Origin of the sequence: Protofrankia sp. Cj5 (assembly GCF_917627405.1) — a bacterium.
Classification (GTDB): Bacteria; Actinomycetota; Actinomycetes; order Frankiales; family Frankiaceae; genus Protofrankia.
The window spans coordinates 50,727-108,397 of record NZ_CAKJTO010000003.1 but is presented as its reverse complement, the minus strand read 5'-3'; the positions used below and the strand labels follow the sequence as shown (position 1 = coordinate 108,397).

53 protein-coding genes, 3 tRNA genes and 1 pseudogene (1 of these 57 only partly in view) are annotated in these 57,671 nt (G+C 67.1%); 27 read left to right on the top strand and 30 right to left on the bottom strand.

The features are described from left to right. Positions 1–236, bottom strand: the start of a protein-coding gene (locus tag MJ777_RS01935) for a PDR/VanB family oxidoreductase (protein ID WP_239372750.1). It extends 778 nt beyond the left edge of the window; only the first 236 of its 1,014 coding nucleotides appear in the window; it begins with the start codon at positions 234–236; its stop codon lies beyond the left edge, outside the window. A 494-nt stretch (positions 237–730) separates the two neighbouring features. On the opposite strand from MJ777_RS01935, the gene MJ777_RS01930 reads away from it, so the two are divergent. After that, the gene (locus MJ777_RS01930) at positions 731–937 is read left to right on the top strand and encodes a hypothetical protein (protein ID WP_239372748.1); all 207 of its coding nucleotides are present in this window, start codon (positions 731–733) and stop codon (positions 935–937) included. 595 nt (positions 938–1,532) lie between these two features. On the opposite strand, the gene MJ777_RS01925 is transcribed toward MJ777_RS01930, so the two are convergent. The 3 genes from MJ777_RS01925 to MJ777_RS01915 form a co-directional block, all read right to left on the bottom strand. After that, entirely contained in the window at positions 1,533–1,790 is a 258-nt protein-coding gene (locus tag MJ777_RS01925; RefSeq protein ID WP_239344583.1) for a hypothetical protein, read from the bottom strand. A 71-nt stretch (positions 1,791–1,861) separates the two neighbouring features. Then, positions 1,862–1,934: transfer RNA gene (locus tag MJ777_RS01920), tRNA-Arg, on the bottom strand. 162 nt (positions 1,935–2,096) lie between these two features. Then, complete coding sequence (locus MJ777_RS01915; protein ID WP_239309901.1) at positions 2,097–2,321, bottom strand: DUF3039 domain-containing protein; 225 nt, start codon at positions 2,319–2,321, stop codon at positions 2,097–2,099. Positions 2,322–2,444: 123 nt separating this feature from the next. Between MJ777_RS01915 and MJ777_RS01910 the strand changes: the two genes are divergently transcribed. After that, positions 2,445–3,182, top strand: coding sequence for a metal-dependent transcriptional regulator (locus MJ777_RS01910; RefSeq protein ID WP_239309900.1), 738 nt, complete (start codon positions 2,445–2,447; stop codon positions 3,180–3,182). A 22-nt stretch (positions 3,183–3,204) separates the two neighbouring features. Here MJ777_RS01910 and MJ777_RS01905 read toward each other — a convergent pair whose 3' ends face one another. Next, on the bottom strand, positions 3,205–4,350 hold the full coding sequence (locus MJ777_RS01905) for a C40 family peptidase (RefSeq protein WP_239372738.1): 1,146 nt from the start codon (positions 4,348–4,350) through the stop codon (positions 3,205–3,207). Positions 4,351–4,735: 385 nt separating this feature from the next. On the opposite strand from MJ777_RS01905, the gene MJ777_RS01900 reads away from it, so the two are divergent. The 4 genes from MJ777_RS01900 to MJ777_RS01885 all read left to right on the top strand — a co-directional run bounded on the left by MJ777_RS01900 (position 4,736) and on the right by MJ777_RS01885 (position 9,006). Beyond that, the gene (locus MJ777_RS01900; protein WP_255720518.1) at positions 4,736–6,112 is read left to right on the top strand and encodes an ammonium transporter; all 1,377 of its coding nucleotides are present in this window, start codon (positions 4,736–4,738) and stop codon (positions 6,110–6,112) included. Further along, the gene (locus MJ777_RS01895) at positions 6,109–6,447 is read left to right on the top strand and encodes a P-II family nitrogen regulator (RefSeq protein WP_239309897.1); all 339 of its coding nucleotides are present in this window, start codon (positions 6,109–6,111) and stop codon (positions 6,445–6,447) included. Before MJ777_RS01900 ends, MJ777_RS01895 begins: the two co-directional genes overlap by 4 nt. Positions 6,448–6,465: 18 nt before the next feature. Beyond that, a complete protein-coding gene (locus tag MJ777_RS01890; protein ID WP_239372736.1) occupies positions 6,466–8,808 on the top strand; it encodes a [protein-PII] uridylyltransferase in 2,343 nt (780 codons plus the stop codon). A gap of 108 nt (positions 8,809–8,916) precedes the next feature. After that, a tRNA-Ser gene (locus MJ777_RS01885) sits at positions 8,917–9,006 on the top strand. A gap of 570 nt (positions 9,007–9,576) precedes the next feature. Here the strand turns inward: MJ777_RS01885 and MJ777_RS01880 are convergent. The 3 genes from MJ777_RS01880 to MJ777_RS22680 all read right to left on the bottom strand — a co-directional run bounded on the left by MJ777_RS01880 (position 9,577) and on the right by MJ777_RS22680 (position 12,071). Next, positions 9,577–10,188 (bottom strand): putative toxin-antitoxin system toxin component, PIN family, encoded by a 612-nt coding sequence (locus tag MJ777_RS01880; RefSeq protein WP_239372734.1) that lies wholly within the window; start codon positions 10,186–10,188, stop codon positions 9,577–9,579. 6 nt (positions 10,189–10,194) lie between these two features. Continuing rightward, positions 10,195–10,650, bottom strand: a complete 456-nt coding sequence (locus MJ777_RS01875; RefSeq protein ID WP_239372732.1) for a helix-turn-helix domain-containing protein — start codon at positions 10,648–10,650, stop codon at positions 10,195–10,197. Between the two features lie 1,295 nt (positions 10,651–11,945). Then, the gene (locus MJ777_RS22680; protein ID WP_255723978.1) at positions 11,946–12,071 is read right to left on the bottom strand and encodes a hypothetical protein; all 126 of its coding nucleotides are present in this window, start codon (positions 12,069–12,071) and stop codon (positions 11,946–11,948) included. Between the two features lie 212 nt (positions 12,072–12,283). Between MJ777_RS22680 and MJ777_RS01870 the strand changes: the two genes are divergently transcribed. Beyond that, entirely contained in the window at positions 12,284–12,490 is a 207-nt protein-coding gene (locus tag MJ777_RS01870; protein WP_239313666.1) for a hypothetical protein, read from the top strand. Between the two features lie 7 nt (positions 12,491–12,497). Next, a complete protein-coding gene (locus tag MJ777_RS01865) occupies positions 12,498–12,899 on the top strand; it encodes a type II toxin-antitoxin system VapC family toxin (protein ID WP_239344573.1) in 402 nt (133 codons plus the stop codon). 417 nt (positions 12,900–13,316) lie between these two features. On the opposite strand, the gene MJ777_RS01860 is transcribed toward MJ777_RS01865, so the two are convergent. Both MJ777_RS01860 and MJ777_RS01855 read right to left on the bottom strand, forming a co-directional pair. Continuing rightward, a complete protein-coding gene (locus MJ777_RS01860) occupies positions 13,317–13,793 on the bottom strand; it encodes a PAS domain-containing protein (RefSeq protein ID WP_239372730.1) in 477 nt (158 codons plus the stop codon). Positions 13,794–13,991: 198 nt separating this feature from the next. Beyond that, a pseudogene (locus tag MJ777_RS01855) lies at positions 13,992–14,150 on the bottom strand (type II toxin-antitoxin system Phd/YefM family antitoxin); the annotation flags it as partial. Positions 14,151–14,443: 293 nt separating this feature from the next. Here MJ777_RS01855 and MJ777_RS01850 point away from each other — a divergent pair. From MJ777_RS01850 to MJ777_RS01840, 3 genes are read left to right on the top strand one after another with little or no spacing between them, the layout of a single operon-like run. Beyond that, positions 14,444–15,412 (top strand): sensor domain-containing diguanylate cyclase, encoded by a 969-nt coding sequence (locus MJ777_RS01850; RefSeq protein ID WP_239372793.1) that lies wholly within the window; start codon positions 14,444–14,446, stop codon positions 15,410–15,412. A 46-nt stretch (positions 15,413–15,458) separates the two neighbouring features. Beyond that, complete coding sequence (locus MJ777_RS01845; RefSeq protein WP_239372718.1) at positions 15,459–20,063, top strand: FtsK/SpoIIIE domain-containing protein; 4,605 nt, start codon at positions 15,459–15,461, stop codon at positions 20,061–20,063. A gap of 47 nt (positions 20,064–20,110) precedes the next feature. After that, complete coding sequence (locus MJ777_RS01840) at positions 20,111–21,361, top strand: APC family permease (RefSeq protein WP_239372716.1); 1,251 nt, start codon at positions 20,111–20,113, stop codon at positions 21,359–21,361. A 68-nt stretch (positions 21,362–21,429) separates the two neighbouring features. On the opposite strand, the gene MJ777_RS01835 is transcribed toward MJ777_RS01840, so the two are convergent. From MJ777_RS01835 to MJ777_RS01825, 3 genes are all read right to left on the bottom strand, one after another. Then, the gene (locus MJ777_RS01835) at positions 21,430–22,089 is read right to left on the bottom strand and encodes a hypothetical protein (protein ID WP_239311066.1); all 660 of its coding nucleotides are present in this window, start codon (positions 22,087–22,089) and stop codon (positions 21,430–21,432) included. Between the two features lie 11 nt (positions 22,090–22,100). Then, the gene (locus tag MJ777_RS01830; protein ID WP_239311067.1) at positions 22,101–22,436 is read right to left on the bottom strand and encodes a hypothetical protein; all 336 of its coding nucleotides are present in this window, start codon (positions 22,434–22,436) and stop codon (positions 22,101–22,103) included. A 122-nt stretch (positions 22,437–22,558) separates the two neighbouring features. Continuing rightward, a complete protein-coding gene (locus MJ777_RS01825; RefSeq protein WP_239311068.1) occupies positions 22,559–22,861 on the bottom strand; it encodes a WXG100 family type VII secretion target in 303 nt (100 codons plus the stop codon). Positions 22,862–23,374: 513 nt separating this feature from the next. Here MJ777_RS01825 and MJ777_RS01820 point away from each other — a divergent pair. Continuing rightward, positions 23,375–26,944, top strand: a complete 3,570-nt coding sequence (locus MJ777_RS01820; RefSeq protein ID WP_239372714.1) for a hypothetical protein — start codon at positions 23,375–23,377, stop codon at positions 26,942–26,944. A gap of 105 nt (positions 26,945–27,049) precedes the next feature. Here the strand turns inward: MJ777_RS01820 and MJ777_RS01815 are convergent, their stop codons facing one another. Next, positions 27,050–29,176 carry a serine/threonine-protein kinase gene (locus tag MJ777_RS01815; RefSeq protein ID WP_239372712.1) on the bottom strand — a complete coding sequence of 709 codons (2,127 nt, stop codon included), beginning with the start codon at positions 29,174–29,176 and terminating at the stop codon, positions 27,050–27,052. 563 nt (positions 29,177–29,739) lie between these two features. Between MJ777_RS01815 and MJ777_RS01810 the strand changes: the two genes are divergently transcribed. Next, positions 29,740–29,812: transfer RNA gene (locus MJ777_RS01810), tRNA-Arg, on the top strand. 102 nt (positions 29,813–29,914) lie between these two features. Here MJ777_RS01810 and MJ777_RS01805 read toward each other — a convergent pair. The 4 genes from MJ777_RS01805 to MJ777_RS01790 are packed head-to-tail and all read right to left on the bottom strand — an operon-like array spanning position 29,915 to position 31,792. Then, on the bottom strand, positions 29,915–30,502 hold the full coding sequence (locus tag MJ777_RS01805) for a tyrosine-type recombinase/integrase (protein WP_239372710.1): 588 nt from the start codon (positions 30,500–30,502) through the stop codon (positions 29,915–29,917). Beyond that, positions 30,499–30,867 (bottom strand): hypothetical protein, encoded by a 369-nt coding sequence (locus MJ777_RS01800; protein ID WP_239372708.1) that lies wholly within the window; start codon positions 30,865–30,867, stop codon positions 30,499–30,501. Before MJ777_RS01800 ends, MJ777_RS01805 begins: the two co-directional genes overlap by 4 nt. Positions 30,868–30,920: 53 nt before the next feature. Then, positions 30,921–31,298: a hypothetical protein gene (locus MJ777_RS01795; RefSeq protein WP_239372706.1), complete on the bottom strand. Its 378-nt coding sequence runs from the start codon at positions 31,296–31,298 to the stop codon at positions 30,921–30,923. Beyond that, on the bottom strand, positions 31,250–31,792 hold the full coding sequence (locus MJ777_RS01790; protein WP_239372704.1) for a cation:proton antiporter: 543 nt from the start codon (positions 31,790–31,792) through the stop codon (positions 31,250–31,252). Before MJ777_RS01790 ends, MJ777_RS01795 begins: the two co-directional genes overlap by 49 nt. Before the next feature lie 59 nt (positions 31,793–31,851). Between MJ777_RS01790 and MJ777_RS01785 the strand changes: the two genes are divergently transcribed. Then, positions 31,852–32,685, top strand: a complete 834-nt coding sequence (locus MJ777_RS01785; protein ID WP_239372695.1) for a universal stress protein — start codon at positions 31,852–31,854, stop codon at positions 32,683–32,685. Here the strand turns inward: MJ777_RS01785 and MJ777_RS22960 are convergent. From MJ777_RS22960 to MJ777_RS01770, 4 genes are read right to left on the bottom strand one after another with little or no spacing between them, the layout of a single operon-like run. Beyond that, positions 32,669–32,791 (bottom strand): universal stress protein, encoded by a 123-nt coding sequence (locus MJ777_RS22960; RefSeq protein ID WP_370652623.1) that lies wholly within the window; start codon positions 32,789–32,791, stop codon positions 32,669–32,671. The two genes, MJ777_RS01785 and MJ777_RS22960, sit on opposite strands and share 17 nt — an antisense overlap. Continuing rightward, positions 32,760–33,281 carry a hypothetical protein gene (locus MJ777_RS01780; RefSeq protein WP_239372693.1) on the bottom strand — a complete coding sequence of 174 codons (522 nt, stop codon included), beginning with the start codon at positions 33,279–33,281 and terminating at the stop codon, positions 32,760–32,762. The genes MJ777_RS22960 and MJ777_RS01780 overlap by 32 nt, the downstream gene beginning before the upstream one ends. Before the next feature lie 57 nt (positions 33,282–33,338). Then, positions 33,339–34,703: a cation:proton antiporter gene (locus tag MJ777_RS01775; RefSeq protein ID WP_239372691.1), complete on the bottom strand. Its 1,365-nt coding sequence runs from the start codon at positions 34,701–34,703 to the stop codon at positions 33,339–33,341. 18 nt (positions 34,704–34,721) lie between these two features. Further along, on the bottom strand, positions 34,722–35,204 hold the full coding sequence (locus tag MJ777_RS01770; protein ID WP_239372689.1) for a cation:proton antiporter regulatory subunit: 483 nt from the start codon (positions 35,202–35,204) through the stop codon (positions 34,722–34,724). A 203-nt stretch (positions 35,205–35,407) separates the two neighbouring features. Here MJ777_RS01770 and MJ777_RS01765 point away from each other — a divergent pair, with 203 nt between their 5' ends. Next, complete coding sequence (locus tag MJ777_RS01765; protein WP_239372687.1) at positions 35,408–36,028, top strand: hypothetical protein; 621 nt, start codon at positions 35,408–35,410, stop codon at positions 36,026–36,028. Positions 36,029–36,050: 22 nt separating this feature from the next. Here MJ777_RS01765 and MJ777_RS01760 read toward each other — a convergent pair whose 3' ends face one another. Then, complete coding sequence (locus MJ777_RS01760) at positions 36,051–36,410, bottom strand: protein kinase (protein WP_239372685.1); 360 nt, start codon at positions 36,408–36,410, stop codon at positions 36,051–36,053. Positions 36,411–37,031: 621 nt separating this feature from the next. After that, positions 37,032–37,196, bottom strand: coding sequence for a hypothetical protein (locus MJ777_RS01755; protein WP_239372666.1), 165 nt, complete (start codon positions 37,194–37,196; stop codon positions 37,032–37,034). Positions 37,197–37,528: 332 nt separating this feature from the next. Between MJ777_RS01755 and MJ777_RS01750 the strand changes: the two genes are divergently transcribed. The 3 genes from MJ777_RS01750 to MJ777_RS22950 are packed head-to-tail and all read left to right on the top strand — an operon-like array spanning position 37,529 to position 39,914. Beyond that, entirely contained in the window at positions 37,529–39,433 is a 1,905-nt protein-coding gene (locus MJ777_RS01750; protein ID WP_239372664.1) for an ABC transporter ATP-binding protein, read from the top strand. After that, positions 39,430–39,759, top strand: coding sequence for an ATP-binding cassette domain-containing protein (locus tag MJ777_RS22955; RefSeq protein WP_370652620.1), 330 nt, complete (start codon positions 39,430–39,432; stop codon positions 39,757–39,759). The genes MJ777_RS01750 and MJ777_RS22955 overlap by 4 nt, the downstream gene beginning before the upstream one ends. Continuing rightward, on the top strand, positions 39,753–39,914 hold the full coding sequence (locus MJ777_RS22950) for a hypothetical protein (RefSeq protein WP_370652619.1): 162 nt from the start codon (positions 39,753–39,755) through the stop codon (positions 39,912–39,914). Before MJ777_RS22955 ends, MJ777_RS22950 begins: the two co-directional genes overlap by 7 nt. Before the next feature lie 248 nt (positions 39,915–40,162). Here the strand turns inward: MJ777_RS22950 and MJ777_RS01740 are convergent, their stop codons facing one another. After that, entirely contained in the window at positions 40,163–41,431 is a 1,269-nt protein-coding gene (locus tag MJ777_RS01740) for an ATP-binding protein (protein ID WP_239372653.1), read from the bottom strand. A gap of 135 nt (positions 41,432–41,566) precedes the next feature. Beyond that, entirely contained in the window at positions 41,567–42,115 is a 549-nt protein-coding gene (locus tag MJ777_RS01735; RefSeq protein WP_239372651.1) for an ATP-binding protein, read from the bottom strand. A gap of 551 nt (positions 42,116–42,666) precedes the next feature. Here MJ777_RS01735 and MJ777_RS01730 point away from each other — a divergent pair. Next, positions 42,667–43,998, top strand: a complete 1,332-nt coding sequence (locus MJ777_RS01730; protein ID WP_239372649.1) for a hypothetical protein — start codon at positions 42,667–42,669, stop codon at positions 43,996–43,998. Positions 43,999–44,331: 333 nt separating this feature from the next. Here the strand turns inward: MJ777_RS01730 and MJ777_RS01725 are convergent, their stop codons facing one another. Further along, on the bottom strand, positions 44,332–44,571 hold the full coding sequence (locus MJ777_RS01725; RefSeq protein WP_239313747.1) for a DUF433 domain-containing protein: 240 nt from the start codon (positions 44,569–44,571) through the stop codon (positions 44,332–44,334). A 530-nt stretch (positions 44,572–45,101) separates the two neighbouring features. On the opposite strand from MJ777_RS01725, the gene MJ777_RS01720 reads away from it, so the two are divergent. The 4 genes from MJ777_RS01720 to MJ777_RS01705 all read left to right on the top strand — a co-directional run bounded on the left by MJ777_RS01720 (position 45,102) and on the right by MJ777_RS01705 (position 49,161). Beyond that, complete coding sequence (locus MJ777_RS01720) at positions 45,102–45,971, top strand: LLM class F420-dependent oxidoreductase (RefSeq protein WP_239372647.1); 870 nt, start codon at positions 45,102–45,104, stop codon at positions 45,969–45,971. 21 nt (positions 45,972–45,992) lie between these two features. Beyond that, positions 45,993–46,316 carry a hypothetical protein gene (locus tag MJ777_RS01715; RefSeq protein ID WP_239372645.1) on the top strand — a complete coding sequence of 108 codons (324 nt, stop codon included), beginning with the start codon at positions 45,993–45,995 and terminating at the stop codon, positions 46,314–46,316. Positions 46,317–46,652: 336 nt separating this feature from the next. After that, complete coding sequence (locus MJ777_RS01710; RefSeq protein WP_239372643.1) at positions 46,653–48,305, top strand: FAD-binding oxidoreductase; 1,653 nt, start codon at positions 46,653–46,655, stop codon at positions 48,303–48,305. A 394-nt stretch (positions 48,306–48,699) separates the two neighbouring features. Further along, entirely contained in the window at positions 48,700–49,161 is a 462-nt protein-coding gene (locus tag MJ777_RS01705; RefSeq protein ID WP_370652622.1) for a phage tail protein, read from the top strand. A gap of 243 nt (positions 49,162–49,404) precedes the next feature. Here MJ777_RS01705 and MJ777_RS01700 read toward each other — a convergent pair whose 3' ends face one another. Then, positions 49,405–50,115, bottom strand: a complete 711-nt coding sequence (locus MJ777_RS01700) for an alpha/beta hydrolase (RefSeq protein ID WP_239372639.1) — start codon at positions 50,113–50,115, stop codon at positions 49,405–49,407. A gap of 290 nt (positions 50,116–50,405) precedes the next feature. Between MJ777_RS01700 and MJ777_RS01695 the strand changes: the two genes are divergently transcribed. Continuing rightward, a complete protein-coding gene (locus MJ777_RS01695) occupies positions 50,406–50,825 on the top strand; it encodes a hypothetical protein (RefSeq protein ID WP_239372637.1) in 420 nt (139 codons plus the stop codon). Positions 50,826–50,829: 4 nt separating this feature from the next. Here MJ777_RS01695 and MJ777_RS01690 read toward each other — a convergent pair whose 3' ends face one another. Next, positions 50,830–51,162 (bottom strand): MazG-like family protein, encoded by a 333-nt coding sequence (locus MJ777_RS01690; RefSeq protein WP_239372625.1) that lies wholly within the window; start codon positions 51,160–51,162, stop codon positions 50,830–50,832. Between the two features lie 822 nt (positions 51,163–51,984). On the opposite strand from MJ777_RS01690, the gene MJ777_RS01685 reads away from it, so the two are divergent. After that, positions 51,985–52,770 carry a peptidase inhibitor family I36 protein gene (locus MJ777_RS01685; RefSeq protein ID WP_239372623.1) on the top strand — a complete coding sequence of 262 codons (786 nt, stop codon included), beginning with the start codon at positions 51,985–51,987 and terminating at the stop codon, positions 52,768–52,770. A 443-nt stretch (positions 52,771–53,213) separates the two neighbouring features. On the opposite strand, the gene MJ777_RS01680 is transcribed toward MJ777_RS01685, so the two are convergent. Next, the gene (locus MJ777_RS01680) at positions 53,214–54,320 is read right to left on the bottom strand and encodes a porin PorA family protein (RefSeq protein WP_239346444.1); all 1,107 of its coding nucleotides are present in this window, start codon (positions 54,318–54,320) and stop codon (positions 53,214–53,216) included. 741 nt (positions 54,321–55,061) lie between these two features. Between MJ777_RS01680 and MJ777_RS01675 the strand changes: the two genes are divergently transcribed. Then, positions 55,062–55,517, top strand: coding sequence for a hotdog fold thioesterase (locus tag MJ777_RS01675; protein WP_370651771.1), 456 nt, complete (start codon positions 55,062–55,064; stop codon positions 55,515–55,517). A 483-nt stretch (positions 55,518–56,000) separates the two neighbouring features. Continuing rightward, complete coding sequence (locus MJ777_RS01670; RefSeq protein ID WP_239372621.1) at positions 56,001–57,653, top strand: alkaline phosphatase family protein; 1,653 nt, start codon at positions 56,001–56,003, stop codon at positions 57,651–57,653. The last annotated feature ends 18 nt before the right edge of the window (positions 57,654–57,671 follow it).

Genomic DNA, 57,671 nt, shown 5'->3' with positions numbered 1-57,671 from the left:
GGCTCGTGCAGTACGCCGATCTCCCAACGCTCGCCGTCGGCGGGATCACCACACAGTGAATACTGGCGGACCAGCTGGTCGGCCAGGATCAGGTCAATATGCGCGCCCGGCGTCCATGTCGGTAGCGCGACGCCGTCAGGACGGGTGAGCACCACCCGCACCACCGCCTCAGCGACGCGCTCCTTCGCCGCGACAACCAGCTCGAACCGGCCGTCCCCCAACACACTCGCGGACATTGCCCACCGCCTTCCCGACGTCGTTCGCGCCTGCCATCCCGCGCGCTGGAGACCCCTGCCACCGGACGCACAGCCCGGCGGGCGGGCGCGGCTTCCCACAGCGCCCGCAGCGCCCGCGGCGTGCGCGCGGTGCCGCAGAGCAGACTTCCACTTCCGCGGCTGACATGCCCTGGCTCCATCCTCGCCGCCGTCGGACCACCTAGTGGTCTGCGTAACCCGCCCCCATAATGCCCGCCCTGTCCGTAGTCTGATCGTTACAGATCCCCTCACGCTGGCAGGATCATCGTGAGATATGGAGGCGACATGGCACGGGACAAGGGACAGCGAAAACGGGACCGGGAGAACCGCGGAACCGCGGGGCTGAAGGACTGCGGCACATGCGGCGGCACCGGAAATGTGATCGTGGAAAGGGCTGAACAAGACGAGGATGGGATCTTCAGCGGCGACCAGCACGAGACCTGCCGGAGCTGTCGCGGCACCGGGAGGATCGGCCGATGAGCAACGGCCTGGTTCCGCTGCTGGTCCTCCGCTGCCCAGAACACCAGCGGTCCCGACGGCGCGTCGAGGCCGGGCCGAAGGGATCCCGGCCCGGCCATCGCTGCACGCGGTGCCGGACGGTATGGGCCGACGGGCAGGGCCCCGATGCCGGGCACGGCAAGGGGGGTACCGACCCGCCCGGACCGGTCGTCGGCTCCGCCTGATACACACGTCCCTCCCAAGCTGCCCCCTTCGGGGGCTGTCGGATGCCAGGTGGAGGCGTCGCGAGGCAGCCCAGGCCCCGGTGTAGCGGGTGCTCTACCTGGGCTGACGACAACGACGCGAGGCGCCACCTGGCGCCGGCAGCCCCTGGATGAACGCCCAGCGCCGACCGCTGAAGTGCCCTTGGCAGGAATCGGACCTGCGACCCATCGTTGAGGAGCTGCCGTCGACAGCCGGTGTGATGAGCGTGCCAATGGTTCCGGCGCGGTGAACGTCCCCATCATCACGATTCGAGACCGGCCCGCAGACCGAGTACGTTCGCGGCGGTCGTGCCGGAGATCGTGACCGCGGATGGGATAGCGGTCAGGCCGCTTCCCGACACGCTGTATGTCGGACTGGTCGTGGCTGCCGTCAGGCCGGCGTTTGCAGCCGCGACGGAGGCAGGGCCCCGGCCGAGCCGAGCATGTCCCGCCGGGCCAGCAGCCCACCAGTCGGCAATCTCGCCGGCCGCCGATGCGATGTACACCCCCAGGTCAGCCGCACCGCCATCATGCGCCCAGTAAAGGCCGGAGTGACGCTCTTGCCGAGGTGGAGCGGTCAGGCAGCGTCAGTGAGGACCTTGGCCTCGCGGAACTGGCCGTCATCCCACCCCAGCGTCCGATCGCCGATGTCGTGAATTGCGGCGCGCAGGGACGAACGGCTCCAGCGGATCGCTTCATGGATGGCCTCGTCGTCGAACCGGTCAACCTCGACGATCATGCTGACGTCCGCCCAGCCCTCGGCGAGGCTCGCGGCGATATCCGGCCCATCCAACGGTCCGCGGTACACGACACGCTGCGCGACCAGCACTCTCACTTCGACTACTCCCAGCGCGTCGCCCTCTTCAGCTGCCCGAGGAGGTTCCGTCGCAGGTCAGCGATGCGTTGTGCCCTTGGTAGGAATCGGACCTACGACCTATCGCTTAGGAGGCGATCGCTCTATCCACTGAGCTACAAGGGCGCGTCAGCACGAGCATAGTCGTGACACAGCCGCCCGTTCACGCGCCGACGCGGACGACAGGTGCCAGACGCGGTGACGCGGGCGTTTGTCAGCGCTCGCCGGGGTGGCGCCTCGCCCGTCCGGTCAGCCGAACCGATCAATCGAACCGATCAATCGAACTGGTCAGCCGAACTGCTCGGCGAGACCGACGAGCTCCTTGCACCGCGGGCATACCGGGAACCGCTGCGGATCCCGTACCGGTTCGAACTGGTAGCCGCACAGGGCAGTCACCCGGCCGCCTTCGATGGATGCCCGGACGATCTCCTCATGACGGGCGTAGTGGGCGAAGTCATTACCCTCATCCGTATCGCTGTGGGTGGTCTCCGGTGCGATCTGGGTCGAGCTCATGCACCCAAGTGTAGGACGTCGCGCCGTGGTCTCCGACCCCCGATCGAGCCTGGCCGGCCGCCGATCGGGGCAGACCACACCTCGACGCGCGGGCGTACCCTGGACCCTGGACGAAGGAGCCCGGTGACTGGACTAATCGACAGTACCGAGATGTACCTCCGCACCCTCTACGAGCTGAGGGAGGAGGGCATCCCGCCGCTGCGCGCGCGCTTGGTAGAAAGATTGCACGTCAGCGCCCCCGCGGCCAGCGAATCGACCTCGCGGCTGGCAGGCGAGGGGCTGGTCGCCCTCGCCGACGACCGCACCGTGCAGTTCACCGAGAAGGGGCTCGCCCGCGCGACCGCGGTCATGCGCAAGCACCGCCTCGCGGAGCTTCTCCTCACCCGAGTGATCGGTCTGGACTGGCCCCTGGTGCACAACGAGGCGTGCCGATGGGAACACGTGATCTCCGACGAGGTGGAGATGCGGCTCACCGACATCCTTGGCGACCCGAAGAGATGCCCGTTTGGCAACGTCATCCCAACTGGCTCGTTCGACCGCCCGGCCGGGCCGCGGCCACCGGCACCGCTGAGCCTGCTGGCCGCCGCGGACTTCGCGGGCTTCCGGGCGACCCCGGTGACGGTCAGCTGGATCTCCGAACGGCTCCAGACAGACGAACGCACCATGCGCCAGCTGCGCGATGGTGGGGTGATGCCAGGTGCCACGGTCATCGTCCGCGGGCAGGGTGACGTCGTCGAAGTCGTGTCCTCGGCGCAGGACCCAGCGTGTGACGAGCCGGCCACCATCGAGCTCTCGCGGCGGGGCGCGGGGCTCGTCTATGTGGAGCGGACCCCCCACGAACGGGACGTCATCATGGCGTGAACCCCGCCAGGCGCCCCCAGTCTCACCCACCCGGCCGGACCGCCCCGGCGAGCCTCGCCCACCAGACGTCCTCGATGCGGACGACAGTGCCCGTGCGCGGTGCGTCAATCATTTTCCCGGCGCCGATGTAGATCCCGACGTGATGCAGATCAGCGCCGAAGAAGACCAGGTCGCCCGGCATGAGCTCGCCGGTGGAAACCTGACGTCCCTCGTTCCACTGCGCACCGGTGTAGTGGGACAGCGCGACGCCCGCCCGCGACCACACCCACTGGGTGAGCCCCGAGCAGTCGAAGGCGTCCGGGCCGGCCGCCCCCCACATGTACGGTTTGCCGAGCTGCGCGCGGGCCGCGGCGACCGCAACCGCGGCACCGCCGGCACCCGCTGTGGGCGGTGGCGGTGGCGGTGGCGAGACCGGGGTGTTGGTGAAGCCGCGGCCGGCGTTTTCGGTCGCTCCACTGACCATGCGTAGCCGCTCCTGTTCGGCGGCAGCCTGCTGAGCACGGGCCGCGGCGGCTTGCGCGGCTGCCTGCTCACGGGTACGAAGAGCCGCGGCCTCACTTTCCCGTGCCTGCCGAACAAGATCGTCATGCTGAGCGATCAGTTCGTCGAGCAGCGCCCGCTGTGCCGCGACCGATGTCTCGATGCTCCGCTTCTGTTCCTCGAGGGAGGCAACCCCACGATGCCGCTCGTCGAGCGCCAGCCTGGCTGCGGCCTGCGCATCAGCAAGATCATGACGGGCCGACCGCAGCTGGATTTCGGCCTCCCGGCCGCGGCGGGCAAGCGCGTTTATCGCGCCCGCCCGGTCCAGCGCTGTCGCGGGGTCACCGGACAACAGCACCCTCAGCTGTTCGAAGTCACCGGCCTGATAGGCGATGAAACTGACGGCACGGCGTTTTTCCTGAGCCGCCCGCACAGCGTCGTCAGCGAGCCCGACATTGTCCGTTGCCCTCGCCGCGGCCTGTTCAGCCGCGGCGAGGCGCAACCGTCCCGCATTGAATGCCTCCGTGACAATCTCGGTCGAATCAGCCAATTCGGTCAGGCGCCGCTGAACGCCCACAATGTCGTCCTCGACCTTGGCGATACCGTCGGCTCTGGCCGGGACGGCGACGGCCGGTACCAACATGACCCCACCGGCGGCGGCAGCGAGTAGTCCCCTGGCGACAGGCATGCGCACGAACACCCGCCGCCGGCGCCTGGGGGCAGCGGACAGCCATCCACGCAACCGGACAAAATGGTATGAAAAACAACGAATATGATTATTACCATCTGCATCTGAATGACTACACACAGGAAGGAACGGTAACTCCTGACGGCAGTAGCATCACGCAAACGCGCCGATCGACACGGAGAGCAACGCAAGACACCATGCGCAGCCATCTGATCAAACCACAGGCCACCCAATTCGTCGATTTCACACGTCAGAAACAGAAAAGCTACCAATTAGCAACAGATCCTATCGACCCTTCGGCCGAAGGATCCGGGACGGCGGACATGGCCGCGAACCGGGGCTCGCGTGGTCCGCGCAGGCGTGCGGAGCGATCGACAGGAGAGACATGAACCCAGATCAGCTTAAAGAGCTCCAGAACGGGATAGCCAGCGCGGCGGGTGTCGGCAGCACCGCCTGGATTCTGGCCGCCTCGGCCCTTGTGCTCCTGATGACGCCCGGCCTGGCGTTCTTCTACGGCGGAATGGTGCGCTCGAAGAATGTCCTGGGCATGCTCATGCAGAATTTCTTCTGCATAGGGGTTGTCAGCGTCCTCTGGGTACTGATTGGTTACAGTATCGCGTTCGGTGGCAGCAACCAGATATTTGGCGGGTTCCATTTCGCGTTGCTCAACCACATGAGCGAGGCCGTGCCCGGCTACGCGGAGGTGACCTTCCCCGCACCCTACGAATCGAACTCGCTCGCCCAGGTAATCCCACCGATCGTCTTCGTGGCCTTCCAGCTCATGTTCGCAATCATCACGCCAGCACTGATTACCGGCGCCACGGCCGACCGCTGGAAGTTCGGCGCCTTTGCCGTCTTCGTCACAATTTGGTCACTTGTCGTGTATTCACCGATTGCGCACTGGGTGTTCTCGCCCGAGGGGTGGCTGTTCAAGAAGGGCGCCGAGGACTTCGCCGGCGGCACGGTCGTCCACGCGAACGCCGGCGCCGCGGCCATCGCCGTGGCCCTCGTCCTCGGCCGGCGCAAGGGCTGGCCGGGCACCAGCTTCCGACCGCACAACCTTCCCTTCGTGCTGCTGGGCACCGGGCTGCTCTGGTTCGGCTGGTTCGGGTTCAACGCCGGGTCCGAACTCGCCGCCGACACCCGCTCCGGGTTCGCCTTCGTCAACACCAATACCGCGACTGCCGCCGCCATGCTCGGCTGGCTGTTCGTGGAGAAGATCCGTGATGGCAAGGCCACCACGCTCGGTGCCGCCTCCGGTGCTGTCGCCGGTCTGGTCGCCATCACCCCCGCTTGCGGCTTCGTCTCACCGGCCGGTTCGATCGCCATCGGTCTCATCGCCGGTGCTGTCTGCGCCCTGGCTACAGCGATCAAGGGCAAGGTCGGCATCGACGACGCCCTCGACGTCGGCGCCGTCCACCTTGTCGGTGGTGTGCTCGGCGCCCTGCTGATCGGGTTCTTCGGAACGGGTGATGTCGCTCCCGGTTACAGCGTGGATGGCATCTTCTACGGCGGTGGCGCCAGCCTGCTCGGCAAGCAGGCACTCGCGGTCGTCTCAGTGGTGGCCTACTCGTTCGTCGCGACGTTCATCATCGCCTTCGCCATCGACAAGATCTACAAGATGAGGCTGTCGCCGGATGAGGAGCAGGAAGGCATGGACTTCGTGCTGCACGGCGAGACCGCATACGAGTTCACTTCGCTCGGCGGCGGCTCCGCCTCGCTCCTGTCCACGGCCACAACCACCGAGGAGGGCCAAGCGTGAAACTCGTGACCGCGGTCATCAAGCCGTTCAAACTGGAGGATGTGAAGGCCGCGCTGGAATCTCTCGGCGTGCACGGCCTGACCATCTCCGAGGTCCAGGGCTTCGGTCGGCAGAAGGGCCACACCGAGGTCTACCGGGGCGCCGAGTACAAGGTCGATTTCGTCCCCAAAATCAAAATTGAGATCATCGCGGACGACACCGCCGTTGAGGAACTGGTGACCACCATCGCCACCGCCGCGCAGACCGGCAAGATCGGCGATGGCAAGATCTGGGTGCTACCGGTCGAAACGGTCGTACGGGTTCGCACCGGCGAACGTGGATCAGACGCTCTGTAAAATCATGCTCCCACCGCGATGACCAACAGGATTGCCGCGCTGCTGGGCCGGTCCGGCGAGTTCGACGCAACCGTCGGGCCGGCCCTTCGCCGTGCGCTGGTGGACGTGGCCGACGGCGTGTTGCGCGACCTGTTCGGCAACCCGGGAGCAGGCGTCGCGCTGGTCGCGGTCGGCGGCTACGGGCGCGGCGAACCCGCTTTCGGCAGCGACCTCGATCTGTTGCTCGTCCACAACGGCCGGCGGGACGACATCGCCCAGCTGGCCGACGCCGTCTGGTACCCGCTCTGGGACGCCGGAGTCGGTCTCGACCACAGCGTCCGAACCGTCACGGAGGCCGTCGCTGTCGCGGACGGTGACCTGAAGGCGGCACTCGGTCTGTTGGACGCCCGCGTGGTCGCCGGGGACCACGCCCTGGCGGCATCCCTGCTCGAGCGCGTCCGCGGCCGATGGCGGGCCCGTGCCCCCCGTCGGCTGCCCGAACTCGCGGACATGGTCGCCGATCGGGCCCGGCGTCACGGTGAGGTCGCCTTCCTGCTCGAACCGGATCTGAAGGAAGCTCGCGGCGGGCTGCGTGACGTCCACGCCCTGGCCGCGCTGGCCGCCGCATGGGTCGCGGAGAAACCGCCCGAACGGGTGCTCGCCGCCTACCGGGTGCTTCTCGACATCCGTGGTGAGGTGCGCAGACTCGCCCGTGGCGGCGAGCGGAACCGGCTGCTGCTCCAGGACACCGCGGCCGTCGCCGCCGCCCTGAGCTACCCCGACTCGTCGGCGCTCGCCCACGCCACCGCCGACGCCGGCCGCACGATCTCCTGGACGTGGGACGTCACCTGGTACCGGGTCTCGGCCGGCCTACGGCCGCCCTCGCGCTGGCTCCGCAGCCGCCCGGCCCGCCGTCCCCTCGATGAAGGGGTGGTCGAGCAGAACCGCGAGGCGCAGCTCGCCCGGGACGCGGACCCGGCCGGTGACCCGACACTGACGCTGCGGGTTGCCGCCGCGGCCGCCCGGGCCGGCGTTCCGATCGGGCGGTACGCGCTCGACCGGCTTGCTCGCGAGGCCACGCCCATGCCGACCCCATGGCCGGACGCGGCGCGCGACGCGCTGGTTGCCCTGTTGGCCACCGGCGCGCCCGCGGTCGCGGTCATGGAAGCTCTTGACCAGGTCGGCCTGCTCGTCCGGTTGCTGCCCGAATGGGAACGGGTACGCAGTAAACCGCAGCGCAACCCGTACCACCGCTTCACCGTCGATCGGCATCTGATCGAAACAGCGGCGGCCGCGACCGCGTCGACCCGCGGCGTCGACCGGCCCGATCTGCTCCTGCTCGGCGCTTTGCTGCACGACATCGGCAAAGGCTGGCCCGGCGATCACACCGAAGCCGGCATCGCCGTCGTCGGTGTGATCGCTCCCCGCCTCGGGCTCCCGCCCGCGGACGCCGAGGTGCTGGTCACGATGGTGCGCCATCATCTGCTGCTCGCCGAAGCCGCGACCCGCCGGGACATCGACGACGTCACGACCATCGAGGCGGTGGCGCGGGCCGCCGGCAGCCCCCGGGTGCTCGGCCTGCTGCACGCCCTCACCGAAGCCGACTCGCTCGCCACCGGCCCGACAGCGTGGAGCCCGTGGAAGGCGCGGCTGGTCGGTGAACTGGTCAGCCGCACGATGGCGGTCTACCGGGGCGAGCAAGCGCCCTGCCCGCCCGCGCTCACCGAGCGCCAGCGCCTCCTTCTCGCGTTCGCGGACGAGTACGCGGTGGTGGTCAACCCGCTCCCGGACGACGGCATGTTCGAGATCGTCGTGGTGGCGCCCGACCGTCCCGGGCTGCTGGCCGCCACCACCGGGGTACTGGCTGTCAACCGTCTCGACGTGCGCCGCGCGTCCGCCCGCGCTTGTGCTGGCCGGGCCCTGCTGCAGGCGGCGGTCTCAGCATCGTCGGCGATGGCCGGGCCGGGGCCGGGCGGGGAGGCGCCCAGTCCCGCGATACTGCGCGGCGACCTGCTGCGATCCCTGGACGGTATGTTGGACTTGGACGCCAGGATCACGATGCGGGAACAGGCGTATGCGCGCCCGCGGGGCGGATACACGCCGGCGCCACCAAGAGTGATCTTCGATGGCTCCGGAGCGGACACCGTTGTCGAGATCCGTGCCCCCGACCGCGCCGGAGTGCTGTTCCGGATGGTCCGCGCGCTGTCAGACGCCGGCCTCAGCGTCCGCACCGCAATCGTGGCCACGATCGGTCTCGACGTGGTGAACGCGTTCTACGTGCGGGATGCTGACGGCGAGGCGCTGGTCGTAGCGGAGCGCGGGAAGCAGGTGGCGGATGCCGTGCTGGCCGCGCTCCAGCCTCCCTCGGGGCCCGTGACGTGACGCCAGCACGACCAAAGATCGCCACAGCGTGTGTGACGCAGTTCACAATAGTGATAGGGGGCCAAAAAAATCGCATCGAGCGTGATGGCTATACTCAGAACGCACGTTGGAGGCTTCGCCTAGTCCGGTCTATGGCGCCGCACTGCTAATGCGGTTGGGGGTAACGCCCCCTCCCGGGTTCAAATCCCGGAGCCTCCGCCCCTGACCAGCGGTTTCACGCAAACCGCTGGATCATCCCACCCTCTGAAGATCGCTAGCCCCTCCTGCCGACCACTGCGGCCACGAACCGCACCCACCTGCCACCGGAAGATCGTTGCCACCCTCCCGCTGGCACCCCGCTGGCACATCCGATCTCCCGCCCCACAGCCGATCCCTCTACGGTCCGGTACACCACGAACGTCTCGATCTTTATCTTTCGTGGGTGTCGGTGATAGGTGAGCACGGGTGGCGGCGGCACGCGGAGGGGCTGCAGGATCTCAGGGTACGAGGAAACGGATGACCGTCGACACCATGAAGCTGTTCGGAAACTGCGGTATCAAGCGGTGGAGGCGACACCCGACGCCCGCCTCGCGCCGGGACCCTCAGCGGGGGGTTCGCATCGGGCTGGTGAGGCAGGCGAGGAGCCTGCCCGATCGCGATCAACTTACCGAACCCCCTGCTCCCACCACGATGCGGGCGTCGCTTCAACCGGTTGACCTCGCCGCCACGGAGGACGGGATGGAGAGGGGCGACGCGGGCACTGGCGGGGTCCAAGCGATCGCCTTGCCATCACTCTGGGGGACTGTCGTTCTCCGGGCCTGGGATGGGAATCCGGCTCACGGTGGAGCGCACATGTGCGGCGAAAGGCTCCACACCGGCCCGTTCCAGGCAGCCGAGCAGGTCGGCCGTGCTCATCGGCGGATGGCGTTTCTCCCCGGCGAGCCGGACGACGGTCGAGGTGACTTCGTCCTCGAACTCGGTGCATAGTTCACACAGATAGGTATCCGGGTCCGTGACCGTGACCCCGTATGTCGCCAGCGGGGCGGCGGGGAAATCTGACCGGTTGCGCGTGACGAGGTGCGTCGCATGGCCGGCGATCGCCGCTGCCATGTGGACGCGGTCGTCCGGGTCTCTATCGGGCATGCTCGCGATGAGATCGGCGTAATCGTCGAACCGGACCTCCGCGTCAGGGAAGAATGTCCGTACCGCGGTGGTGACGGCTGCCGCCGAGGACGCCGACCGCCGGCCCGAGCGCACGATGACCCGTTCCCACTCGTCCAGCAGCGCCTCGGTCCACAGGACCGTGTGGACGCCGTCCTCGGTGAGCGCGAGCAGGAGATCCATGACGGAGAACGGGAAGAGCACGTTCGTGTCGGCCAAGACCCGGGGCAGGGGCGGCATTGCGGGTCAGTACGGGATGCCGGCCTCGGCGACAGCCTCGGCGACAATGCGGCGACCCTGCCGACGGGACTCACGCCGGGCGTGGAAGACGAGGACGTCGGACAGGCGCACCCGGCGGTGCCGGCTGCGGGGCAGCCGCTCGGACGGGATCTCCCCCGCGTCCAACAGCCGGCTGACAAACGGCCGCGACAGGCCCAACAGCTCCCCGACCTCCGCCGGGGTCAGCATTGACTCCGAGGGCAGCACGGTGACCGCGTGGCCCGCGGACAACTCTCGCAGCGAGGCTGCGACCAGCCGGGTGAGCGCGGGGGGAAGGGGAACGATGGTGCCGTCCGGGCGTCGCAGGACCGCCTCGGCACCATGTGCCGAGGCCACGGCCGCCTGCGCCACGGTGGCTGACTCCGGCTCGCCGCGGGCCGGCTCGACCTGCTCGGCTCCGGCGAGGATGCCTGACCTGCCCATCGCGCCTCCCAGTATCCGTAATAACCGTCACCCGAGGCGCTGCCTGGCCGCAAACAGATCCGAACGTGACCTCTGCGCCGACGATCCCGCATCCTGCCCACCGGACGGACCGCCGACTACCATGGGTAACGCTTTTACCCCCTCGGATCAGCTGTCGATGTCTCGGAAACGCACACGGCACGCTGGACCGTCCCCGCTGGTGGAGACACACGGTAAGAGGGTTGCCGTTGACCCCCAGCGGAGAAACTCCGCTGGGGACACGTCAGCAGGCCACCCCGGAGCACACAGAGCAGACCACCAGCCCCGTGATCGATTCCGGCTGATCGACCGCTGCGGTGACAGGAGCGTCACGGTCCACGAGATGGTATGACGCGGACGACCGGTCGAGAAGCAGACCGGTTCCCGGCCCATGCCCGTAGCCGGGGGTGATGTACCGCTGTGACCCACGCCGGGAGCCCACTGTAGATCTTTATGGTGTGTGGGCATGCCGTGTCGGGGTGGCGCCGCCGTCCCCGGTCATCGTCCGGGTGTGCTGGCACAATGCTGGCACGCACCGCGCTGATCCGCGCTGCCCCGACCCCGCCCGCTCATCCGGGGCATGCCGGATGAGCTGCGACAACGCACCAGGACAGATCTCGACGATATGGGGCGAATCGGTCTGCTAATGCGGTTGGGGGTAACGCCCCCTCCCGGGTTCAAATCCCGGAGCCTCCGCCCCTGACCAGCGGTTTCACGCAAACCGCTGGATCGTCCCGGACACCCCGAACGATCACTAACCCCCGTCTGCTGGCACATTGCTGGCACAATCCGCACGATCATGTCACCGGGAGATCCTTACCACCCTCCCGCTCGCACCCCGCTGGCACATCCGATCTCCCGCCCCCACAGCCGATCCCTCTACGGTCCGGTACACCACGAACGTCTCGATCTTTATCTTTCGTGGGTGTCGGTGATAGGTGAGCACGGGTGGCGGCGGCACGCGGAGGGGCTGCAGGATCTCAGGGTACGAGGAAACGGATGACCGTCGACACCATGGAGCTGTTCGGAAACTGCGGTATCAAGTGGTGGAGGCGACACCCGATGCCCGCCTCGCGCCGGGACCCTCAGCGGGGGGGTTCGCATCGGGCGGGCGGGGCAGGCGAGGAGCCTGCCCGATCGCGATCAACTTACCGAACCCCCTGCTCCCACCACGATGCGGGCGTCGCTTCGACCGGTTGACCTCGCCGTCCCGCCGCGGAGGGCGGGATGGAGAGGGGCAACGGGCGCTGGCGGGGTCCAGACGATCCGCCTTGCCGTCACTCTGAGGGACTGTCGTTCTCCGGGTCTGGGATGGGAATCCGGCTCAAGGTGGAACGCACACGTGCGGCGAAACGCTCCACACCGGCCCGTTCCAGGTAGCCGAGCAGGTCGGCCGTGCTCATCGGCGGGTGGCGTTTCTCCCCGGCGAGCCGGACGATGGTCGAGGTGACTTCGTTCTCGAACTCGGTGCACCGGCTCCACGGGCGGAGACCGCCGCCCTCGTGTGTGTGGCTGTCTGATTGCTCGACACGATGAAGATCGGTACCGGCGTGTCAAGGAGAGTCGTACACTGCTCTCATGCGGTAGTGATAGTAGGTGACACGTGGAGGTCGTCATGAATACCAGCAGCGCTGACTACCCCGTGTTTCCGTCGCGCCAGCCTCGTTTGTCGATCAATGAGTTGATCCGGGCTAAGAACGCTGAACCGATCCGGTCGTTGGCTGACCTGGAGGCCATGTCGGCTGACATTTTTGAGTCGGACGCAGAGCTGGACGAGTTCTTGGCGTTTACCTACGCCGAGCGCCGTCGGGACGTGGCGTGAGATAGGGATGCGTTCTGTCGTCGTAGACACCGACGTCTCCTCGATGATTATCAAGAAGCGTCTGCCAATCGCATTAGCAACCAAATTGATCAACACTCAGCCGTTCCTTACCTTCGTCACCCGTGCTGAGCTGATCAAGTGGGCTGAGGTTCGCAGCTGGGGGACGGGTAACCGTGCCCTTCTCGCCCGATGGATGGCTAGCATCCCGATGCTTCCGGGTGATGAGGACGTGGCCGATACCTATGGTGTCCTGTCCGCCGCGGGGATGCATCGGGGGCGGCCCCGACCGATGAACGACATGTGGATCGCTGCGTGCTGCCTTACCCACGGCCTTGCGTTGGCGACTATGAATATCAAAGATTTCGACGATTTCAGGGTCTACCACGGACTGGAGCTCATCACTGCATAGCTCACAGTCACTCGAAATCTTGGTGGAACCGTTTCTTGGACGGCTTCCCATGCTGGATAGCCAGCGTAACGCCCCCTCCCGGGTTAACATCCCGAAGCCTCCGCCCCTGACCAGCGGTTTCACACAAACCGCTGGATCATCCCACCCTCTGAAGATCGTTAATCCCTCCTACTGGCACGCCGCTGGCATCTGCGATCTCTCTCCCCCCCCCCCCCCGCATCCTCCAGCCGATCCCCCTGCAGTCCGGTACACCCCGAATATTTCGATCTTCGTCTTTCGTGGGCGTCGGTGACAGGTGAGCGCGGGTGGCTGCAGCAGGCGGGTGAGCGGGGGCCGCAGGATCGCAGGCTGAACGGACCGGAAGGTCGCTATCCGCAGCGGTGGGAACCCTCCACGCCGGCCACGGCCCTGTCAAGGTCACAGCTCCGGTAGGGGTTCAGCGCCCTCCGGAGCCGCGTCAGGTGACGTGAACACGGCGGCAGCGCCAACCGGTCGCCCCCAAGGGTCACGCAGCAGTATGAGTCGGACGCTTGTTGGCCGTAGGGAGCCGTCGTGGCATTGGACGGGAAGAATCACCGCGCCGCGGTCCGACGGTTCATCGGCCGTAGCTCCGGACATGAGTGCTCGGAAAGCGGTCCAGTGCGCCTCCCGGTAAGCCTCAGGGATGATCATATCCAGCGCGCTTCCTACGATCTTGTTCGCTGGATGGCCGAACAGTGATTCGGCCTCGGTGTCCCACGACCGCACCACGCCCTCGGCGTCGGCCACGACGACGGTAAACGGCTCCATCAGTCTTTCCCCCTCTTCGGCGTCGGCCAAGCCCATAACCGGGCGAAAGCCGCCGTCGAGCGCACCGTCCCGTTCAGCCCGACCTGCCAGGCCCTCACCAACCATCTGGAGGGGTCCCGGTTTTGTGGACAGCGACCTTCAGGTCCATTGTCTACGAAAGCGGAATCCTCCACTTAACGGTAGTACACGCGGTGGCGATAGTCGGCACCCAGGCTCAGGGTGGCCAGCCAGCAGGAGACGACAGGCTCATGGTTGCTGGTCGAGAAATTTCGCGGCCTCGGCTGGATGCCAGTCTCCAGCGGTCAGCGCGACTCTGAGGTCGGCGCCGGTCCTTCGATACGCCGGCCCGATCTCCGCGATCGGACGATTGCCACGCGTAATGGCGATAGTTTCACCGGCCTCGATCGCGTCAAGCAGGTCCGAGAACCCCCGAGACGCCTCGGTCGCCGTAATGCTTCGCATGATCACAAAAGTATCTGACAATCAGACATCTCGCCGCACGGCTTATGTCGATCACAGTGCCTAGCGAAGCGATCGTCCGGGAACGGGTGAAGCCGCCGGGCGCGGGGGCGTCAGCCCCCGCCTCGCCACCAGATCAGCCGTACCACCCTTCAGATCATCCGAGCACACAGCGGAAGCGCCGGCAGCACTCACAGTTCACACGTCATCCTCGTTTCACGGACAGGAGCACACTCTGGTATCACGATCGCTACATCTGGGTGAAAACGGACCGTCGGAAGAGGTGGGCTTCGGTGATGGCCGACGACGTGGCCTCAGCGGTTCTCGACGCGCTGCCCATCGCGGTCGCCGTGCTCGACTCCGACGGCACGGTGCTGCGGCTCAACGAGGCGTGGCGACGCGGCGGCGCGACCGGTACCGCCCTCGTCCCCGTCGCGCCGGGCGGGAGCTGGCTTGCCGCATGCGCGGCCGCGAGCGCGCACCTGCCATACCTCGACCAGCTCGCAACCATCACCAGGCAGCTGCTGGACAACCATCGCGGCCGCCCCCACCTGGAAGTCCGCTGTCCGGGACCGCGCGGTCCCCGTTGGCTGCTCGTACGGTTACGCCCGCTCATGGGCGGCCAAGGGCTCGTCGTCCTGGTGGATGACATCACCGAACGGCGTGAGACCGAGGAGAAACTGCGCCATCACGCGACGCATGACATGCTTACGGGCCTCGCGAACCGGCTGGCGGTGACCGAACGGCTCGCCGAGCTCAGCAGCGGCTTCCCGGCTCAGCCGACTGACCAAACCAGCGGCAGGGACGATCTCCATCCAGCCGCTTTGTTCTTTCTCGACCTGGACTCCTTGTGCACAATCAACAATACGTTCGGCTACCGCATCGGTGACATGGTCCTGCGGGCCACCGCGGCTCGGCTGGCCTCCGCGCTGCGTCCGACCGACCTGTTGGCCAGATGGGGAGGGGACGAGTTCGTGGTGGTGGCGGGCCATCTGACCAGCACGGACGCGGCGGTCCTGGCCGAGGCGCTGACCCATTCCCTGGCCGAGCCGCTCGCCATCGGCGGGCATCGGATCACAGTGTCGGTCAACGTCGGGATGGCCCTGCTGGACGCCGCCACCGGGTCCATCAACCAGCGGCGGTCAGGGCGCTCCCGATCCGATGAACCACCTTCCCCGGACGCCGTCGAACTCGTCGAGCTGGCGAGCGAGACACTTGTCCGCAGCCGGACCCAGCGCCGTCACCGGCCGCGGCCACGCCTGTAGCAGCCCATAGCACAAGGCCCGTTATGTCGGTATCAGGACGTATCGTATGACTATGCGCCTGACGCTGACGGTCTCTGACCCGGCTCACGACGTCAGCGCGGACGTCCTCCTGGACGCCGACCCGGACACGCCGGTCAGCGCGGTCGCCGATACCCTCACGTGCCGTCTCCGACCGTCCGTCGCGGCAGGCAGGCCAGACCTGTTCGTCGACGGCCGGCTCGTTACCGGAGCGCTCTCCCTCGCCGAGTCCCCGATCCGCGAGGGCACTGTGATCAGCCTCGACTCACCAGCGGGCTGGCTGACAGGGGAACCGCCCGGCCTGATCGAGGTCCGGGTGATCGGCGGACCGGGCGCGGGCGTGGTTCACCGACTCGGGCCAGGTGAGTTCGCCGTTGGTTGCGGGGCTGCCTGCGCCGTCCGGCTGGACGATCCCGGCCTCGCGGCCGAGGCGATGACAATCACGGTGATGGCGGACGGCTCGTGTCGCCTCATCCCCGCGGCCGCCCATCCTGATCAACAGCCTGCCGCCGTGCTCGTCGACCGCGAACCGCTACAGGCCCCGATCGATCTCCCAGCCGGCGCCCAGATCGCGATCGGGTCCGTCCTGCTGGAGATGGGCACGCCGAGCCAGGCTGATGCCGCGCTCAAGCCGTCCGACGACGGGATGGCCCTCGATTTCAACCGGCCGCCCCGGTTGCTCCCGCCGCTGCGCCGGACACGCTACAAGCTGCCCAGCGAGCCCTCGGAACCGGAACGGCGCCCGATGCCGATCCTCATGGCGCTCATGCCGCTGGGCGCGGGCGTCGCGATGGCACTCCTGTTCCGACAATATTACTTTCTGCTAATGGCCGTCATCGGCCCAGTAGGCATGATCGGGATGCACGTCTCCAGCGACCGGCACGGCAGGCGCAGCTACCGTAAACAACTGGCCGACTACCATGACAGGCGGGAAGAGGTCGAGACCGACGCGCGCCAAGCGCTGGTCAGCGAACGCTCAGCCCGGCGCGCCGACTTCCCCGATCCGGCGACCGTCCTGCTCACCGCCGTCGGGCCGCGTGGACGCCTGTGGGAACGCCGCCGGGACAATCCCGACTACCTGTGCCTGCGGCTGGGCACCGCCGACCTGCCCAGCGAGGTCGTGATGGAGGACCCGGCCGCTCCGGAACACAGACGCGAGATCACCTGGACAGCGCCGGACGTCCCGGTGACGGTAGCTCTGCCCGAGCGGGGAGTGCTGGGCATCGCCGGCCGCGGCGACCTGCCCCGGGTGCTCGCCTGCTGGCTGATCGCCCAGGCCGCGACCCTGCACAGCCCACGCGACCTGGCGATCTACATTCTCACCGACAGCTCCGGTGAATCCGCTTGGCAGTGGGTGCGCTGGCTTCCGCACTGCCGTCCGAGCGAAGGCCAGAACACCACCGTCCTACTCGGGAGCGACGACGAGTCGCGGGCCCGGCGCATCGGCGAGCTGATCAATCAGGTGGCGGCGCGGGCGGCCACCCGGGCGAACCCGACCGGCATGAACCCGCTCGGCGACAGCCCGGACGTACTGGTCGTCATGGACGGCGCGCGCCGGCTGCGGTCCGCGCCCGGAATGATCTCAATCCTGCGGGACGGACCCGCGCTGGGCATCCACTCGATCTGCCTGGACCACGACACCCGGTACCTGCCGGAGGAGTGTCAGGCCGTGGCCGAGGAAACCCGCACCGGGCTGTGCCTGGTGGAGATGCATACCGAGATCGTCCGTGACGTCCGCCCGGATCTCGTCTCGACCGCGCTGCCCGCCGATCCCCACGCCGTGGTGACGGCTGGCAGGGCCGCGGCCTGGTGTGCACGGCTCGCCCGCGCCCTGGCACCGGTCCGCGATGTCGGCGGGGACGACGAGGCGACCATCCCGAGCGCAGCCCGGCTCCTGGACGTGATCGGCCTGGAGCCACCAACCGCGGCCACGGTGGCCGCTCGCTGGCTTGTCTGCCCGCGTAGCACCACCTTCCCAGTGGGCCTCTCGTTCGACGGCCCGTTCGCGCTGGACCTCCGCCGGGACGGCCCGCACGGGCTGATCGCCGGCACCACCGGATCCGGCAAGTCCGAGTTGTTGCAGTCGATCGTTGCGTCGCTCGCCGTCGTGAACCGGCCGGATGAAATGACGTTCGTACTCATCGACTACAAGGGCGGCAGCGCCTTCGCCGACTGTGTCCGGCTGCCGCACACGGTCGGCATGGTCACCGACCTCGACACCCACCTGGTGACCCGAGCGCTGGAGTCGCTGTCGGCCGAGCTCCGCCGGCGTGAACGCATCCTGGCCGACGCGGGGGCGAAGGACATCGAAGACTACGCCCTGCTGGCCACCACGGGGACGCGGCGCACACCGGCCAGCCCGCCGTCAACACCGTTACCCCGCCTGTTACTCGTGATCGACGAATTCGCCTCGCTCGCCCGTGAACTGCCCGCCTTCGTTACCGGCCTGGTCAACATCGCGCAGCGTGGCCGTTCGCTCGGTATCCACCTCCTGCTCGCGACGCAGCGTCCCGGCGGGGTGGTGTCGCCCGAGATCCGCGCGAACACGAACCTGCGGATAGCATTGCGCGTCACCGACGCCTCGGAGAGCTCCGACGTCATCAACGCGCCGGACGCCGCGCGCATCTCACCGTCCGCCCCCGGCCGTGCCTACGTCCGGCTGGCGCACGCGTCACTCGTCCCGTTCCAGGCCGGCCGGATCGGTGGTCGCCGGCCGGCCGCTGCCAGTGCCAGTGCCGCTGTCGGTGCTGCTGTCGGTGCCAGTGCCGCCGGTGTTCGTGGAAACATCGCCACACTCGGTGCCGGGCCGCGAAAAGATGATCTAGAACAGCCCTGGGTGACTGAGCTGACCTGGCCCGCGTTGGGCCAGCCCCCACCAGCACCACCACGGCTACGAACATCCAGCAACGAAATCACCGATCTCAAGGTGCTCGTCGAAGCGATCCGGGAAGCCGCCACCACCTTGCGCGTCGCACCCCAGCACAGTCCGTGGCTACCGCCGCTGCCCGAGCGGCTCACCCTGGCAACGCTGCTGGAATCCGTCTCCGTGCGCTCGAACGCGCTGCCGGCCGTCCCGATTGGCCTGTCGGACCACTGTGACCGCCAGGCTCAGCTCCCCTACACACTCGATATCGAAAACGGGGGCCACCTGCTCTTCGCCGGTTCACCACGGTCGGGACGATCGACAGCCCTGCGTACTCTGGCCGGATCAATAGCCACAACCATATCCTCCGCCGATGTCCATCTCTACGCGCTGGACTGCGGTAACAGCGCCCTTGCGCCCCTGGCCTCGTTACCGCACACCGGAGCCGTAGTCAGCAGGGACGCTCCCGAGCGGGTTCAACAGCTACTCACCCGGATCATCACCGAGATCGTCGAACGGCAGGAGATCTTTGCCGCACGCGGGTACGCCGACCTCGCCGAACAGCGATCTACCGACCATGACCACCCACTGCCCTACCTGATCCTGCTGATCGACCGTTTCGAAGGCTTTCTGGCCTCCTTCGAGGAGGTCGATGGCGGAGCGCTCGTCGACATGCTGACCCGGCTGCTGCGCGAAGGACCATCGGTGGGTCTGCGCATCGTCATGACCGGCGATCGACGCAGCGCGTCCGGTCGATTCAGCACAGCGATCGAGAATCGGTTCGTGCTGCGGATGGCGGACCGATCCGACTACGCCATGATGGGTCTTGCCGCGGGCGCGGTGCCCGACGTGCTACCACCGGGCCGTGGATTTCAGGTCGAAACCTCGGTGGAGACCCAGCTCGCGCTGCTCGCCGAGGATCCGTCCGGCCGCGCCCAGGTCGCGGCGCTGCACGAGCTGGGCGCGGCCGCGGCTGTCCGTGACGGAGTGCCACCGGGGCCGGCTACCGGCGCCCGCACGGACTACCGGCGGCCGTTTCGTATCGACGTGCTGCCGGGACGTATCACCGTTACCGAGACCCAGGCGCTGCAGCTGGGACGACGCTCACGGCCCACGGCCAACGAGACCGGGCAATCCGTCGCGCTCGTCGCGCTCGTCGGTGCGGGCGGCAATGAGCTCGCCCCCATCGAGATCGATTTCGCTACTGACGGACCTGGTTTCGTTGTCGCCGGCCCCGCGCGCTCCGGCCGGAGCACCGCGCTGCTGACCATGGCGAAGTCGCTGCTGGCAGGCGATTCCCAGCTGCTTGTGGTGGCCCCTCGGCGCTCACCGCTGGCGGCGCTCGCGAGCCATCCACAGGTGATCGATGTCCTTGGCGCGGCGGCGAATGCCGCCGACATCGATGCCGCCTGTGCCTCGGCCATGACGCCGAACAGCCTGGTCATCGTCATGGACGACGCGGAGCTGCTGGCGAACGCGCCGCTGGCTGACCGCATGAGTGAGTTCCTCAGAACCGCCCGCGACGCCGGTCACGCGTTCATCGCGGCCGGAACGACCGAGGATCTGACCAACCAGTACCGCGGGTTCATGGTGGATGCCCGTCGGTCACGATGTGGGATCATTCTCGCGCCGAGCCTCCCCAGTGAAGGGGACCTGTTCGGCGTGCGGCTGTCCCGCGGCAGTTTCGGCACCATGCCTGTCGGCCGCGGACTGTTCGTGCGACGGGGCAGGACGACGCCTGTCCAGATCGCTTTCTCCGCAACTGGGTAACATCCGCTGGCAGGCCACGCCGACAGGCGAACCCGGAAGGTGCGGCGATGACGACGGGCCGGCTCCAACGGCGCCTTGATCTGGGTGACGCGCTGGTCATCGGCCTCGGCTCGATGATCGGTGCGGGTGTGTTCGCAGCCTTCGGACCGGTGGCGGAAGCCGCGGGGGCCGGCCTCCTCATCGCCCTCGCGGTCGCCGCGGTGATTGCCTACTGCAACGCCACGTCGTCCGCGCAGCTGGCAGCCCGATATCCCGAGTCCGGTGGCACCTACGTGTACGGGCGACGCCGTCTCGGCGCCGTATGGGGCTATCTCGCCGGTTGGGGATTCGTGGCCGGCAAGACCGCGAGCTGCGCCGCCATGGCCCTGACCGTGGGGGCCTACGCCTGGCCCCAACATCCCCGTCTGGTCGCGGCTGCCGCCGCGGCTCTGCTGAGCGCGGTCAACTACTTCGGGGTGACCAAGACCGCCCGGCTGACCCGGTTGCTCATCACGCTGACCCTGATCGTGCTGGCCCTCGTGGTGATCGCCTGCCTGGCCGGCGGCACCGCCGACGCCGAACGGCTGAGCCCGATCTGGCCCGGGAGCGGGCCAGGTGCGGTCCGCGGCGTACTGCAGGCGGCGGCGCTGCTGTTCTTCGCGTTCGCCGGCTACGCCCGGATCGCCACCTTGGGCGAGGAGGTCCGTGACCCAGCGCGGACGATCCCGAAGGCAGTTTCCGCCGCACTCGGGCTTACCGTCGGTGTCTACTTCCTTGTCGGGCTGTCCGCGCTGCTGGCCATCGGCCCTGACCGGCTGGCGTCCGCCGTTGACCCACTCGCCGTCGCAGTCAGTGCGGGCAGCCTCCATGCGCTGACTCCCGCGGTTCGTGTGGGCGGGGTGGTGGCGAGCCTCGGCGTGCTGCTGTCGCTGCTTGCCGGGGTCGGACGCACCACCCTCGCGATGGCCCGCGAAAGGGATCTCCCCGGCTGGCTTGCCGCGGTGCATCCACGCCATGGCGTTCCACACCGGGCGGAACTGCTACTCGGTGGCATTGTCATCGTCATCGTCACCGTGATAGACGTTCGGAACGCAATCGGATTCTCCAGTTTCGCGGTCCTCGTCTACTACGCGATCGCCAACGCCAGCGCCTTCACCCTGGACGGTCCGCAACGCCGCTGGCTACGGCCGGTCACGCTGGTCGGTGGCGCTGGTTGTCTCGTCCTCGCGTTCACCCTGCCGGCTACCAGCGTCATCACCGGTCTGGGCGTTCTCACCGCCGGTGTTGTGCTTCGAGCCGTGTGTAGATCACATCCCTGAGTTCGACCGCCCGGCCTCGACCGCCTGAGTTCGATCGCCTGGCCAGTCAGGCGGCCGAGGCCAGGCGATCAGGGATGTGCGGCACGCTCCACGTTGCTGGGGCCGAACTGAAAAGTCGCGGTCAGCGCGTCGAACAGATCGTGCAATGCGTCCACGAGCACTACGTTCGGGCTGGAGCAGGCGATCAGGACGACTGTGTCCGACCGTGGGAGTGGGACAAAGGTCTGCATCGCCGTCGTCCTGATCCAGCCCGCCCGATCAGGCAGCGTGATGTCCTCGACGCCATAGGCGCGGACGGCCCGCCCGACCCGGGGAAGATCCACAAGTGTCACCATCGTCCACGTGTCGTCCAGCGATCGGGCGACCTTCTCCGACAGCGTGGCCAGAATGGCGTCCGGAGCGACGCCGTTCGTCTGGTCTCCATCCGTCCAGCCCCCTTCGGGAGCAGGGAGCAACGAAACTGTCACACTGGCGGACAGGATCGTCCCCTCCACCGGCTCGGCCATGACCCCGCAGAACAGTGCACCACCAGCAGCGGCGTCGCTGGCGGCGTTGCGCAGCATGCGCGAGATCGCCGAGCGGTTCTCGGCGAGTTCGGGAACAGCACGTGTACGCGCACGAACCAGCGCGTCGATGGATGCCCGGCGGGTCACCGGATTCAGGTCGACCTCAAACCAGCTGTCGGGAACCGCGATCGAGAATTCGGTGCTTGCCAGCCCGCCGGCCACAGGGTCGCCGCTCAGCTCTCCCTCACCCCTTCATCCGTAGGGTGGGGCGCCCTGATCGGATCCGCCGTCAGATCCGCCGTCAGATCGGCATCGACCTGGCGCAGTACCCGAGCGGACTCCGAGGCCATCGTCGCCAGCTTGTTCGCGTTCTCATCGATCTTCCTGCGCCCATCGCTCCAGTCATGTTCGAAATCGTCGAGGGCGCTCTCGATTTCGGCTGAACCCAACTGGCCGTGGTAATATTCGAGCGTTGATCGAGTTGCGTTCATCGTCGATCGGATAGACGCGAGATTGCTCGCGAGGGCATCCAGACCCGAAAGATCGACTGACACGCGGTCAGCAGTCATTGAAATCCACCTCCGTTGTGTACCCACCACTGCACGCGGATCGTCATAACCGGTGACCGAGGCGGCGCCCGGCACAGCTGGCACCCCGCCGAACGGCAACCGCGGATAGGATGATCAGCCTCCTAACCTTGCCCACGCAGCGAGTTCGCGAGCTGGGTATCGGCCGCGCGGAAGGCCTCCGCGGCCCTCTTGAGGTACTCGGCCATTCCGTCCAGGCCGACCAACGTGTTGGTGACACCGGTGTTGAACGTGTCGTAGGAGCCCTGGAACTGCACACTCGACTGGTCGGTGACGTAGCCGCTGGCGACCAGGCCGTCGACCGTGCGTTTCAAGGCGTTCAGGTGCGCCTCGATGTCGGCCTTGCCGTTACGGAGCCGGGTGCTCGCGTCGTCCATTTCGGTGTAGGTGACGTTGAGATTGGGCATCGCCTCTGGCCTCTCTCGGAAAGATGGGCAGCTGCTGGCGAAGCGGGCGGGATGCGGGATGCGCTATCACGCGGAGGCAGGTCGCTTGGTGATCATCAAGCTGCGATCATCGGCTTATAACTACTATAAGTAATCTACTAGATACATAACGTACTGTATCCACACACCGGCAGGCTCACTCCGCAACAGCTTCGCCGCGTCGAGCATCTCACGAACTTCGCCCGCGTTGGTATGGTTATAGACGTTTTTGTCCAAATCTACTGTTTTGCGCCGCCCGCCAACACCCCCCGAAGAGGCCCGATAGCCACTCCGCTAATAGATCAACATGTCGGTCGGCGACAATCGGATCGCCCAGCGAGATCCGCATGCCGGCAGCCCGACCCGAGCCGCACCTGTCAGGCCAGGCAAAAGATCTACAAAAATGACTTTCGGTAATAGTTAAACCATATAAAGTGATGGCGTTTATCCACAGCCCAGACCAGACCCTGGGCTGCCTGATCGCGGGGGAAGACCATGAACAGCGTGACACCGTCCCGCCGCGACCACGCCGGAACATCCGGCCGCCGGCACGCGAGGCTGACCGCACGGGCCGCTTCCCCGCCCGTCCCGCGGCGAGCGCGGTTGCGCGCGGCCAGGGCCTTCGCGCTCCTCGCCACAATCATCGTCGGCGTGCCAGCCATGCTGGTGCTGCTGGTCGGTCCACCGATTCCCATGGCCTGGGCGCCAGCCTGGGCACCGGCGCGCACAGTCGACCCAGCGAGCCTGCTGGCGATCCTGGCGGACGTGGTGTGGCTGGCCTGGGTGCACTTCGTCATCTGCGTGATCGCCGAGTGGTGGTCCGGACACCGGGGCTCGGCGCTGCCGCCGCGGATCCCCTTGGGCGGCAGCTCGCAGACGCTGGCGCACCGTCTCGTCGCCGCCACCCTGCTGTTCTCCGGCACAGCTATCCTCCTCACACCCGGCACGAACGAGCCCAGGCCGCGTCCCGCCATCACGGCGTCGGCTGTCCAGCCCCCTGCCGATGACGCGGCATCCCTCGGCTCTTCCCGTGGTTCCCCGGGGGTTTCGCCAGGTGGTGCGACCGGTGGTGCGACCGGTGAAAGCCAGCCCGAAGGCTCCGGTACCGCAGTGGCCGCGAAGGTCGATACCGGGGTCATGGCTGCCGCGGGTGTTATCACGCCCTTACGGGGGATCGCCGGTTCCGCGCTGCTGGCCGCGGGAGTGGTGGTGGCGCTTGCCGAACGGCGGCCACGGAGGAACGCGGATGATGCGGTCGATGACTTCGAAACCATGCTCCGCCTCGCCGCCGATGTCGGGGCGGCCCGATTTGTCGACCAGGCGCTGCGGGTGCTTTCCGCGGAGCTGACCCAGGCCGGTCGTGCCCTGCCCCCGGTGTATGCGGCGACTCTCAGCGATTCCGCGCTGCTGCTTCACATCGCGCCAGCCGAACCTGAAGGGCCGCCGCCGCCATGGCGAGTTGGCGAGATACCGGGACACTGGCTCATCGATCGGCTCGCCGACACGCCCGACGGCCTGCCCGCGGGTGTTGTCGCAGGGATTCCGGCGAGCACGCCCGCACCCTATCCGGGCCTTGCCACGGTTGGCACGGACGACCATGGCGCCCAGATTCTCGTGGACATCGAAGGCGCCCCAGGGATCATCAGCCTGGTCGGGGATGCCGCCGTGGCTCGTGAAGCAGTTGTGTCCATCGCGGTGGAACTTGCCACGAACCTCTGGTCGGATGACCTCCGCGTCTACATGATTGGCTTTCCGGACCTCACCGCGCCGATCGTCCCGGACAGGCTGCGCACCAGTAGCAGCCTCGACGAGGTTCTGGGTGAACTGTCCGATCGCGGCTCACGGCACGGTGGCGCGGCCGGCGGCACGAGGGATCCGGCCGGCAGCGGGCGGGAGCACAGCGGTCATGGAAACGATGTGAACAGCACCTTCGACGCGGCGCTGCGAGGCCGGCAAGCAGCGCGGACCCAGGCGCTGTGGGCGCCGGACCTGCTGGTGCTGCCCGAGCCTCCGTCCGGCGACGATGTCGCGCGGCTGTCGGTTCTCGCCGCTGGACGCACCCAGGGCATCGGGGTAATCACGGTAGGCGACACTGCCGCGGCCCGCTGGCGCTTCACGGTAGACGCCGAGCGCAGGCTCTCCTTGGGTGTCCTCGGGCTGGACGTCAACGCCTTGACGTTGTCAGCGCCCGAATACGCGGCCATCCTGGAGATGTTCAGCCAGCCTGACGCGGGTTCAACGTCCGGGGACACGCGCGGCCCCGAGCCACGCGCGCTGCCGGCGGCTCCGAGCCGCGCGGAAGCCACGGACCGTACCCAGCCGCGCATCGCCATAACGGACATGCCATGGGCGGCTCTTCCAAACGCCGAAATAGTCCGGTCTGTGGACGGGGGTTCATCAGCCGCCGCGTCGGCGCCCGGCCCAGAGCTGACACCGACACCGGCACCGGCACCCGTCCCGTGGGTACCGGAAATTCCGCGGTGGATGCGCCCCCTCGGCTCCGGCGCGCGGAGGCCATCCCCTGGCGCGCCCGACAGTCAGAGAGATACGCCGATCCCGAGCATCCCGCCGATACCGCCTCCGCCCCCACCGGCAACCACGCCGCCACCGACCCCACCGCCCAGGCCCCCGTCACCTCCAGGGGAACGGGCCATGGTGCTCAATCCGCCATATCCCCTCGATACCGGTGCAGGCAGGGAAGCCGGGGAAAGCGGGACAGCCTCGGGGTCCGCAGGGTCCCGAACGATCCCGGCCACGGGCCTGCCGGCGCTCCCGCCGCCTCGGTCCTTTCCGGTCCAGGCTGCGCCCGCCCAATCCGCTGGAACTCCGCAGACAGCGCTGGCACAGGTGTCCATGCGGGAGGCCGTGGCCCGACGGCCGCCGCCTGTTCTTCCCCCGGGTGAGAAGCGACCGGATGACACACGCAGCCAGGCGCCGCATCCGGCGCCAGCAGCGCCAGCAGCGCGGCTGCCTCAGGCACGGCGCCCCCATCTGCTTCCACCGGGCGAGCTTCCAGGCATCCCGGATGCATCAGGTGAGGAGGAACTCCCACGCAAAAAAACCCACGATCACACGGCCCTCGGCGCAAGCGTCGAACCGCCCGCTCTCCGGCCGCGCCAGGAAAATAATGATCAAAAAACCTCCGACCCAGGTAATGAACCACGCACAGGCAGCGCCTCCGGAAATGACACGCTGCCCCGGCCCGAGCCGCCCGCCAGCCCGCCTTCGCCCCTGCCTGACCTGCATACATCCGCCTCGGCCGCACTGGTTCTTCGACCAGAAACACCCCTGTTTGTGACGGTGGACCTCTACCGCCCGAGCGAAGCCGAGATCCGTGTTCTGGGGACCGTCACCGTCGACGCTCCCGGTCCGCTGGAGCCCGATCGCAGGGACCTGCTGACCGAACTGGTGATCTATCTCGCCCTGCATCGCGACGGCACAGCCATCCATGACCTCAGTACGACGCTCTGGCCGCACGGCGTACCTGACGACGTGGTGACGGCGGCTCTCGACCACGCCCGCGCCTGGCTTGGGCCAGACAGCGGCGGCAGCCCGCGCATCACCGCCAGCGCCGACGGATCCTGGCGGCTCGCGGACGACCTCCGGTGCGACTGGGACCTGTTCGTTGCCTACGCCCGTCGCTCCAAGCAGCCGGACACCGATGCCGAAGAGAATCTCAACAATGCATTACGGCTGGTCACCGGTCCTTTGTGGACGAATCTGCCGGATCAGCGCTACCGCTGGCTGACCTCGAGCGCCATTAGGACTGCGACCACGACCGCGGTTGTGGACGTGGCCCACCGACTTGCCATGCTCACGCTCGGCTATGGAGATACCCTAACCGCCGTCGCGGCATGCCGGACCGGCCTGCGCGCTGTGCCGACCGCCGAAGTCCTCTGGCAAGACCTGTTACGTACAGTGGCTGCCCGACGCGACCGCAAAGCGCTCGAAGCCGTGATCGGTGAAATGTACCGCGTGATCGCGCCACCGCGAAGCGGCCTGAAGATTCAGGCTGAGACAGGGGAGCTGATACGGGAGCTCCTGTCGGGCCTCCGCCACCGATAGCCGGAGCACCAGCCGATAGTCGGAGTAGCCGATAGCCGGAGTACCAGCCGCGGGTCCACCGGGCACAAGCGCCAAGGCCGCGAGAAGGGTTCGATTCACGGCCGGTCAGCCATACGGCCTGTTGGCCCGGTATGGCGGGGGCACGGAAGACGACGGCGGTTGCCACGGTCCGGGCATCGGCAGCAGCGGGCCGCCGACGCGAGCCCCGAACAGCGCAAGCACCGCGATCGTCCCGAAAGCGGCGACGTGGACATCCGGCAGGTCCAGGTTGGTGCCGCCAAGAGGGACAAAAAAGCGCGCCGGCAGAAACAGCGGCACCTTCACCCGCAGGAGCGCCACCGCGGCTGTGACCCTTGCCGCGAAGAGAAAGAAACGGTCCAACCGGCGATCGCACAGTAAACCCAGCGCTACCAGCCCAATGGCCACGGCAAAACTGTCCGCCATGTAAATCCTAAGTTCCGGCTGGAACATCTCGAGCGCACAGACGCCGGCAGCTGTCGCCGTGATGAGAAATGCCGGGCCTCCGGACGGCGCCAGCAGACTGGCAAGAAGCAGCAGCCCCCCGACAACAGATGCCCCGATCAGGCTGCTTTGCTCGGGAAGGAGGTAGGATTTCCAAAGGGGATAGGCCCGGGTGAACATGACGACGCCCAGCCCGACTGACAACAGGACAAGGGCTGTCCAGCGCCCCGAACTCCAACCAGCGGTCCAGCCTCGCCAGGAAAAAACGGTGATCATAGCCACCGCGGCACCCAGCACAATCATCCACCAACCCACATGGGCTGGCTGATGAATGACCTCATGGGTCCAACCGAGTTCTGCCAGCGACATCACTGACAGGCCGACGACACAGCCGCCCGCGAAGTCACGCCAACTACCCCATCGGTTTCCGGCCACAAGACCGATGATTGATACCGGCAACGCCAGAAACGCGATCCCAAATTCGCCAAAAACATCCCACAAATCACCGTTCCGGTAGAGCGCCGGTACCCGCAGCGCCGCGGGAATCAGCGCAAGGAGCGCTGCCACCAGCAGGACAGCCAGAATCGGCATTGACATCGGCACGGAACGACCGAACCAGCCCTGTTGGGGCGGGCCCGGGGGGGCAAGCATGCGACGCAGGTCGATCGCGGCCGGTGGTGCCGCCCCTGCCTGCGCATCCGCATCTGCCTCCGCCGCGGCCGGTGGTGCTGGCTGCGGCGTCAGCAGTTCCTCGCGGGCTGGCCGCTGCCAGCCGTCCGGCGGGGGCGTCCCAGGCGAAGAGCCGGGGTAGCCGCCCACGCCTGGTGGCGGTGGGGTCTGCCAGCCTGGCCACGGGGCTTCCCGGCGGGTCGCTGGGGGCTGCCCGTACTGGCGTGCCGGCGGCGGGACGTCCGCACCACGGACGAGACGCGTCGCGATCTGCTCCGATTCGGTGATTCCGTGTATCTGCCGACCGGTGAGACCGGCCACCACGGCAGCGGCGGTGAGGCGCTCGGCAGGCACTTTGGCCAGCGCCCTGGCGATCACCGAGGCGAACGGATCAGGAATGCCATCAAGATCGGGGGGACCGCCGAGCACCCTGGCCATCGACGCGGTCGGCGTCTCAGCGGCAAAGGGATGCCGGCCAGTCGCGGCGAACGCGACGCAGGTGCCCCAGGCGAAGATGTCGGCAGCGGGTCCGGCGCGTTCGCCGGATAGCTGCTCAGGTGACATCCAGGCGACAGTTCCGATACTGAAACCAGTTTTCGTGTTCACGGTGGCATCGGACAACCGGGCAATACCGAAGTCGATGACCTTCGGCCCGTCCCACGCCATAATGATGTTCCCGGGTTTGAGGTCACGGTGCACCACACCGGCACCATGGATGACGACCAAAGCCTCCGCAAGGCCGACGGCGAGACTCATCAGCGCGGTGCCGTCCAGGCGACCACGCCGACGCACGGCGTCCGCCAGGCTCACACCGTCCACATAGGCGGTTGCCATCCACGGCCGGGGAGCGTCGACGTCCGCGTCAAGCACCTCAGCGACGAAGGTGCCACGCACCCGCCGGGCAGCCGTGACCTCCTGCCGAAAACGCGCGCGAAACTCGGGATCCGCGGCAACGTTGCGGTGCGGGAACTTGATTGCCACCGGCGTGTCGTCCGGGGCAAAACCCTGGTAGACGACCCCCATACCGCCTTCACCAAGCCGGCCATGCAGGCGGTACGGCCCAACCGAGCGCGGATCGTCAGCAGCCAGCGGCGCGAGCATTCGATCCCCTCTCGCCGACCCTGATCACCTACGGAGATTACCCGACTGCACAGACCCCACCCGCATCCTGGTCATGCATCCGTCACATACCCCATCAATAGTCGCGAACTCATCGCGCGATCAGATGATCGCATGATCCAGACATCCACAACCAGTCAGACAGCGTGGACGCGAAGATGCCCGGACTGTGACCGTCATGGCCAAGGCAATCACAACGAGCAACGCGGCCTGCGGGCCCGCCAACGCCGCGAGACCTCCGACGAGAGGCGGACCCAGAAGCCAGCCTACAGAGCCGAGGCCGATGCCCGCGGCGAGCGAGATTCCCGCGGCCCTTCCACGGGTAAAAGACGCTCCAGCCCGCCACATCCTCTCGGACAGAGGCTCGACAGGCAGATCAGACACAGCGGCACCAGCTGGCGGCCATGACATCAATGATCAATAATGACCGACCAGCGAGCCGCGACCAGCGAGCCGCGCCGACCAGCACCACACTGATGCCCGCTCGGAGATCATCCGCTGGTGTTGTAGTCTTGCCCAGTCGGTCCGCTATGGTGGTCCGACAGGCGCTCGTAGCTCAACGGATAGAGCACTTGACTACGGATCAAGAGGTTGGGGGTTCGAGTCCCTCCGAGCGCGCGCCGGTTGAGGCAGGTCAGGGGCACGGAGCCAGCCATGGTTCCGTGCCCCTGATGGTTCAGTGATCGCCAGTACTGCAATTCGTACTGCAATTGGAAACGATCAGCCCTCGGACACCTCGGCGCCACCCTGACCGTCGTCACATTCCGTAACAGTCGGGCGGGTGGACGACGCCAGCCGGCCAAGGATGGTGTCCATACTCGCCGCGGTGCCGCGCCGGACATCTTCCAACACATCGATGTAGATGTCCGCCGTGGTGGCAATGCGGGTGTGCCGGAGCAACGCCCGGATCTCGTTGAGGTCCACCCCGGCACGGAACAACAGCGTGGCCGACGTGTGCCTCAGGTCGTGAACACGTGTTCGATGGACATCCGCGTCCGCACAAACCCTGTCCCACCAGCGGTTAACGTTCCGCGGCTGGATCCCCCGACCCGTAGACGTAGTGAACACCAGCCCGTCGTCATGCCAGACCGGCGCCGCCGCTCTCGCCGCATCCTGCCGTGCCTTGTGCTCACGCAGCACGACCACGACCATCTCCGGCAGCGCGAGAGTCGCCTTCGACCCCCTGGTCTTCAACTGCTCATCTTCCACCAGCTCCCAGCGCCTGCGGCCCGTGTCCGGATCCACCCCGACCAGCCGCCGCCGCTGCTTACGCCGGATTTCGACCGTGCCCGCGTCCAGATCAATCACATCCCAGCGCAGCCCGAGCGCCTCCCCTTCCGTAGACCCAACGCCAACATGACCATCCACAGCGCGGCCAGCCGATCAACCAACGCCACCGCCAGGACCCTGTGGGGTGCGAAAAGTCGGCCTGGGCCTGTGAGCTGGGACGATGCGACAGCCCGGCCGTCGGCATGAGAGCCTGTCAGATTTTTGGCTCTGCCAAGATTCTGACGCCCTCGCACGATCGGCACCGCCCCGCGCAGCCCGGCCCAGCAGATGAAGGCCAGTTCCTGCCAGCGGTAGCCCAGCCACACCAGCGAGACCAGCACGGCGATCGGGCGGGCCAGCAGGACCAGCACGGCGGCGACGACGAGACCGGGCAGCACCAACACCAGGCAGGTCGGAGGGGAACACCAGCACGCCCAGCATGAGGAACAGCCCCACCTCAGCGGTGCTGGCCAGCCCTTCGTGGAAGGTGCGGATGCCCCGGCGGTGCAGCGGCACCCGGGCGCCGACGAACAGCCCGGTGACGTAGACGGCGAGGAACCCCGACGCGCCGATCGCCGCCGCCAGCCCGTAGGACACCCCGGCGACGCCGAGCGCGACCACCGGGTAGGCGCCCGGACGGGCCGAGGTTGACCCGCATCAGCAGCCGGCTGCCCGCCAGACCGGCCAGAACGCCGACCGCCAGCCCGCCGGCCATCTGGCGGACCGCGAAGACCACCCAGTCGGCGAGGCCGGGGTCGGCACGCCAGGTCTCCACCAGCCCGATGGTCAGCATGATCGCGATCGGGTCGTTCGCGCCGGACTCGACCTCCAGCACGGCGGCCAGCCGGCGGGGCAGCGGGGCACGGCGAAGCACGGCGAAGCACGGCGAAGCACGGCGAAGCACGGCGAAGCACGGCGAAGCACGGCGAACACCGCCGCCGCGTCGGTCGAGGCCACCACCGCCCCGACCAGGAACGCCGTCATCGGTTCGACGTCGAGCAGCAGGTACACCCCCGCGCCGGTCACCGCGGCGGTGACGACGACGGCGACGGTGGCCAGCAGCAGACCGGGCAGCGCCGCCTGCCGAAGGTCGCGGGGCTTGGTCGTCAGCCCACCCTCGTAGAGAATCAGCAGCAGGGCGGCCGTGCCCCCGATCTGAGCGGCCCGGGGATCGGCAAGGCTGACGAGGCGCAGCCCGTCGTCGCTGATCATCATGCCGAGGGTGAGGAACAACAGCAGGCCGGGCAACCGCAGCCGGGTGGCGAAGGCGGCCATGACCACCCCGGCGACCAGCAGGATCCACCAGTCGGCGGGCAGTCGAATGCTCATGACATCATCCACGCCAGCGGGGACGGCGAAGGCAGGGACGGCGGCGGTGGGGACCGGCCATGGGCGTGCTCCGGGGGCGTGGCATGGCTGGCTCCTTCCCCTTTCCGACACGCGTGCTGGTGCCGCTGGATGGCTCCCCCGCGGCCGCTCGGGCGCTGGATCCCGCCGTCCTGATCGCCCGCCAGCTGGACTGCCCGTTGGAGCTGGTCACCGTCTACGACCCGGTCCGCGGCGAATGGGCCCGAGACCTCGACGCCGTCGCCGAGACCGTGGATTATGACCGCGTCGAGGTCGCGCTCGTCGGTTCGGGCTGGCCCGGTGACGTCATCGTCGAGATGGCCGCCGACCAGCCCGGCACGCTAGTGTGCATGGCCGCCCAGCACCAGGACCACGTCGACCGGCTCATCCTGGGCAGCGTCTCCACCCACGTCATCCGCCGCGGGAACCATCCGCTGCTGCTCGTCGGACCCGGCTACCAGCCCGCGCTGGCCCCGCCACGCTACCGCCGGCTGCTGGTCTGTCTCGACGGATCGCCCCACGCGGCCGGGGCGCTGACGGCGGTCGAGACGTGGGCCCGGCACACCGGGATGGAGATCGAACTCGTGCATGTCGCCGCGCCAACAGACGATCCCTCCGCAGTGGACACGACGGAACAACAGCTGGCACGTACGGTAGAAGCGCTGGCGGCCGGCAATCTCGCCGCCACCCACACGCTTCTCACCGGCACCGACCCCGCCGAACGCATCGCCCACCTGCTTACCTCCCGCCCCGGCGCGATCGCGGTCACCACCTCGCATGGACGCACCGGACTGGCCCATCTCCTGCTGGGCGGTGTCACCGTCGACCTGCTGACCCGAAGCCCCGCCCCGCTACTGCTCACCCGGACGACGTGACAGGTCCAGGCAGGCCCCGTCCCCGGACGACCAGCACGTCACACGGCGCGCGCCGCAAGACCTGCTGGGCGACGCTACCGAGGACAGCCTGCCGGACACCGGACATCCCGTGAGTCCCGACCACCACCAGGTCGGCGCGGCGGCGGGCGAGCTCGGTGTACACGCACCTCCGGCCGACCCGATTCGACGACAACCTCATGCGGTGCCGGATCGAGCGCGTCGGCGATGCCCTCGATTCGCGCCCGCGCCTGCTCCAGCTGGACCGACCGCAGCAGCGCGATGGCATCCTCCTCCACACCGCTCATCCGCATCAGGTTCTCACCGATGACCACCGTCGAGTGAACAAGGATCCGTCGCGCGTCCCGGGGAGCGAGCGCGACGCCGACCTGCGCCGCGCCGCCCGAGAAGTCCGTGGCCACGAGAAGGTGCCGGGGCCAACCGCCACGCGAGTCCGGGGGCACGGCCGACGCACCCGTCATCGACATCGGCGCGCCTCTCCCGACCAGCCCCTGGCCGTCGCCCCCGCTCCGCCCGCGGCTGCCGCCCAGCCCGTCGAGTGGCAGGACAGCCAGCCGGCCTGGCGTGACCCGCCGCAACGACCTGCGATCGGCGATGACCTGCGAGACAGCAAGTATCCACCCTTCCCGCCAGCGTCAGAAACTCGCACCGTCCGGCGGCACACTCTTCGTGGCCGGGTCGTCGTCGGCAACCTCGACCCGCGCCCGGCCGCGCCGCACCCCCGCCGCCGGCACAAACGGGCCGGACCCGGAACCAGCCGGCCCCCCGCGGATCACCCCCCGCCGTGGCGGCGTCGACCCGCCCCGTCCGGTCCCGGACGCCGCCGGTCGACGCCGTGCGAGCACCGCCTTCGTCACCGGTTCGACCACCCGCGCGGCGACCGGCCCGATCACCGCCATCAGCAGGACGTAGCTCGCCGCGAGCGGACCCAACCGGGGTTGGACACCGGCAGCCACCGCCAGCCCCGCGATGACGATGGAGAACTCACCGCGGGCGATCAGCGCGCTGCCCGCGCGGAACCGGCCCAGCGTGCCGATCCCCGCCCGCCGCGCCGCCCACCAGCCGGTCGTGACCTTCGTGACCACCCCAGCCAGCGCCAGCAGCGACGCCACACCCAGCACCGGCGGGATCTGAGCCGGATCGGTCTGCAAGCCGAAGAACACGAAGAACACCGCCGCGAACAGGTCCCGCAGCGGGGCGAGCACCTCCCGGGCGCCCTCGGCGACCGGGCCGGACAGCGCGATCCCGACCAGGAACGCCCCGACCGCCGCCGACACCTGCATCCGCTGCGCGACCCCGGCGACCAGCAACGCCAGCCCCAACGCCCGCAACAAGATGATCTCGTCGTTGCGGTCGGACGCCGGATTGAAAACCAACAACGTCACCTTCGCGCTGTGCCGCAACGCCAGGAACAGCACGGCGACCAACGCACCGAGCGCGACCGCCAGGCTCACCGACCCGCGCGCCACCGTCTGGCCCGCCAGCAACGCCGTCAGCACCGGCAGGTACACCGCCATCGCCAGGTCCTCCAGGACCAGAATCGACAGCACCACCGGAGTCTCCCGGTTACCCAACCGGCCTAGGTCCCCGAGCACCTTCGCGATGATCCCCGACGAGGAGATCGCGGTGACCCCACCCAGCACCACCGCCGCGACCGGCCCCCAACCCAGCAAGAACGCCGCAGCCACACCAGGAGCCGCATTCAAAGCCAGGTCGAGGCCGCCGGCCGGCGCATTGCGTCGCAGACCGACCAGCAACTCGTCAGCCGTGTACTCCAACCCCAACGTGAGCAACAGCAGAACGACGCCGATCTCGGCGCCAACCTCGATGAACTCCTCGCTCGCCCCCAGCGGCAGCAGCCCGCCGTGCCCGAACGCCAACCCACCCACCAGGTAGAACGGGATCGGCGAGACACCGAACCGGGTCGCGGCATGCCCGACGACCCCAAGCGTGAAAAGGACCGCTCCCAGCTCCAGCAGGATCGACGTCGTGTTGTGCACAGGCTTCGCGGTGACCCGTCAACCGGTCCGCAGCAGCTCGCCGACCGCCGCCGTGTTCTCCGGCGTGCCGACCACCACCACCACGTCCCCAGCCTCGAAACGAAAGTCCGGCCGCGGAGACGCCAACACCTCATCGTCCCGGACCACCGCCACGATCGACGCCCCGGTACGGGTCCGCGCCTGCGTGTCACCCAGCTGCCTGCCGGCATACGGCGAACCCGGCAGAATCCTGAACTGCTCGCCGACCAGCCCCGCGAACGCCCGGCTCAGATCCTCCAGTTTCTCCACAATGTGCGGAGCGCCGAGCAACTCCGACAGCACGTCACTCTCCTCCGGAGTGAGGGCCACCGACTCCGCGCAGGCGTCCGGGTCCTGAGCATCATAAATGACCAGCTCACGACGGCCACCATGATGCGAGACGACCCCCACCCGCCGGCCCGCCCGGGTAGAGAAGTCATGCCGCAACCCGACACCGGGAAGCGCAGTCTCCTCAACATCCACAGCCAGCCCTCCGTCAAGCCTCGACCCGACAGCCCCAACCCCACGGGCAGGAACAGCTCCCCCCACCCTAGCCCGAGCTTCCTAACTCGTCGGTAACTTGTCGACTTTTGACCATGGTTCAAGTGTGGGTACACCCCTGCTGTGCTGCGGTTTCATACGACCGAAGATTTTCGATCTAGCCCTGGGGTGCGTATTACCTAAAAATGACTTCGATTATCAAGAAGCGCTTCGGCGACCACACCTACCTCTACGCGGCGACCTCGGCCCGGGTGGACGGGCGGCCCCGGATCGTCGAGCAGGTCTACCTGGGCACCCAGGACGAGGTGATCGCCAGGCTCACCGCGGTGGGCGGCGACCCGACGCTGCCCGACGACACCCTGCACCGCCGGTTCGGCGACGTGGCCGCAGCGTGGGGGGTCCTCACGCGGCTCGACGCCGCCGCCATGATCGCCGGCGTGCTGGGCAATCCACGCGTCAGCGGCGGGGTCTCCGCCGGCACCTACCTGATCCTAGCGGCGCTGAACCGGGTCTGCGACCCGCGCTCCAAGGCCGGCTTCGCCGCCTGGTGGGCGACCACCGCCCTCGGCCGCATCACGAAGATCCCGGCGGTGGCGCTCAACCACCGCCGGTTCTGGGACGTGATGGACCGTGTGGACGCCGGGCAACTCGACCGGATCGAGGCCGCGCTGACCAGGCGGATGATCGAGGTATTCGGCCTGGACACCCACACGCTGATTCTCGACATGACCAATTTCGCCACTTTCATCGACTCGACCAACCCCCACGCCCCGCTGGCCCAGCGAGGGAAGGCGAAGCCCTACTAGTACTCCAACCCGACTTTTGTGATCACAAAAGTCGGGTTGGAGTACTAGGACCATTGTCGCGGACCCATGCGTACAGGGTGGGGCCATCGATGTATTCCGTGACCAGATAGGGCAGCGGGCAGTGGGCCGCGGTCGTCGAAATCGAGGACCTCGGCGGTCGAGCGGCGGCGACGCGTTTGGCGCTCTCCGCCTCTCGGCGAAATCGTTCGCGAAACTCGGCGTCGGTGACGAGTTCAGGTCTCATCATCTTGACTGCGACTCTTCGGCCGGTGCTGTCGACACCGAAGTAGACGTTGCCGAAACCACCGTGGCCCAGACGTGACAGCAGGCGGTAGCCTCCGAGTTGCCGGGGTTCGTAAGGTTCGAGCGGGCTGCCGATCATGCCCTGCTTCGGTCGCTTCGTCGTCTCGACCGGCTGCCGGTGCGGAAGCGCTATCTGGCGCTGCCACGGATCGACGACGTGTGTCGGAGGCCGATTGTGCGGGGGCGGCGCGCCAGGAAAGGGCGCCCTACCGGCCGGAGAGTGCTGGGGAAGGCCTCGAGCGTGCGGGTCGTCCGCAGTACTTTCTACAGCGTACGAAGCGCCGCCTTCCTGCCTGCCCACCGTAGTACCCCGGATACCAGGACAACGAGGAGCGCGATCCCGAGGAGCAGGATGAGTGATCTTGTGGACATGCGGTCTGCTGCTCCCGATTGTTACCTGTTACGGAAGTATCCACACGATAGCTGGTAGGTTGCGGCACAGAGTTGCCGGGTGGCTGGTCGCGTTCACCGGCCGGGGTAATGCGCAGGACGGCGCCCCCACGGGCGACCCAGATAACGGATAGCCGGCACGGCGTTGTTTTTTCGGTGGGAATTCACCGAAAATCAGCAATGCGGGTCGCGGTCGGCGCCGAGCTGCCCGCGGATCTTTCCGCGGCGCTTTCCCCGGCACGGAGCAGGGGGATGGCTCGGGCACGAGGTCACGCTAGACGGGATCGACGTCCATCCGCTCACATGACGATCAGGAGCCGAGCGTGGTGGATCCCGTCCCAACCCGGGCCGTCGCCCCGAACGTGTGCAGCCGGAGGTCGACCGGCCAGCCTGGTACCTCCGTGAGCCGTACACAGGCGACGATCTCGCCCTTGTGCACATACAGGCCCGCGCAGCGCGCGACCTGTGCTTCCACCCGCGACCTCCTCCCGGCCATCCCGACAGACAGGGCGACCACCCGGAGAGGATCCAGCGATCAAAGGCTCTAGCGGTGATGTCACGCCGATCCGGGAGTGGCACGACGATCGGCATGAGCCAGATCAAACAGAGCCGGCTGGTCGTGCCAGTAAGAGCGACTGTGTCGGCGATTATGTTCTCTTCTGCTTCTGCGGCTGAACTCCGTGAGGTCGGCCCGGTCGCGCTTGACCTGCAGTTCGCTTGAACCTCTAACCTTCCCTCGACGGCCGGCGCCGCATGCCGGTAGCAACCCTGCGCCACCGAGAGGTAACCCATGAGCGGAGGTACTCCATGAGCATGGAAGTCACCGCGTGGATGTCGATGCACAAGGCGATGACCGCGCAGGACGAACGGCGCCCCTTCTCCAAGGCGACCCTGCGGCGGATCGGCGGTTTCGCCCGGCCGCGCCGCCGGCAGCTGACCTGGTTTCTGCTGCTCGGCGTCGTGACGGCGGTCCTGGCGGTCGCGACACCGGTACTCGCCGGCCGGGTCGTCGACGCGATCGTGCGCGGCGCGGCCGTCCACGTCGTGGTCGGGCTCGCGGTGCTCATCGCCGTCATCGCGGTGGCCGAGGCCGGCCTCGGGCTGGTGTCCAGGTGGCTGTCGGCAACTATCGGCGAGGGCCTGATCCTTGACCTGCGCACCGCCGTGTTCGACCACGTGCAGCGGATGCCCATCGCATTCTTCACCCGCACCCGTACCGGCGCGCTGGTCAGCCGGTTGAACAACGACGTCATCGGCGCGCAACGGGCCTTCAGTAACACGCTCTCCGGCGTGGTCAGCAACATCGTCGCACTCCTGCTCACCCTCGCCGTGATGATCAGAATTTCCTGGCAGATCACCGTGCTCGCGCTGCTGTTGCTGCCGCTGTTCGTCGTGCCCGCACGGCGGATGGGCAGCCGGCTGGCCCGGCTCGAACGCGAGGCGGCCAACCACAACGCGGTGATGAGCACGCAGATGACCGAGCGTTTCTCCGCGCCCGGCGCGACGCTGGTGAAACTGTTCGGCCGGCCCGCCCACGAGTCCGCCGCGTTCGCCGTACGGGCGCGGCGCGTCCGCGACATCGGGGTCCGCTCGGCGATGGTGCAGTGGGTGTTCATCACCGCGCTGACCCTGGTCTCGGCGCTGGCGCTTGCCCTCGTCTACGGGCTCGGCGGTTTCTACGCGCTGCGTGGGCAGCTGGAACCCGGCGCGGTCGTCGCGCTCGCGCTGTTGCTCACCCGTCTCTACGCCCCGCTGACCTCGCTGGCCAGCGCCCGGGTGGAAGTCATGAGCGCTCTGGTAAGCTTCGAACGGGTGTTCGAGGTTCTGGACCTCGAACCACTGATCGCCGACCGCGCGGACGCGCGGCACGTGCCAGCGGGAGGGGTGTCAGTGGAATTCGACGACGTCAGTTTCAGCTACCCGCCCGCGGACAAGGTCTCGCTCGCATCGCTGGAGGAGGTCGCTGTCCTCGACACCCGTGGCGGCGTCGAGATTCTGCACGGCGTCTCGTTCCGGGTCGAACCCGGGCAGCTGGTAGCGCTGGTGGGCTCGTCAGGCGCCGGAAAGTCCACGATCGCACAGCTGACGGCCCGGCTCTACGACGTCGACACCGGCGCAGTGCGCCTGGCCGGGATCGACGTCCGCGACCTGACCGCCGGATCCATCCGCGCGACACTCGGGATGGTCACACAGGACGGGCACCTGTTCCACGAGTCGATCCGTGCGAACCTGCTGCTTGCACTGCCCGAGGCGACCGAGGACGAGCTGTGGGACGCGCTGCGCCGAGCCAGGCTTGCCGACCTCGTCGAGAGCCTGCCCGACGGGTTGGACACCGTCGTCGGCGAACGCGGGTATCGCCTCTCCGGCGGTGAACGCCAACGCCTGACCATCGCCCGGCTCCTGCTGGCACGGCCGCGAGTAGTGATCCTCGACGAGGCCACCGCGCACCTGGACTCCACCTCGGAGGCCGTGGTACAGGCGGCCCTGGCCGAGGCACTCACCGGACGGACCGCGATAGTGATCGCGCACCGGCTGTCCACCATCCGCTCCGCCGACCTCATCCTTGTCATCGAGGACGGACGGGTCGTAGAGCGTGGCACCCATACCGACCTGCTCAGCGCCGGCGGACGTTACGGGGAGCTGTACCGGACGCAGTTCGACCAGCCGACCGTGGCCGCCACCACCATGGCCACAATGGCCGCGGCTGGATGAGGGCAACGACCGATCGAGGACCACGGCCGATCGAGGACCACGGCCGGTTCAGGAAAAGCGACGACGAGGTGGCCACCGCCGCGGTCGACGCCGGCCTGCGCCCGCGGCTGGACAAACTCCCGCGGGGCATCGAGACGATGGTCGGGGCCCGCGGCTATCAGCTCTCCGGCGGGGAACGCCAACGGCTCGCCCTTGCCCGGGTTCTGCTCGCCGACCCGCCCGTGCCCGTCCTGGACAAGGCCACGTCACGGCTGGACTCGCTGACCGAGAACGTGTGGTGCAGGAGGCACTGTCCCGGCTGGGCACCGGACGCACCCGGGTGGTGATCGCGCACCGGTTGTCGACGATCGTAGACGCCGACGCCATCCACGTCCTGGACGCGGGCACGGTTGTCGAACGGGGCACGCACGGCGAGCTGCTGGCGGCAGGGGGCGCCTACGCCCGCCTCCCCCATGTCCCGCCAGGAACCGTGTCCACATAGGGACAGCCGGGACGGGGGGTACGCCGGCCCTGACGGGGCTTGCAACCCGGACGCGACCCCGCAGCTCGCGGGGCCGTGCGACCGCCGGCCGGCAGCTCGTAACGACGGAGTGTCAGCTACCGGCTGTCCCGCCGGCCGACGTCGCTGATGGTCAGCTCCGCCAGGGCGCTCCCGTCTGCTGGGCGTGGCAGAACAGCTCGCGGAGGAGAGGCTGCGGCTGGAATCCGCCGTGACCTTTCAGCCGACGGTCACGGACCGAACAGCGCCAGCGGGACTACGACGACATCATCCCGTCGACGGTAGGCATGCTCCCCCGCGTAGATGACGAGGGCGCCGATCAGATCTTCGCCGATGCGGTCCCGTAGCCAGTTCAGATGCCTGACGTCGGAATCCTCGACCCGGTCCGCCAGCTTGACCTCGACCGCCAGCACACGGCCGTCCGAGCGCTCGACTATCAGATCGACCTCATGGTCGTTGTTCTGGGTACGCAGGTGACCTACCCGGGCCTCGGCGGCCTCGGCGTAGGTATGGAGGCTGAGCGCGGCGAGATGCTCGAACAGTGCCCCGAGGATCGTCCCCGCCGACAGGACGGTGCTGCCCTGCTCGGCCCGTAGCAGCGCGGAGTCGTCGAGTCCGAGCAGCCGCGCGGCCAGTGCGGGGTCCGCCAGGTGGTGCTTGGCGGACCGGCTGAGCCGGTCGAGATGGTTCCGGCTGGGAATCCACGGCGGGACCGCGTCGAGCAACCACAGTGACGACAGGGCGTCACGATAGGCAAGAGTGGTCTCCTTGGCTGGCTTGTTACCCAGGCCGGGAGTCGCCGCATCCAGAATTTTCGAGTAGGCCGTCGTCGTCGACGTGGCGGCGGCATAGGCCGCGAGCCAGGCGCGCAGCACCGTCGGGCGCCGGATCGGGTAACCCTGCTCGGGGAACTCACGTTGAACGACATTGTCCAGGTACGCATCGAGTTCGGCTCGACGCACCCGCGGCGGCAGGTCGCGGATAGCGGGAAAGCCCGATGCCGTGATTTCCTCGACGTAATCCGTCAACCGCACGGCGGTCGCACCCCCGACGTCGCCGTTTCCGTCGAGGAGCGCGGCGAGGCTCACAGTCGGCTCGTCGACGTCCCGCTCGGCCATGCTCAGCGGGCGCATCCGCAACGGCACGATCCGCCCGGCGCCCGAGTGGACCACCGCCCCTCGCGGCGCGGAGCTGCCCGCGATGATGAAGTGACCGGCCGGCGAGCCGGCGTCGACCGCGCGCCGCACGTGGTCCCACACCTCGGGAAGGCGCTGCCACTCATCGACCAGGACCGGCCCTGGCAGCCGGGTCAGGATGGTCGGATCGGCGGCCACGATCTCACGCTGGCCAGGAAGGCTGAGATCGATGATCGACCCGGCGCGCCGCATCGCGGTCGCGGTCTTGCCCACCGCCTTCGGCCCGTGGATCGACAGAGCGCGAAGATGCGGCTGAAGTGCGTCCAGCATGCCGTCAAGGACACGACGCCGGTAGTCGACCACATCTCTACTCTACCAATGGCAGATATTCTAGTCTTCCGATAGCATGATCGCAGGTCTGCCGATCCGACCTCGCGGACAGCCCCGCGGCGGAGGGTGGCGGGGGGTACAACGCGGCGCCGCGGACCACAACCGGCGCTACGTGTCAGATGGGTGCGGACCGTGGGCGCGCAGTTCTTTGAGCTGCGTGGTCGCTGGTCGACTGTCCGCGACGCCGGTCGCGCCCCGGTAGCTGACGTTGGTCAGGGTCTCCCCGCGGCGAGTGAGTGCCAGCGCGGTGAGCTGCGCACCCGTGAGCCCGGCGATGTTCAGCGTGGACAACCAGTCCCTGGTCTCCTCATCAAGGAGCGCGGGGTTGGGAATCGTCACGGTGAACGCCGCGATGTCGTCCTCGAAGACCGGTGACTCCATGCCCGCCTCGGCGAGCGCTGCACGGATGCGCGCGATGCCGGTGCCTCGGTTCTCGCACACTGTCCGGTCTGGATCGAGCGGGGTGTCCTCCAGGATCTTGAGCAGGACAGAATGGCGCGATGAGGGTGGCACTGTGCCGAGTCCGAGTTCTCGTAGGCTCACCGGCCCGAAGAGCCCGCCCGGGTTCCGGATCCGCAACCGGTCAGGGTAGAGTTCGACCTGAATCTGGACACCCTGAGCTGACGGCGAGTAGTCGCGATGCACCAGACTGTTCACCAATGTCTCTCGAAGCACCTCCTCGGGATACTCCCAATCATCGGCACGAAACATTCCGGTGATAATTCCGCGCTGTTTCATGTGCCGTTTCAGGATTCCGATGACATCGCACACGATCACAGGTACCGGACCGTCTACAGAACGGTTGTCCAGGAACCGCTCCCCACGCGGCCCCGACCGGGCCGGATCGAGCCGGATCGGGCGTCGGGAAGACCACCACCGTGGCGTTCAGTTGCGGGAAGTACTACTGCGGATAAACCCCGAATGCAGTATGCCGGCGAGCGTGGGCCGCGGACCGTCGGCGGTCTCTCGGAGCACGTTCAGAAGGCGCAGGACCTCCGCTAATATCCGATTCATGCTAAGCCCGCGGGTTCGTCAGCGATCGCGGGCATGTATTGTTTCGCCGTCGTTGCCAATCCATAAAAAGCGGGGGAGACATGTTCCGACGATTATTGCCGCTACGCCACCCCGGGGTCTCGGCGGAACGTCGATCGGTAGAATGCCCACCGGGCGGGCGTTCGAAAGAGCGCCGACCGCTCGCGTTGCGGCGCTTGCCCGTCGTCGTTATCGCGGCGTTGGCCGTCGCGGTGGGAGTGGGCGCGCGCGGTCCGAGCGCGTACGCCTCGGACAACTCGACCAGCCTCGTCAACGGACGGTTCGAGCTACCGCGGGACGCATCCGCCGCCGCGCCGCAGGCATGGACATCCGGCGCCTTCCAACCTACGACCACATTTTCCTGGTCCAGCTCGGTGGCCCGCAGTGGACACCGGAGTGTCAGCATTTCCTCGCCGCAGCCCAACGACGCGTGGTGGTCGCAGACCGTTGCCGTGCAGCCGCACACGCTGTACCGGATAACGGGATGGATCAAGACAGTAGGCGTCGCGCACTCGACCAACCCGGTCGACGCGGGAGCCAGCCTCGGCTTCCTGGGCACCTGGGACCGCTCACCCGGCGTATTCGGCACGTCCGACTGGACGAAGGTCTGGGTGAGCGTCAACTCCGCAGACAGCCACGAGCTGACCGTTGCGGCCCGGCTCGGCTACTGGTCCGGCACGACCACGGGCACGGCCTGGTACGACGACATCAAACTGGAGCGGCTTGAGCCGGGCTCCTCGGCGCCCCGATGGAAGATCCTGGCCCTCATCTATCCGAACCTGGACTTCTCCTTCCCCGCGTCCGACGGCACCACGCACCACGTGGTCGCGCAGCTGACCCAGGACCAGCGAGACCGAGCGGCGCGCGCGACCCACGATTTTATCAAGACCGACCTTCCCGCCCTCGCCAGCGGCACCATGACGCCGAGCCTGACGGTTCGCTTCCCGACACGGCCCCTCAGCGCACTCGACCGCAGCGGCGACGGATGGTGGCCGTCGCCGGGCAACACCGCTGCCGATCAGGACCCGTCGTTCGACTCGGTCATCGTGATCTGGCCTGCCACCGGGACGAATACCGCCACCGGCCAGCCGGAATGGATCGGCAGCGCGGCCGGGCTCACGCCCCCCATGGGAACCGGGCAGACCTACAGCACGTTGATTCTCGACGCCGCCATCAACTATGGTCACCGCAACGTGTTCAAGCACGAGTTCGGCCACTCAATCCTGGACTACTTTGAGGCACTCGGGGTGGCGCCGACACCGACCGTCAACAACCACGCCACTGCCGGGCAGTACGTACACTGCGGGACGGCAACCCCGTACGTGTGGGCCGACGAGACGCTAGCTAACCCGATACCCAACTCGATTTTCAACAACACGTCCGGGTTCACCCACGACTACTACTCCGGCACCACCGCGGAGGCGGCTGATCCCAACCATTGCCTGGGTATCACCCGGACGGCCTGGCGCTACGGCGGTCCTCACGAGCTCAGGGGCATCCAGCCGTAGCTCTGGTCCGTCGTAGCGGGCGCCGTGGTCGCGCCGATGCTCCGGCGCCAACGACAAGCTGACCAGTGCCCGGACCGGGGCCTCGGCGCGAGGGCTGCTCTTCTTGCAAACTCTCCATCACGGCCTTCTGATGGTCACGGTGTCTTTGGCGAGAAACCACGATCAGCAGGAGGCCGTTCCTCGTCGGGTTGGGTCGCCCGGGGGGAATCTCACCCCCAGGCTCCCGCAGAACGGAAGGGAACGTGACGTAGGGTAGACGGCGTCAGCGTCGATCCCGTGCTTCGCTAGGGCGCTCGGCGAGCGAGACTGGGAGGCCCTCGTCGAGCTTGACCTTCACGGCGCGGTGCGCAGCGGCACGAGGTCCTCCCGCGCCAGACGCGCGCCGTAGGCCGCTGCCACGCGGATTCCCGGCACGCTCAACGCCGGGTACTCCGCGAGGATCTCCCCGTCGGACATACCGTCAGCAAGGCAGTCGAGGACGACGCTCACCGGCACCCGTGTCCCCCGGATACACGCCTGCCCGTGGCCGATCATCGGGTCAGCCACCACCAGCGACAGAAGATCCTCCGCCATGCCTCCCAGCATGCTCGCCGACCGACGCGCCAGCCCACCATTACGTGATCGATCCGGGCCGTATGCCGGTGACAGCCACACTGACAGGCAAGCCGGCAGACGACCACGAACGTCGGCGGACGCACGCCCACTGATCCTCGGACGCGGCGAACGTCCACGAACGTCAGTAGATGATCCAGATCAAACTAAGTGGTCGCCGCCGGAAGTTGTTCGGGGGGGCCGGATGACAGACGGATGCATCGTGAGGCGGAGAAGGCCCAGGTAGCGGTGTTCTACCTGGGCCGACGACAACGAGGCGAGGCGCCGTCTGACGCCGGCAGACCCTGGACGAACTTCCGGCGGCGACCACTAAGGATCAGAAGGTTGGGACATGATCGCGGTCATCCAGGTCGCTGCGAGCGCGGGGTAGACGCGGCGTCGCCCGACTACCGGGCCGCGTCTGAACTGCATTTCCCGGACATACAGCTCGCCGGTTCGGCGCGGACGACCTGGGGCAGAGCCCCGTCCAGTCCCGTGGCAGGCTGGACCTCATGCAGATCGGCGCCGTCTACCCGCAGATCGAGCTCGGAGGAGATCCGGGCGCCGTTCGGCGGATTGGGAGAGCGGTCGAGGACCTGGGCTTTGCGCACCTCCTCGCCTATGACCATGTGCTCGGTGCCGTGCACGCTGACCGAACGCCTCGGCTGCCGGGGCCATACACCGAGCAGGACCCGTTCCACGACCCGTTCGTGATGTTCGCCTACCTGGCCGGCATCACCGAGCGCGTCAGTTTCGCCACCGGGATCCTGATCCTTCCGCAGCGTCAGACAGCGCTCGTGGCACGGCAAGCAGCCGATGTTGATCTCCTTTCCGGCGGCCGGCTACGCCTCGGCGTGGGAGTCGGCTGGAACCACGTCGAGTATGAGGCCCTCGGCCAGGACTTCCGCACCCGCGGGGCCCGGCAGGAGGAGCAGATCGAGCTGCTTCGCCGGTTGTTCACCGAGCCTGTCGTCGACTTCTCCGGCCGTTTCGACCGAATTGACAGAGCCGCCCTCGTGCCGAAGCCGGTGCGGCCCATCCCGATCTGGCTTGGTGGATCTGGTGAAGTGGCCTTCGAGCGGGCTGCCCGACTCGCGGATGGCTTCATCTTCTTCGGTGGCGGTGGCGTCGACCACGCCGTCGATGCCTGGACACGGCTGCGTGATCGCGTGCGCGGCCTGGGCAGGTCGGTCGAGGACTTCGGCGCTGACTACGTGGCGGTTCCGCGGGGCGGCATCGGCGACCTCACGGCGCAGATCGATGCCTGGCGCGAGGCAGGTGGTACCCATGTCTCGGTGGCGACGATGGGCCGCAACCTGGACTCCGTCGACGGCCACATCGACTACCTCGCCTCGGTCGCAGACGCACTCGGCTTGTCGTGACCGGTGCCGCACCGGCGCCACGTGCCAGCGAGGGCATCACCGCTCCACCACCACGGTCTCAACGCGCTCGGCATCCCGTGGGGGCCGCCGAGCAAGAAGGGGTACGGCGAAGTCAAGCCGGCAACCATCTTCAACGGCGGAGACCCGACCGGACTGGTGACAGATACGGCCTGGCTGTCGTGGGGAGGCGGGACTGCGACCGGGATCAGGCGTCTCCGAATACATTGTGCTCCAGGCCAGATCACGGCCGACGGCAAGGAGGCCGGGGCCGCCGTCGTCGCCTTCGACCTGGGGATACGCGACGGGAAACGTATGCACCAGAAGATCGAGTGGTTTTTTTCCTGAATACGGCCAGCGGTTCGACCCGAACAGTTACATCAACATCCGCACCGGGGAATACCACAACAGGTGATACCGCTGACATTTCAGCGGTATCGGCCGCGCGGATCGTCGGCTCACTCAACCCCATCGTCTCCGACATGTCCCGGTTGCCTGCGGCGAACTGTTCGCTCCGCGCGGCCGCGGTGCATCCGCAGACGGGATAAATCTCGGTTACCCAAATCAGTCATTCCTCAATAAGCATACATTGTGAGCGGTCAAACCCTCGACTGAGCCGCCATGCACCCCGGCCGAGATAATCTGGGCCCCGGGCGGAGCGAGTGAGTCTCTGGATGGGGTGTTATGGAGAAGCTGCAGTCAGATTCGGCCGTTCTTCCTGTTGGTGTAGAGCGAACGCGTAGGTCTTTTGTCGCGAGCGGCATCGCGGCTGTCGCCCTGAGCGGGCCGCTAGGGTCGTGGGGGCCTCGAGGCTCCGTATTCGCGGCCAGGGAAGCGCGTAACGTCGATGGAGCCTGGAGAACGCTGGCGCGCAGTATTTCAGGGCCTGTGCTGCGTCCAGGTGATCCAGGCTTTGCCGAGCTGGCGCTGCCCTACAACCTGCGGGCGGCGTCGGTCCTGCCGGCCGGAATCGCGCGCTGCCTGAATGCCCCTGATGTGGCTGAGGCGATCAAATGGTCCCGCAGGTACGGCTTTCCGCTGGTCGCACGGTCGGGCGGTCATTCATCGGCAGATTTCTCAGTGACCCGCGGCCTGATGATCGACACCAAGCTTATGAATCAGGCGCAATTTGACAGGCGTACAGGTGTTGCTAGGATCGGCGGCGGCTGCCTGAATGCTGACGTATATCGTGCTCTGCGCCAGAATGATGCCACCATCACGCACGGGCGTTGTCCGACAGTCGGCGCCGCCGGGTTTCTGCTGGGCGGAGGGATCGGATTTAACATACGGCGGCTGGGCGTTGCCGTCGACTCATTGGTCGCCAGCCAGATTGTTACTGCCGATGGTGAGATAGTGCCGGTTAGCGAGGACGAGAACGGCGATCTTTTCTGGGCGTGTCGGGGTGGGGGTGGTGGCAACTTCGGTATTAATACCTCGTTCTCCGTGCAGACCTCTCCCGCGCCCGCCTCCGTCACGGCCTCTCGCTTGATCTGGGACGCGAAGGCGGACACTGTGCTGCCGGCCCTGCTCGCCGCGTTGGAAGACTCGCCGACCAGTCTTGGCAGCTGGACCACCGTGACTGGGGTCACGCCGAAGGAACTAGCCGCGGGACAGGACGTATCGGTGGTCTTCGAGGGACAGCTCGTCGGCCCGCCCACAGAGTTGGCCAAGATCCTCGCCCCGGTTTACACCGTGGCGCAACCGGCACAGTCGACGATCGAGGAGCTGGGCTACTGGGACGCGCAAGAGAACTTCTTCTCTGACACCCCGAAACCAACCGAGTTCCAGAACCGCTCCCTCTACTTCTTCGGACCTGTCCGTCCCGAAGCGATCGAAACGGCCCTTTACTGGCTGCGGCGATGGCCGGGGACATCAATCTACGCGAACCTGTCATTTTTGCAGACCGGCGGCCGGGCCAGCACGGTTCCCGCCGACGCCACCGCATTCGTCCATCGCGACAACAACTGGTTCATGTTGTGGTACCTGAAGTGGAGCGGCAGCGATTCTGTCGACAGCGTCGAGGCCAACCTCGCATGGCTCGGCGACTTCTACGACGCGATATCACCCTACGCCATCCCGCAGGCATATCAGAACTTTCTCGACCCCTCATTGACGGACTTTCTTCAGCAGTACTACGCGACCAACCTTCGACGACTCGAGAAGATAAAGGCGGCGGTCGATCCACATCGCGTCTTCAATTTTCCGCAAGCGATCCCACCAGCCAGCGGGAGGGACATCGGAAGGATGCGCCCGGCCGGGCCCGACTGGCGAGACGGCCCGGAAGACATCCCCCGCGAGGACATCGTGACGACCGCGGACGAGCCGGCCGCGTCCTGATCGCGGGAGGGGCTCCGGCGCCGGCTCGGGTGGGATAGGGGCGTCGGCGGGTCGGTCGCCTTGCCGGCTGGCCAAGGGGAGTTCGGTGAACGTTTCCGCGAGTCAACGACCCTGACCGCTCCGGCCACCCGGGCCATTCGGCCGCTCCGGCCGCCGCGCCCGACCAACGCCGTCGCCGAGGATCCGACCGACGAGTACCGCCCGTTCGTCTACCCGGTCATCCTCGGCAGCGGCACCCCATATCCTCCCGCCGCTCGCCGAACCCCTCGACCTGCGGCTGACCGAGTCCCGGACCCTGAGCTCCCGGGTCGTCTACCTTCGCTACCAGCGCATACGCTGAGTTCGGCGCCACCACCCGAGGTAGGAACGGACATAACATGTGGCGGTAGACGCCATGCTCTATGCCGTGGACTTCGACACCGTGTCGACCGTCGGCCTGGAGTCGTCACCGGCCGCGACCGTACTCGCTGGTCTGCGGGCGAACGAGGCCCGCTACTTCAAGAACAAGTATGGCCACCTCTTCACGGTCGAGCCCGTGAGCAGCGCCGGGCCGACCATCGACTGGGTGAGCCGGATCATCACAGAAGAACGCGGCATCGTCATCTCCGCTCGCCCGCTCGAGGCGACCGCATTCCAGGTCGAGAACATTCGGATGGCATATGTCTTCTACGAGAACGGCCTGTCGATCAATGTGATGTACACCGTCGACAACCTCGGGAAACGAGCGGTCGGGTTCAAGCTCTCCGACGGAGATGGAAATCCCGCAGAACTCGCCTCGTTCAAGTTCGCCCGGCAGAAGTCGAAGCTGGCCGGAACCATACGCGGCTCCTACTTCGTCATCACAAACGAGTGCTGACCCCCGCCAGTGCTTCTGCCGGTCAGCCATCTCCCGCCGGTCGGGTCCACAGACCACGAGACACCCCGAATCCGGTACGCGACGGCTCGCCGTGCGCCGCCGGCCGCACATAGCCGTCGCCCCTGGTGACCGCCGTAGTGGTCTCCAAGTAGCACCAACATCAGCCGTTGCACCGAAAAGTTGGCACTCCCACCGTAGGGGTCACGCTCAGGTGACTGTGCCGAGACAACGGCTCGGCGATCGTCAGCTGGCGGCGGCAATGATCAGGTCGGCCGTCTCCACCGGATGGCTGATCATGGCTACGTGGGAGCTGGCCACCTCGATCGTGTGTGCACCGGCGCGCGTCGCCATCACTCGCTCGGCCTCCGGTGGGATCGTTGCGTCGTTCGCCGCCACGAGATACCAGCTCGGAATCGTGCGCCACCCCGGCGTCCCCGACGGCGTCGACAGGCACGACGCGGCGAAGCCGCGCTGGCTCGACGCCATGACCACCGCCCGCCCCGCGTCAACATCGGCGCAGAACAGCTCGTGGAAGTACGCCGGATCGATATACACGTCGGCGTCGCCCTCGGGAGCGCCCGGGTAGGGCCGGAGCACCAGATGCTTGGCCAGATCGCTGCTCCCGTCACCCAGCGCGAGCGCGGCAGCCAGCGCCTCGCCCTCCTCCGGCGCGAAGGCGGCAACGTAGACCAAGGCCTTGACGTTGGCGTTCCCCGTACTGGCGTTGGTGATCACACTGCCACCGTAGGAATGCCCGACCAACACGACCGGGCCGTCAATAGTGGAGACGAACGCGCGGATGTACTCACCGTCGCTGATCACACCGCGCAACGGATTGGCCGGAGCGTAACAGGTGAAGCCGAGGGCCTGAAGCCTCGCGACCACATCGCCCCAACCGGACGCATCGGCGAACGCCCCGTGGATCAGAACAATGGCGGGCTTGTCGGTAGGCATCGCGTAGAACCACTCCTCCATGACGGTCTGGACGGGAGAACAGCCCGGCAGTCGGGCCGATCAGGTTTTGTGGACGGCGCGTGGACCACGGCCGGCAGCGCCGGGACGCCGTCCGAAACCGGGCGTCGGCCGCGGACACCACGGACCCATCGACCCGCCCCTTGCGAAGAGGATGCCGCGCGATCTCCGCGCCGGCTATACGAGGATGTGCGTAGCTGGGATGCGTCCAAGCCGCCGCGATACAGATCGTGCGATCACCGTCACACGCCGAACTCAACCGGCTGCCGGGCTTGACTATCTCGACATTCTCGACATTTTCGCTGCTGGACAACCCGCATGCGTTCTGGCCAACTGTCCGCGGAGAACGGGCGGCTGTGCTCCACGCTCGTCTCACCGGCCGTTTCCAGCTCCGCGGGCGTAGCGGCGGCATCTGGTCGCACGTGCTCGACGAAAGCGTCTGGACTGGGCTGATTACCTGGACACCGTCCGAGGCCGCCGCCCATTTGCTGGTGCGCAGCTTCGCTACCAGTGTCGTCGACCTCACACCGCGGATAATAGACGAGGCCGCCGACGACGGCTGGCTGACCTCGGAAGAGCACTCAGTGGCGCGGGAACACTTCGAAGGCTCGTTCGCCCAGATTCTGCTCCTGCCGCGGCGGGCCGGTTCGGAGCCGCACTATGCCGGAGCCGCACGCACCAACCGCGAGTGACGAATTATCCGCTCAATGCCTGGCCTTCCGGATCTTGTTCCCGAATGCGGACGAGAACGCCGTCGGCCGTGCGTTCGTAGGTACGGCCAACGTTCTTATCGAGCTTCTGCTCGACCTCGGTGTCGAGATCGATGCCGTTCATTTCGGCGAGTGCCATGAGGTAGATAGCGATGTCCGCGAGTTCTTCGCCGAAGTCAGGAAGTCGTTTACGCCAGGCGGTGAACGCTTCACCGACCTCGGCGGTGAGCAGTCCAAACTCCAATGCCGTGTCGGTAGTGTTGAATCCCTTGTTAATCTTGTTGACCCAGGCGCGTTTCTGGGCCTCTCGGATCTCCAAGGTCTCCTCCGCGGGTCGGTGACGGACACAGGCAGGCTATCCGTCACCGACCGGGCCTGGGCCGTCGGCCGCACCCTCCGGTAGCGGTCCGCACACAGATGTTTTTACGTTGATATTTAGGTGGATAACTGATGTGTTGTTGGCGAGCCGAGTGAAGACCTCTCGTAGGCGTCAAGGACGGCCTCGATCGTCGCGGCCGGGGGTGCTCTACGGCGTCGCGGGCGAGGAGCCGACTGTGCACGGCGTCGGACCGCTTTCGGCGTCACCTGCTCATCAGGGTGCTCTCGGCAGGGATGTCGACCCAAACGAAGTTGGGTAAGAGCGCCCGACAATAGGAGTGTGGATCAAGGAGCGAGGCTGGGGTGCGTGCCCCAGCCCCGCGACGCCGCGTCCCCTATTGCCGGTCGCTCTAAACGCTGGGTCTGAAAACTTTCCGATCGCCACCCTGCGCAGGCGATCTAGCGAATCCCTGGCAGTGGCCGCGAGATCGAGGGCTTGGTCCGCTTCGCTCTCGCGGCCGCCCGCGACTTTGATGGCTCCCGCCCGTTGGTGGCGGCGAGCGGTACCTACGAGGTGTGTGGATGTGGACCGGGTAGCCCTGACTGCCCAGCGGTAGATCGTTTCGCAACGGCCAGCCGGTCACGCACGGGCGCCCATTGCTTGCCCGACGCGGCTCGACCGTCCCGTCCGTTGCCGTTTCAGCAGGTCAGGATGGGTCAGGCGTCCCATCGTCCCAGCGTCGGGTCGATCTCTTGCCGGTGGTTCGGGCGTATACCTACAGTCTGCATGCGCCGCCGTGGAGAACAACGCAGAACGCCACGCATGATCTACACACCTCGAAACAAGGGCGCGCGACGCGTAGCCATGGCAATCCACAATCACGAGGGGATGCCCATGAAGCGTACACGGAAGTTGTTCGCCACCTTTATAACGGCATTGTTACTGGCCGGACTGGGAGTTGTGTTCACGTCGAGCCCCGCGCTGGCGAACGGGTGCACGATTCCTCCGTGCGGGGAGGTGATCAATCATTCGGGACAAACAATCCAAATCCGCTGGTACGTCGACGGGCAGGGCTGGCATCAGGAATCACTCGCGAATGGGGAAGCATGCGGAGGCTATTACCATGACGGTGCCGATGTTGACCAGTTCTATGTACCGCTGGGCTGCGTGGGCAAGGTCTCGGTAAACGACAATGGAGTGAATTACTTCCCCGGGAACTGGGATAAGCTCGGTGATTTCCAGACGGTAACCGTGAATGGCTTTTCCTGCGGCGACGGCTATGTGTACGCCTGGAACAACATCTGGAACGACGACAATTATGCCACCGCCGTATGTCGATGGTACAACGACGACAGTACATGGGGTGACGACTGCGGGAACTTCCGGAACAGGGCCGGGGCGGTCCAGAACAACAGCGCGCATGGAAACAGCATCAATTTCTACTTTCACACAAACTACACCGGCGCCTGGGGATGCCTTGGCGCCGGCAGTGTATGGCGGGATCTGCGGTACAACTACTTCAGCTGGGGGCCCGGCCTGGATGGGTACGGCAAGGCCTTGAGAAATGAGATCGCGTCATCCAAGTGGGTCCACTCCTGCGGCAATTGATCCACCGCGCGGAGGATAATCCATGGTCCTGCGGACCGGTGGTCGATACGTGTCACTGGTGACACGTATCGACCACGGATTCCTTCAAGGCATCGAACACACCGGCGTCCCGCCACTGCCGGAACCGGTTGTGTGCTGTCGGCCAGGCAGCGAACTCTTATGCGCCATGTCTGCGATCAGGAGACGGCAGCAGGTCGAGCCATCGATCCCATCCCATTGGTGGGGAGCGCCGATAACCCCCGCGGTGACGCAGCCCCCGCCGTCCGGCCTGGCACCCGGTCCCGTCGCTGACATGCCAGCGACGGGACCGCTACACCCGCGAACAGACTGTCATCGGTTCTTTGGAGAACGCCACCAGAAAGACTCAGAGCGGCAGTCATCGAAAGCCGCTCGATGCGGTCACGTCCACTGCACGCCTGCAAACTTGACGCCTGCCGTTTCGGCTAGGACAGTGGGCCTTGATAAGAAACAGGCCAACTGGCTGACCCGGCATCGGTGGAGGGTCCGGGCGTAGCTACCAGCGACGCTATTATAGGGGCTGACTCACGGTGGGATGAACGACGCTGGCGAATAATCGCGGCCGCCAGCAGAACAAGGCCCAGTGCGCCAAGAACGATCGGCACAATGACCTCAACCATGGTCAGTTGCCGGGCAACAGCCGCGGACTTACGTGCCAGCTCCTCCTGACTGTGCGGTGTCACGGTGAGGTCGACGGCCAGCACCGGAAGGAGGCTGACCACCTGGCCGTCGATGGAGACACCGGCGAGGATCTTCTCATTCGCCGTTTCCTTCACGGCGAGGCCGGTCACGGTGTCGATCCATACATGCAGATCCTTGGTCACGGTGTAGTGCATCGGTATGGCATTGGGCAGGGCCGCATTCGCCGCAAGCAGTTTTGTCTGTACGTCGGCGGGCAACAACGACACCAGCGGGGCCAGCTTGTCCTTCGGCAACACGGCGGGCAGCGTGTGGCTCAGCTCGGCGTCCTGGACGGGCCCGGTCGACACCGCATGGTAGATGCCGACGCTGCGGCCGAAGTACTTGCCGTCGGCGCCCTCATAGGTCACCGGGACGGTCTGTCGTGCCACGGAATCGTAGAACTGATAAGAGTTGTCCGCCTTCGGATGTATCGGGAAGCCCACGGTGAGGCCGGACGCGGGCTCAACCTCAACGGACACGCCGGCCGGCGGCGTAGTGGCCTCGAGGGTGCTGCGGTCGACGGCATACACCTGGCTGGCCGGCAGGACGGTCGGCCCCGCGTGCAGGGTGGAATCATCATGAATGATGGCGACGTCACCGCTGGTGCTGACAACCCGGACCTGCCGTTCCATGGTGAGCGGCACATCCTTCTGCAACACGTGGGCCATGTCGCCGGAAGCGAGGGCCTTCGTGTTGAGCAGGGTTCCCGTCCCCGCGAAGTCGAACGATATGTTCGTGTCCCCGGGCAGCCTCGTCAGGATGGGCACGACCGCGAAGCGCTCGATAAGCGCCAGCGCGACCAGGAGCAACCCAGCCGTTCCCAGCAGGATGGATGAGCGTCGTAACGCCATCGGGGAATCTCCCATCGGTTCGGACCCGCAAGCCGTCCAACCTGCTTCACGGGTGGTTCTGTCGAGTCACGTAACGGCGTTTGCACCGGCAACGAGTCGCCAGCCTCGCACCTGCGCAGGTGAAGCCCCGCCGATGCAACGGCCAACCGGGCGCCCATGGTTCACAGCAGTCTGGAGCATGCACATCCATTCCGCCGCGTCCTCGGGACGGCATCGGCTGTTGTAGTGAGCACGTAGAAGGGGGATGGTACATGCCACCGACCCGACAGGCCTGCCGACAGTTCCAGGTTGCCTGCGGCACCTTCAGGCGCCCGAAGCGAGCGATTCCAGCCAGGACCCGGCGGTCCTCGACGGATCGGGATGGCGGATTCCGCCCCGGTGCCCGCGCCTTGCGATCGCGGTATCGGGACAGGCGATCGCGGTATCGGGACGGGTCCATCAGCGTCGGGTATCGATGAATACGCAGGTAGCGGGCTTGTATACGGCATAGACATTGATGGGCGTCCCGGCGCGGATCGTCGAAGCCCGCGGATCAGCCGCCGGCTACCCCGCGGGGTAGCCGGCTCACGGCCGAGAACCATACGCCAGGTAGCGCCCGGCAGGCGCTGACACGCGCTTGAATGTGAGGACAGGAAGAAGGGAGCTCACGTGGCAGATCCGATCATCGGTACCAGCACCGAGCTGGACCCGGGCATCCGCGCAAGCCCAGAGACCCATTCGATCACCGACATCGCGGCGGCCATTTCCGCGGTCTCCCGCACCGGCCCCGGCGAGGATGTCGTCACTGTCCTGAACCACAGCCGGGGCGAGCTGGCCACACGCATGGGCATCACGATCATCGAAGCCACTCCGGACCGGATCGTCGCGACGATGCCGGTCGAGGGCAACCGACAGCCCTACGGGTTGCTCCACGGGGGCGCGTCCGTGGTGCTCGCCGAGACGGTTGGCTCACTCGCCGCGGCAATCTCACCTGCCGCGGCCGGCCGGGCGGCCGTGGGGATCGAAATCAACGCGACTCACCACCGAGCCGCGCGGTCGGGCACGGTGACGGCGACAGCCACCGCGATCCAGGTCGGCGCGACGCTCAGCACCTACGACATCCGGATCATCGATGACTCCGGTCGCCCTGTGTGTACGTCACGACTAACCTGCCTGTTTCGCGACGCTCCGCCCGGAGCCAGGCGGCAAACCGTGTAGCCAAGCCGGCGGACGGCTGTTACGGACGGCTGCTACGGACGGCTGCTGCCGACGCCGGTGAGCGGACACCGGTGGGACCAGCCGGATGCAAGGACTCCGATACGTCAGGCCCGCGTCCCCGGAAGAGCGGCATTGCCGCATCCCGCGGACTCACCTCGACAACGACACAAGCCACCGAGGGGTACCTGCCCACCCGCCCGAGGACGAAAGGTGCCACTCGAACCGCATTCGCCCAGGCCACGGCGGCTACAGAACAGGAACAAGCGTACCGGATGACCACCGCGCCGCCAGGACGGTCAGCTCCCACCGACACCTACAGCACGCGAACCCGGCGAATACCATAATGCCGTTCAAGCTGGCCCGGGTAACAAACACCGACAATAAATCTTCTGATTGGCCACTGGCACCGCCCGCATATTCTGCTCTCCGGTTGTCCCGCGGGGGCAGCTGGATTCGGATGATCGTCGGAGGATCGGAGGAACTGTGCGACGACGACAGGTGGTCCACGCGGCTCTCGCGGCGAGCGCGACCGCGGTGATCGGGCTGGGGATGGCCCCGGGCGTGCTTGCCAACCCGCCACAACACGGCAGGCACGGCCCAATTCTCGGTCGGTATAAACACCTCGTAGTGATCTACGAGGAGAATCACAGCTTCGACAATCTCTATGGGCGATGGGGCACGGTTGACGGCCAGCGGGTCGACGGCCTGAGGGATGCGGACAGGTCACACACGGCCCAGGTCACGCAGGACGGCAAACGCTACACTTGTCTACCGCAGAACGACGTGAATCTGACGTCGCCCAGTCCGTTGCCCACGACCTGCGTGGACGCGGCGAACGGGGTCCCCGCAAGCTATTTCCGCAACAAACCGTTCACCATCGACAGCTACATTCCGGCGAATGCCAGCACCTGCCCGGCGCCCGGGACCGCCGCGACCAACGGTGTCCTCGCGAACAGCGCGGGCAGCGAGCCCGGTGGGTGCACCCGTGACCTGGCGCACCGTTTCTACCAGGAGCAGTATCAGATCGACGGCGGCAGGCAGGACCGTTACGTCACGGGCAGTGACGCTGTAGGCTTGACCATGGGCGTCTACAACACCAGGTCGTTGCCGATCTACAAATATCTGCACGGCGCCGAGGCCCCGCACTACGTAGTCGCCGACCACTTCTTCCAAGCCGCGTTCGGTGGTTCCTTCCTGAATCACCAGTTCCTGGTCGCGGCGCAGGCCCCGATCGACACGAGCGCCGGAGCCGGCGGCCCAGACGCGAACCTGCACTCGGTTGTGGACACCAACGGGTTCCCGACCACCTATCCGCTGTACAAGCCAACCACCACAGTGGTGCAGGACGCGCAGCTGACCCAGGCCTGCGGCCCAACCGCCAATCCCACGGTGGCCTGCGGCGACTACGCGATCAACACCATCCAGCCCACCAACACCCCGCACAGTTCCAGCACCATCAGGCTTCCGCTGATCGACGACGCCAAGTATCCGAACATCGGAGACCGGCTGAGCGCTGCCGGCGTTTCCTGGAACTGGTACTCCGGTGGCTGGGACGACGCGGAGGCGGGCCACGCCGGTCCGCTCTTCCAGTACCACCACCAGCCGCTCAACTACTTCGCCGCGTACGCACCGGGACAGCCGGGCCGGGCCCACCTACAGGACGAAACAAAATTCATTGCGGCTGCGACGAAAGGTACGTTGCCGACCGTCAGCTTTGTCAAGCCCTACGGCGCGGAGAACGAGCATCCTGGCTACGCCAGTGAGCCGGACGGTAGCGACCACCTCGTCGACCTGCTCAAGACGATCGAAAACGGGCCCGCGGGCAAGGACACACTCGTTATAGTCACCTATGACGAGTTCGGCGGTCAGTGGGACCATGTCTCCCCACCCGGCAAGGGCAGCCCCACCCAGGGGGTCTATGACCAGTTCGGACCGGGAACTCGCGTTCCGGCACTGGTGATAAGCAGCTCCCTGCCGCACTCCGGCGTCGACCACACCGTCTACGACACGACGTCCATCCTGGCAACTATCGAACGCAGTCTGGGGCTCAAGCCGCTGACCAGCCGTGACGCACATGTCGCGGACCTGTCCGGGGCGCTGCGCACCGCTGGCGCGCAGCCGGGCCGGCGCAGCTAAGAGCGACCGGCAATAGGG

Coding starts and splice junctions, on each gene's coding strand:
- MJ777_RS01930 (WP_239372748.1), top strand. CDS start 731: ATGAGCAACGGCCTGGTTCCGCTGCTGGTCCTCCGCTGCCCAGAACAC.
- MJ777_RS01915 (WP_239309901.1), bottom strand. CDS start 2,321: ATGAGCTCGACCCAGATCGCACCGGAGACCACCCACAGCGATACGGAT.
- MJ777_RS01905 (WP_239372738.1), bottom strand. CDS start 4,350: ATGCCTGTCGCCAGGGGACTACTCGCTGCCGCCGCCGGTGGGGTCATG.
- MJ777_RS01900 (WP_255720518.1), top strand. CDS start 4,736: ATGAACCCAGATCAGCTTAAAGAGCTCCAGAACGGGATAGCCAGCGCG.
- MJ777_RS01890 (WP_239372736.1), top strand. CDS start 6,466: ATGACCAACAGGATTGCCGCGCTGCTGGGCCGGTCCGGCGAGTTCGAC.
- MJ777_RS01880 (WP_239372734.1), bottom strand. CDS start 10,188: ATGCCGCCCCTGCCCCGGGTCTTGGCCGACACGAACGTGCTCTTCCCG.
- MJ777_RS01875 (WP_239372732.1), bottom strand. CDS start 10,650: ATGGGCAGGTCAGGCATCCTCGCCGGAGCCGAGCAGGTCGAGCCGGCC.
- MJ777_RS22680 (WP_255723978.1), bottom strand. CDS start 12,071: ATGAGCACGGCCGACCTGCTCGGCTACCTGGAACGGGCCGGTGTGGAG.
- MJ777_RS01870 (WP_239313666.1), top strand. CDS start 12,284: ATGAATACCAGCAGCGCTGACTACCCCGTGTTTCCGTCGCGCCAGCCT.
- MJ777_RS01865 (WP_239344573.1), top strand. CDS start 12,498: ATGCGTTCTGTCGTCGTAGACACCGACGTCTCCTCGATGATTATCAAG.
- MJ777_RS01860 (WP_239372730.1), bottom strand. CDS start 13,793: ATGGTTGGTGAGGGCCTGGCAGGTCGGGCTGAACGGGACGGTGCGCTC.
- MJ777_RS01850 (WP_239372793.1), top strand. CDS start 14,444: ATGGCCGACGACGTGGCCTCAGCGGTTCTCGACGCGCTGCCCATCGCG.
- MJ777_RS01845 (WP_239372718.1), top strand. CDS start 15,459: ATGACTATGCGCCTGACGCTGACGGTCTCTGACCCGGCTCACGACGTC.
- MJ777_RS01840 (WP_239372716.1), top strand. CDS start 20,111: ATGACGACGGGCCGGCTCCAACGGCGCCTTGATCTGGGTGACGCGCTG.
- MJ777_RS01830 (WP_239311067.1), bottom strand. CDS start 22,436: ATGACTGCTGACCGCGTGTCAGTCGATCTTTCGGGTCTGGATGCCCTC.
- MJ777_RS01825 (WP_239311068.1), bottom strand. CDS start 22,861: ATGCCCAATCTCAACGTCACCTACACCGAAATGGACGACGCGAGCACC.
- MJ777_RS01820 (WP_239372714.1), top strand. CDS start 23,375: ATGAACAGCGTGACACCGTCCCGCCGCGACCACGCCGGAACATCCGGC.
- MJ777_RS01815 (WP_239372712.1), bottom strand. CDS start 29,176: ATGCTCGCGCCGCTGGCTGCTGACGATCCGCGCTCGGTTGGGCCGTAC.
- MJ777_RS01790 (WP_239372704.1), bottom strand. CDS start 31,792: ATGAGCATTCGACTGCCCGCCGACTGGTGGATCCTGCTGGTCGCCGGG.
- MJ777_RS01785 (WP_239372695.1), top strand. CDS start 31,852: ATGGGCGTGCTCCGGGGGCGTGGCATGGCTGGCTCCTTCCCCTTTCCG.
- MJ777_RS22960 (WP_370652623.1), bottom strand. CDS start 32,791: ATGTCCGGTGTCCGGCAGGCTGTCCTCGGTAGCGTCGCCCAGCAGGTC.
- MJ777_RS01765 (WP_239372687.1), top strand. CDS start 35,408: ATGACTTCGATTATCAAGAAGCGCTTCGGCGACCACACCTACCTCTAC.
- MJ777_RS01760 (WP_239372685.1), bottom strand. CDS start 36,410: ATGATCGGCAGCCCGCTCGAACCTTACGAACCCCGGCAACTCGGAGGC.
- MJ777_RS01750 (WP_239372664.1), top strand. CDS start 37,529: ATGAGCATGGAAGTCACCGCGTGGATGTCGATGCACAAGGCGATGACC.
- MJ777_RS22955 (WP_370652620.1), top strand. CDS start 39,430: ATGAGGGCAACGACCGATCGAGGACCACGGCCGATCGAGGACCACGGC.
- MJ777_RS01725 (WP_239313747.1), bottom strand. CDS start 44,571: ATGGCGGAGGATCTTCTGTCGCTGGTGGTGGCTGACCCGATGATCGGC.
- MJ777_RS01720 (WP_239372647.1), top strand. CDS start 45,102: ATGCAGATCGGCGCCGTCTACCCGCAGATCGAGCTCGGAGGAGATCCG.
- MJ777_RS01710 (WP_239372643.1), top strand. CDS start 46,653: ATGGAGAAGCTGCAGTCAGATTCGGCCGTTCTTCCTGTTGGTGTAGAG.
- MJ777_RS01705 (WP_370652622.1), top strand. CDS start 48,700: ATGCTCTATGCCGTGGACTTCGACACCGTGTCGACCGTCGGCCTGGAG.
- MJ777_RS01700 (WP_239372639.1), bottom strand. CDS start 50,115: ATGCCTACCGACAAGCCCGCCATTGTTCTGATCCACGGGGCGTTCGCC.
- MJ777_RS01685 (WP_239372623.1), top strand. CDS start 51,985: ATGATCTACACACCTCGAAACAAGGGCGCGCGACGCGTAGCCATGGCA.
- MJ777_RS01680 (WP_239346444.1), bottom strand. CDS start 54,320: ATGGCGTTACGACGCTCATCCATCCTGCTGGGAACGGCTGGGTTGCTC.